The sequence below is a fragment of the Paraniabella aurantiaca genome, assembly GCF_050309965.1.
GTDB lineage: Bacteria > Bacteroidota > Bacteroidia > Chitinophagales > Chitinophagaceae > Niabella.
The window spans coordinates 2,420,979-2,478,649 of the sequence record NZ_JBLOSY010000001.1 but is presented as its reverse complement, the minus strand read 5'-3'; the positions used below and the strand labels follow the sequence as shown (position 1 = coordinate 2,478,649).

The window sequence follows — 57,671 nt, the reverse complement described above, 5'->3', positions numbered from 1 at the left end:
GACCACCATATACTTTATCGAAGATCCCGTGAATTTCATGCTCTGTGTAATCTTCCGCGTAGATCTGCTCTAATCCATGATCAGAAACAGAACAACCCATGGTGGCAAAAAAATCATGACGTTTTTTTAATGCATCCAGGAAGTCTTTGAAAAAGATGATATGTACACCGGAAGCGGCTTCCAGCTTTTTAGTATAGGCAACAAAGTTGGCTGCATTCGCTACGTTCATGGCAGCATCTGGTCTCCAGGCAGGGATGATCGGAATTTCAAAACCATCGTCTTTTACTTTCTGATGGTGTTCTAAAGAATCAACAGGATCATCGGTAGTGCAAACCGTTTTTACATTCATTTTGCGTAAAATATTTCTTACGCTGTATTCAGGCGTTTGCAGCTTTGCTGTACATTCATCATAAATCTTGCGCGCAGTTGACGCGTCCAGAATATCATGTACGTCAAAGTAACGTTGCAATTCCATGTGCGTCCAATGATATAACGGATTACGCATAGTGTAAGGAACAGTCTCAGCCCACTTTTCAAACTTTTCGTAATCGCTTTTATCGCCGGTGCAATAAGCTTCGTCTACACCATTGGTGCGCATCGCACGCCATTTATAATGATCGCCATACAACCAGATCTGCGTAAGGTTTTCAAATTGCTTATCGTTCGCTATCTGGTCCGGAGGAAGATGGCAATGGTAATCGATAATCGGCATTTGCTTCGCATACTCATGATAGAGTGTTTGTGCCGTTTTAGTTTCCAGTAAAAAATTCTCGTCTAAAAATTGTTTCGCCATATCGTCTAAACTTCGATTTTATATGTTTATTAGAGGGATGGGATATTTATAGGCTCACCCCACGTTTCCAGGGAATAAAATCATCCTGGTTTAATAATACCGCTTTGGGAATTACTTCACCACTTGCAGCTTTAATGCAATACTCCAGTATATCTTCACCCATTTCTTCAATCGTCTTCTCTCCCTCTACTACCGGGCCACAGTTGATGTCAATAATGTCATTCATTCTTTTAGTCAGTACATTATTGGTAGACACCTTAATGGTAGGACAAACCGGGTTGCCCGTAGGCGTACCCAGGCCGGTTGTAAAAAGTATTAAAGTAGCTCCCGATGCGGCTTTGCCCGTAGTTGCTTCTACATCATTACCAGGGGTACAAACCAGGCTCAGGCCTGGTTTAGTGGCTGGTTCTGTATAGTCCAACACATCCACTACCGGTGAAGTTCCACCCTTTTTAGCGGCACCCGTACTTTTAATAGCATCAGTAATCAAACCGTCTTTGATATTACCCGGCGAAGGGTTCATATAAAAACCGGATCCTACTGCTTCGGCCTGGCTATTGTAGGTAGTCATCAGGTGAATGAACTTCTTTGCTTTATCTTCATCAATGGTCCTGTCAATCAATTGTTGCTCTGCACCGCATAGTTCAGGAAATTCAGCCAGTAATACCTTACCGCCTAAAGCAGCCAGCAGATCGCTGGTATAACCAACAGACGGATTGGCACTAATGCCACTGAAACCATCACTACCACCACATTTTACCCCTAACACCAGCTTTGATAAAGGAGCAGGCTTGCGCTCCATTTTATTAGCTTCAATCAAACCGTTGAAGGTATCTTTAATAGCATCACTGATCAATTGCTCTTCGCTCTGCGATTGCTGCTGTTCATATACCAATAAGGGCTTATCAAAATCCGGGTTGCGTAATTTGATTTCCTCCAGTAATTGTTTGGTTTGCAGGTTTTGACAACCCAGGCTTAATATGGTAACGCCCGCCACGTTAGGATGATCAGCATAAGCTGCTAATAATTTACCTAAAACACCTGCATCCTGGCGTGTACCTCCGCAACCACCCTGGTGGTTTAAAAACTTGATCCCGTCAACATTTTTAAACACTCTGTCGTTAGGTGTGGTTTGCGCAGCAGGCGCCAGATCCAGTGAGCCAATATCTTCTCCCTGCTTGTAGGCCTCTACAAGATGGTGTGCATATCTTTTATACTTGTCAGTAACAGCATACCCCAATTCATTATGAAGTGCCTCCCGAATCACATCCAGGTTACGGTTTTCACAAAATACGGTTGGCATAAATAACCAATAATTGGCCGTTCCTACTCTTCCGTCTTTGCGGTGATAGCCGTTAAAAGTCCGGCCTTCAAATTTAGACACATCAGGAGGTGTCCATTGATAATGATAGGGGCGATACTCGAAAGGATCAGCAGCGTGCCGGGTATTATCTGTATTCATTACCCCACCTCTCGGAATAAAGTTTTGCGCTTTACCCACTAACACACCATACATAATGATCTCGTCTCCCGCCTGCATATCATTCGTAAAAAACTTATGCTTCGCGTTCACATCGTCCTGCAATACAAAATCCTCTCCTTTGTATTGAACCGTTTGTCCCTTCTTCAGGTCTTTCAGTGCAACTATAACGTTATCCTTAGGGTGTACCTTTAAAACTAATTCAGCCATGGCAATATTTTTTACAATGTTACACCCATTTTAAATATCGCGATTTCTTTAAACCCGGTAAGTTCGTGTTTTAACTGTTTGCCACTGGCTACTTCTACAATAAAATCAGCAAATTCCTGTGTTACCTCATCTTTATCACGTCCTTCCAGCAAAACGCCGGCGTTAAAATCGATCCAGTTTTTCTTAAAGTCGAATAACCGGGTATTGGTAGAAATCTTCATTGTTGGAACAAAGCTGCCGAATGGCGTACCCCGACCGGTAGTAAACAATACGATCTGGCAACCCGATAAAGCCAGGGCTGTAGAAGCCACCAGGTCGTTACCCGGTGCATTCAACAGGTTTAATCCTTTTACTTTTACAGGCTCTGCATAATCCAATACTGCAACTACCTCTGAATTACCGCCCTTTTGGGTACAACCCAATGATTTATCTTCCAGAGTACTGATACCACCTTTTTTATTACCCGGTGAGGGGTTCTCGTAAATAGGTTGATCGTGCTTGCGGAAATAGGTTTTAAAATTATTGATCAATGCTACAGTATCGTCAAACACCTGCTCGGTTGTACAACGGTTCATTAAAATAGTTTCTGCACCAAACATTTCCGGTACTTCGGTCAGAATGGAGGTTCCACCCTGGGCGATCAACCAATCTGAGAAACGGCCTACCAAAGGGTTAGCAGTGATACCGCTGAAACCATCGCTACCGCCGCATTTTAAACCTACTTTTAAAAGAGACAAAGGCAGATCTTCACGTTTATCAGCCCTCATTTTTTCTACCAGCTCGCTCATCATTTCAAAGCCGGCTTCCACTTCATCAGCAACATCCTGAGAGATCACAAACTTCACACGGTCTTCATCGAAAGTGCCCATCGCAACTCTGAACTCATTCTGCTGGTTATTTTCACAACCCAGGCTCATTACCAACACACCACCGGCGTTAGGGTGCTTGGCCAATGCCACCAATGCATTTTTGGTATTCTCATGGTCATCTCCCAACTGAGAGCAACCATAATTATGAGAAAATACACGGATATCATCGATATGACTTACATCTAACTCACTTTTAATGCGATTGATGATTGCCTGTGCCTGTCCATTCACGCAACCTACTGTAGGTACAATCCACAGTTCATTTCTAATACCTGCTTCACCATTATAGCGCTTATATCCTTTGAACGTAAGATTACTTTGCGGTATATCCAGTTTAGCTCCTACCGGGTTATACTGGTATTCGAGATTATCGTGCAGGTTGGTTTTTACATTGTGCGTATGCACGTGCTCTCCTACTGCAATGTCTGCCAAAGCATGACCAATAGGATAGCCATATTTGATAATATCTTCGCCTTCAGCAATTGGCCTGATTGCAAACTTGTGGCCTGTTTCAATTGCATTTTTTGCAATGATGGCATCACCGTTTACAGTAAGTAAATCCCCATCTGCAATAGCATCAATAGCTACGCAAACATTATCATTGGGGTGTATTTGCAGATATTTTTCCATTTCCGAAATGTTTCCTTTTATTTGATTGTTTCCCGAGAGATCAACAGTTGTTGATTATTTTATTGCAGCACTTCTGTAACTGCAGCTTTCATTCCTTTATTTAAAATTGCTTCTACTAAAACAGCTACTTCATCAGCAAAACCCGGCAGGTCTTTCAGCGGCGCAGTCCATATTTTATCGTTATTGATGATACCGTTCACCCATTCTTTGATATCTTCTTTATTAAAAGTGGATTGAATAAACTGAACAAACTCTGGTGTATCATTGGGTGTAAAGCTCACTTCAGACTGGCCGCTATATAATACCAGCAATGCCGCCAGCGAGAAAGTTGTCAGTTTAGCCTGCTTGCCCAATTTATTGTAGTTATCTGCAACTGTCGGGAAGTCACGGGTTTCCCATTTAGACAAGGAGTTTAAAGAGATATCTTTCAGGTAATGCTTCAGATAAGGATTATAGAAACGCTCCAGTATTTTTGCTGCAAAAGCTTTCAGTTTTTCAGGATCTTCACCAATACCCGGCAATACTTCTTCCGCTACCATGCGGTTGATAAACTGCTCCACCTCCGGTGTGTTGAAAGCATCCATCACTGTTTCGCAGCCCAATTGTAAAGCAACAGGCACCATTGCAGTATGTGCACCATTCAATACCCTTACCTTCTTGGCCCTGAACGGACGGATATCATCCATGAACAATACATTCAAACCGGCTTTATCCAATGGCAGTTTCTCTTTGATGCTGCTGTCGCCACCAATGGCCCACACGTGGAAGTACTCTCCTTTTACAACCAGGTTATCCTCAAAACCTATTTCCTCCTGTATTTCGTTGATGGTCTCCTTCGGGAAACCCGGTACAATACGGTCTACCAACGTATCGTAAAAATGATTGGCTGTTTTTACCCAGTTAATGAAATCATCACCCAGGTTATTGGCCTGCGCATGTTTGATAACAAACGCTCTCAAAGTAGAGCCATTATCTTCAATTAGCTCGCAGCAAACAATCTGCAAGCCTTTTGCTGCATCTCCATTAAACTTCAGGAAACGCTTATGCAGCAAAGCTGTCATCTTAGCCGGGAAAGATTTAGGCGGCTCCGCATTGAGATCATCGCCTTCTTCATAGCGGATACCCGCTTCAGTAGTATTCGAGAAGATCAGCTCTAATCCTTCATTTAAAAACAGCTCTTCGTATTTCTTATACTCTGTGTAGGGGTTAATGATATCGGTGATTGATTTGATCAACGCCACTTCTTTTACCGGTTGCTTATCTTTAATGCCCTCCAGGTATACGTGGTATAAATTATCCTGCTTTTGAAAAATCTGCTTTACCACTTCGCCTCCGCCAATTGGCTGTACCAGTGCAATACCATGATTCATGATGCCATCATTATTGGCTTTATCAATCATCCAGTCTACAAATGCTCTCAGGAAATTACCTTCGCCAAATTGCATAATCTTAACCGGGTATTCCGGTTTTTCCACAGTGGTTTTATTTAACGGTTTCATATTCTTTTAGTATTCAGATATTTTAATATTAGTATTCAGATGCCGGTACTATATTAAACATAGCAGTGCGACTACCTGCTGTTTTTCAGCAACCATTTAACCAGGTCGCTGGCTGCATTAAAGTTCTCGTACTTAGCAGGAAGTTTTCTTCCGTCTACATATTCATTATAGATCCATGGATCGCCCAATACAAACACCTTTCCTTTACCCAGCTGAGCAACTGCCATTACATCAAAGTCTTTTGTTTTCACGATTGCTTTTGCCGGTGCTTTAACAGTCAGTGAGCTGATCTCTTTTATGTAAAGAGATTGACCCGCTTTGAAAATAGGATTACCCGCTTCCGTCTTTACTTCGCCCTGCTCATAATTATTTCCTTTCACCATTAGCTGATCGTCTCCATTGAAGCGTACGCCAAATTTTTCCGCCAGTAAATTGATATGTACCTGTTCGGAGTTTACCGAATTGTTCCCTAACAACACCAATACCCCACCGGCTTTTACCCAGTTGGCAATGGTGGCAGCATAAGCTTCTGTCATGTAATTAGGTTTGGCTGTTTCTTTCTCTGTATCAGCATCTACTATAATATATACAGAAGCTTTAGAAAGATTAGAAGCTGTAGGCGCTGCTTTCAAGGTCTGTAGTTTAGCACCATACTGCTCAAATAAATTTCCTAAAAACTGGTACCCGTTATTATCACGTTCATCCCAAACATAATGAAATGGGATTGGGGTACCTGAAGGGCCTTTTTGCCACTCGTTGTTAAAGAAGTTGTCTAATACTATTGTCTTACCTTTCCCGGTTGCCAGTTTAGGCATCATCTCAATTTCGTTGGCAGCCATTATAAATGCGCCCATACCTTTAGGATCGTTTGGGATCACTTTTTCCCGCATATAGTAGTCAAAGCTACCATCACGGTAGGGCTTGCCACCCAGGCCCGACACAGAAACCGTTCCTTCCAGGTTTGTAAACCCGTCTTTATCTTTTGTTAACTGAAGTTTGGTTAGTCCGTCAAAAGCTCTTTTCGCATTAGCTGCATAGCTGGGATCAATATAACCTTTACGGGCGCCCTTCGCCAATGTATAAGAAAGCATGGCTGTAGCAGAAGACTCCAAATAATTAGGTTTCCTGTTGGGCAGGTCTACAATATCGTACCACATGCCTGACTTGGCATCCTGCACCTTTACTACAGCGGTAGCAAAACGTTTTAAGATGTCGATGATCTGCTGACGGCCGGGGTGATTTTCAGGAAAATAATCCAGGGCATCTACCATAGCCACACCATACCAGCCCAGAGCACGCGCCCAGAAATGTGGCGATTTACCTGTTTTCTTATCCGCCCACTGCTGCTCTCTCGACTCATCGTAACCATGGTACAATAACCCTGTTTTAGGATCGCGGCTATTTTTTTCCATCAACACAAACTGCTTGACCACATCATTAAAAACAGTGTCTTCTCCAAACACCTGCGCATATTCTGCATAAAAAGGTTGTCCCATATAAAGGCCATCCAACCACATTTGCCACGGGTAAATTTGTTTATGCCAGAAACCACCTTCTTTTGTTCTGGGGTGCGCTAATAATTGCTTCCGTAATAATTGTGCTGCTTTTTTATACTTCTCTTTACCTGTTACACGGTAAATGGTCAACAACACTTTACCGTTATTTAAATGATCTATATTATAATGATCCTGGTCGTAATCTTTAATCGTCCCGTCTTCCCGCACAAAATGGTCCATGCTATGTTCAATATATTTGAACCATTTGCCATCTCCGGTGGTCTGCCATATACCTTCAATACCTTTTAATATTACCCCCTGATCATAGCTCCACCTAGCCGCACGCCCCGGGGTTACACTAAATGAATCAGGCCATATATGCATGGCTGTTAGTGCCATCTGCTGGGAATATGGGACTTCCTGCGCCTGCGCCTGCAGGGATAAAAAACTAATTAAAACGTATACTATTTTCTTCATCATTGTTTAGAAACGATTTTATATTAATGATCAGTAAATAAAGGTTCTTTATTTAATCTGTACTGAGTTTTCATTAGCCCCCAATTCTGCCTTTGCCTTTACTTTGGTATTGCCGTAATTGGTTTGCTGTATTGTAACAGCCTTCGTTCTCTCTCCCGCAACCCGTATCAATAAGTCTGTCTCTTTAGCATAATCAAATTTATTGATGTAGATATTATCACTATTGATGATATCTACAACGGGTTTGGTGTTTTTACTGAATACTTTTACATTATTCAGTGTGATACCGCTGGCTTCCTGTATATCTACCCCAATATCAGATTGAAAAACAGAGTTCTCTATTTTGATGTTTTTTACGTGCATTTCCGGGAGGCCCCTTATGAAAATGGCTTTCTTAGCGCCGTTGCAGTACACATTGCTGATGTTGATGTTCCTGAATTGAGGCGTAGTTTCATCTACCGGCAGCATCTGTACTTTTGGTAATTCTCTTTTTTCACCTTCCATAGGCACCGGATCATTACCCATATAATACATATCAAACAATACAGCATCACCAGGAATATCTTTCATATAAATGTCCTTAATGAAAATATTTTCTACGATACCGCCACGGCCGCGTGTTGTTTTAAAACGCAGACCGATATCTGAACCTATAAATGTGCAATTGCTCACATAAATATTTTTAGCGCCACCGCTCATTTCGCTTCCTACCACAAAACCGCCGTGAGAAGCATAAACAGTACAGCCCCTTATAATTACATCCTGGGTAGGGATGGCCCGGGCGCGTCCGTCGGCATCACGACCACTTTTGATACAAAGCCCATCATCACCTACGTCAAAAACACTATTCTCAATTAATACATTACGGCAGCTTTCCAGGTCAATCCCATCTCCGTTCTGCGCATACCAGGGATTCTTTACCTGTATATTTCTCACCGTAATATTACTACTCATTAAAGGATGCAGGTTCCAGGCCGGTGAGTTTTGAAAAGTAACGCCCTCCAGTAGTATCTTATCACATTTAGTTAATACAAGCAGGTTAGGACGCAGAAAGTCTTTGATAGATTGATAGTGCGCTTCATCTCTGTCGGGAGTTATCCTACCCGGATCTTTCATATCCTGACCTTTGGCAAAACCTTCCGAAGGCATCCACAAACGGCCGTCTTTAGAAACGATACCACCTGAGGCTACCAGCTTCTTCCATTGCGACTCAGTAAGTTTATCTTTTTTACCATCCGCCATCCATCACCATTTCCATCGATAATTCCTTTACCTGTGATGGCTATATTGGTAGCACCTTCAGCCGAGATAGGCGACTGGTTACGCATTTGTTCGTACCCCTCCCAATTGGCTTTTACCAATGGATATTGCGTTTTATCCTTAGTAAATAATAAAGTAGCCCCAACAGCCAGGTTTAAATTCACGTTGCTCTTTAGCACAATCGGCCCCGTTAACCACAATCCTGAAGGTAAGAGAACAGTGCCTCCCCCCTTCTTACTACAGTCATCGATAGCATTCTGAATGAAACGAGTGTTTAGCTGATGTCCATCGGGAACGGCACCATATTTTGTAATATTATACGTAACTGCTTTAAACTTCGTTTCAGCAACTTTGGGTAGAATCCAGTTTGTTTGAGCAAAAACGGCTAATGAACCAATAACAAGCAATAACGATAAAACAACATTTTTATACATCTGCAATCTATTAGAACGTACAAGGTACTCAGAATCCCTGTTGCCGAAACAATTACAATGTACTTTATTTACGCAAACGTTATCGTTTATAAACATTTAGTAAAAAAGAACATCACTGTTCAAAAAAAGTACATCAGGCACGAAATAAAAAACCCGGCAAACAGTTTGCCGGGTCTATATATAGTTTACACCAGGGTATTACCAATCCTGTTTTGCAAGACCAGCTTTAATAGCCGCTAATGCTTTTTCTTCTCCCAGAAGGGCTGTTAACTTATTGCCTTTGCCATCGTTGCCTTTTGCAATGTATCCGCCTTTTGCAGTTCTAGAAATCACGGCTTCCTGGATCGGTACATTCTTTTCTTTGGTTTTTACATTGTAAGCTGTAAGGGTTACATCTGCCATAGCTATTATTTTTTGATTAAGAAAAATTGAAATTAAGGGTTTTACTTAGAACTGAAGGTAATTATTCGATGAAATACTGTTTTTACAACTAAATATTTAGTTATATTTGAATTGTAAAAAGATTCTTTTCTGGTTAAAAAAACACAAAAAATATGAAAAACATTGCTGCTCTATGGATCATGATTATTCTCATACAGCCAACCGGGGTTAAGGGACAAAATGCCTATGATCGTGCGCAATTTCAACAGTTGATTCAAAACCAGGAATATGGGCAGGCTATCCAAATCTTAAAAACAACTCCTCCAACAGGTTTCAATAAAGAATACTATCTCAACTTAGGGTATGCGTATTTTATGAACGACGAGGAAAAAAATGCGTTACCTGTTTATCAAACAGTACATCAACATGACCCTTCCGATGCGCCTTCTAATCTATACTTAGCTATTATTTACCAGAGAATGAAAAAATATACAGATGCACTTGGCTTTTACAAAAATCTCACGCAACTACAGCCAGATCAATACAAGTACTGGTTTTACACTGCATCTATGTACAGCGCGTTAGATGAAAGAGACTCTGCATTTACGTATACTGAAAAAGCCTACTCCTTAAACCCACGGGCGGCGAATGTTGTGCTACGTTATGCCAGTGGTTTGGCTTATAAAAAGGAGCAAAAGAGAGCGGTTGCTGTAATTGATAGTTTCTTAATGGCCGACTCCTCCAATGAAGAGATCGTTGTCCGGAAAATAAGCTATAGCGCGAGAGAAAATAAGCATAAGGAGGTTATCTTCTGGGGAGAGCGATTGTTAAAAGACTCGGCTATACAACCCTCTGCCTATATTAGCCTGGCTTATGCATATTTGAATACCCAAAAAATAGATCAGTGCCTGGTGCTTTGCGACTGGCTGGAATTACAGGGAATGAAAAGTGAGCCTACAACTTATTGTGCAGCGTTATGTTATGCACAAAAAGGAGATTTTGTAAAAAGTAATCTTCTTTTAGATGAATGCCTGAAGCAAAACCTGCTGGAAGAGGCAAAAACTTATTTCAGAAGTAAAGCCGATAACTATGAAAAAACCAAAGACTATAAAAAGGCTATCGCGCAATACGATAGCTCCTATTATATTTTCCAGAACCCTTATGACCTGTATTACAAAGCCCGGGTATATGATGTTAACCTGAATAATAAAACACAGGCTTCTGTCTTTTACAAGAAATTTCTTGCAGTAAAACAGAAGCCTGAAACTCCCTTAGAAGAAAAACTATTTAATTACATTAAGGAATACATAAAACCTTAACGACTTTTAGATATCCAGTTTAGCGTATTTGGCATTGGTTTCGATAAATTCACGCCTGGGAGCTACCTCATCCCCCATTAGCATACTAAATATACGGTCAGCCTCAGCAGCACTTTCAATAGTTACCTGCTTTAAAGTACGACGATCCGGATCCATAGTAGTTTCCCAAAGCTGTTCAGCATTCATCTCACCCAAACCTTTATATCGCTGAATATTCACCGAATCTTCTTTACCGGCACCCAGTTTTGCCACCAATGCTTTGCGTTGTTCTTCATTGTAGGCGTAAGCCGATTCTCTTCCTTTTTTTACAAGGTATAATGGCGGCTGGGCAAGATACACATAACCCTGCTCTACCAGCTCCTTCATGTAGCGATATACAAAAGTCAATATCAAGGTCGCGATGTGGCTTCCATCCACATCGGCATCCGTCATAATGATCAGCTTGTGATAACGAAGTTTTGCCAGGTTCAATGCTTTCGGATCATCCGGCGTTCCTACAGTTACACCTAATGCGGTATAAATATTACGGATCTCCTCGTTTTCGTAGATCTTGTGCTCCATCGCCTTCTCTACGTTGAGAATTTTACCCCTCAATGGCAAAATAGCCTGAAAAGACCGGTCACGACCCGATTTTGCCGTACCACCCGCCGAATCTCCCTCCACCAGGTATAGCTCGCAACGTTCGGGATCTCGATCAGAACAGTCGGCCAGCTTACCCGGTAAGCCTCCGCCGCTTAAAACTGATTTACGCTGTACCAGGTCGCGCGCTTTTCTCGCTGCCGCCCTGGCCTGCGCCGCCAGTATTACTTTATTGATGATATTTTTAGCATCCTTTGGATTTTCTTCTAAAAATACTTCTAAAGCACGAGCCAGGGTGGTTTGCACCACGCCGCTTACCTCGCTGTTCCCCAGCTTTGTTTTTGTTTGTCCCTCAAACTGCGGTTCAGGAACTTTCACTGAAATAATAGCGCTTAGCCCCTCACGAAAATCATCGCCCTCTATACTTACTTTCGCTTTTTCAAACAAACCGTTTTTATCGCCATAGGTTTTAAATACCCTGGTCAGGGCCTGTCTAAATCCGGTAACGTGCGTACCGCCTTCGATGGTATTGATATTGTTTACGTAAGAATAAATATGCTCACTGTAAGAGTCATTATAGGTAAGGGCCACATCTACCGCCACGTTGGTGCCTGCATCATGACCTTCAACGGTAATCACACGAGGGATAAGCGGCTTACGTCCGGCAACATCATCTAACATTTCTACGAACTCCGTAATACCACCTTCGCTATAAAATATCTCGGAAAGAATTTCACCGTTATCATTCTTTTCACGCAGATCGGAGAGAGAGATGCGAATTCCTTTGTTCAGGTAAGAAAGTTCACGCAATCTGCTCTTCAGAATATCAAATTTATACTCCGTAACTGTAAAAATAGATTGGTCGGGCCAAAAATGCTGATGGGTACCCGTTTTATCCGATACGCCAATTTCCCTAACGGTGTATTGAGGTATACCGATATGGTATTCCTGTTCAAATATTTTACCCTCGCGGTGAACGGTGGTAATCATTTTAGTGCTGAGGGCGTTAACGCAACTCACCCCTACACCGTGTAACCCCCCGGAAACCTTATAGCTGTCTTTGTCGAATTTACCACCGGCGTGCAATACGGTCATTACAATTTCCAGGGCCGACTTATTTTCTTTTTTATTGATACCGGTTGGGATACCCCTTCCATCATCCTGAACAGAAATGGAGTTATCCTCATGAATATAAACCTCGATGTTCTTACAATGACCCGCCAGCGCCTCATCTATCGAGTTATCCACTACCTCATACACCAGGTGGTGTAAACCCTTGATACCAATATCACCTATATACATCGCGGGGCGCTTACGCACCGCTTCCAAACCTTCTAAAACCTGTATACTGTCGGCACCATAAGCGGGCTTTTCAACCGCCAGTGCTTCGTTTATTTCTTCGCTCATAAATATTTTAAAAATAGATGAAATACTTTAAATGCTCCCGTTCATCCCGGGTCAAATAAAGCATGTCATTTGGCTAAAATCAATAATAGATTACACATTAATACATGCCCATGAGGCAATGGACAAATTTACGAAAAAATGAGCGTTTATTTGGCTTTTAATTGAAATGTGAATAGTTGGTGAACTATAGAAATTATCGCCCATTTTAAAGTCCGAAATAGCAGACTTTACTAACTGATCTGCTTTAAAAACGCCCTTACTGTTTATTAAAAGTAAGTGGTTCAACATTGGGTAATATGGTATGAAACTTTTTTATGGTAAGCGATTTCCCGTCACCGGAAAAGGTAATTTTATAGGGAACATTCTTTGCTCCGCCAGTGGATAGGTCAGAGATATAAACCGAATCGCCGGCGCTATTGAAGCGGTAGTCAAAAAAATAAGTTGTTGATCCGTTAATCAACCTGAGATTGGGCAGATTTTCGTCACCTGCAGGCGGTGTACTTACTGCCAAAACAATCTGTTTAGCACTACTTTCTATCCAGTTTCCCTGAAATCTCCCATTTACACTATCGTCTGTTTTATCTTTTTTACAGGATATAAAGCCCAGTGTGATGATCATGGCAACGAACAAACTCAGTGATTTCAGATTCATAACAGTATTATTTCGAATATTACTAAATTAGCTAAAAAATTCAAATGGCTGCAATTGGGACAAACGAACTGGTTATTATAACGATTATCGCGGCCATTTTCCTGATCCCTTTATTAGCATTGATAGATATTTTGCGCAACCAATTTAAGGACAGTTCTAATAAGATCATCCGGGCCCTTATTGTACTTTTTTTCCCGATTTTGGAGGTATTCTTTACTTTCTTTTTGGGGTAAAGTAAAAAGTATCAAAAATTGATTTTTAACGCTTTACAATCTGGGCTACCAGGTCGGCTTCGCAACAAACCTTGTTCCCTACATAGGTAGTTCCTTTCATTTCGCAAATCCCTCTTCTGATGGGCGCTGTCAGCTCCATTTTGAGAATCAATGTATCACCGGGCCTTACCATGTTCTTGAACTTGCAGTTGTCAATTTTCAGGAAATAGGTATCATATTGTCCCTCCGGACTCAAATTGATGGCCAGCATCCCACCACATTGAGCCAGTGCTTCTATCTGTAATACACCTGGGAATACCGGGTTTTGCGGGAAATGCCCCTGGAAAAACCACTCGTTAAAAGTAACATTTTTAATGCCTATTATTTTTTCATCGGTGAGCTCTATTACCTTATCCACCAATAAAAAAGGAAAGCGGTGTGGCAACGTTTTTTCAATATGCTGGATATCGTAAACAGCAGGCATTGTAGGATCGTAGCTGGGCACATCTTTGATGTGCTTATTAGCCTTGATATGCTTTTTGATCATTTTGGCAAAGGCCACATTCGAACTATGACCCGGACGATTTGCAATAACCCGTCCTTTTACAGGATAGCCTATCAGCGCCAGGTCGCCCACTATATCTAATAATTTATGCCTGGCTGGCTCATTAGGAAAGCGAAGCTCCAGGTTATTCAGGTAACCTTCACTCTTAACTTCAATATCGTCTTTCTTGAATATCTTTTTTAAGCGGTCCAGTTCTGCATCACCTACAGGTTTATCTACTACCACTATCGCATTATTGACATCGCCGCCCTTAATGAGGTTGTGATCTAACAACATCTCCAGCTCATGTAAGAAACAAAAAGTACGGCAGGAAGAGATTTTATCTTTGAAATTCCGCATGCTTTTTAATTCGGCGTGCTGGGTTCCTAAAACCGGTGAATTAAAGTCGATCAATGTGGTTATCTGGTATTCCCTGGCTGGCATAATCACCATTTCTACCCGTTTGTCTTCATCAGTAAGGTAAAGATTCTCATCTATCGAATACCAGGCTTTTGCAGCATTTTGCTCCTCCACTCCCGCTTCTTCAATAATTTCTATATAGGGCATCGAGCTACCGTCCATTATCGGAACTTCCGGACCATTAATTTCAATCAGGCAGTTATCAACACCCATTCCCACCAGGGCTGCCAGTAAATGCTCTACTGTGCTCACTTTAGCACCATTAGCTTCCAGGGTAGTGCCACGACTTGTATCCGTTACCAGGTCACAATCAGCCTTAATAACAGGTTTATTTGGTAAATCAACCCTTTGAAACTGGAATCCAAAACCCGCGTTGGCAGGCTTTAGCGTTACGTCAGCTAATATACCGGTGTGCAGACCTGTACCACTGATACCCACTGACTTTTTTAACGTATGTTGTTTATCAGGATTGAAATTATTACTCATAGTCATTATTGAATTCGGCAAATATAATAATCTTGTCACATCTGCCATATTTTATAGGTGATAGATGGCGAAATCAGTTTACCGGCGATGCTGATCCTGCGGCGGGCGATATTCCCTGCTTCCAATCGCCTGCTTATTTATTTTGAAGAAGATGTTTATACCACGATAGCCATTCATTACAAAAAACTTTGCACATTTGTGCTGAACTTTGAAATTATGAGTATTGAATTAAAAAATATAAAAGCACCGTTTTTCATCGGCGTGGCGGGAGCGGGCATGAGCGCTATTGCCCAGTATTTGCAGGGAACGGGTATGAACGTAAGTGGCAGCGACCGTTTTTTTAATGAAGGTAAAGCGGGTGATATCAAGGCAAAGCTGGAAGCTGAAGGAATACAATGTTTCCTGCAAAACGGAACTGGCATTACTACAGAAACAGACCTGGTTGTTGCCTCAACAGCTATTGAGGATACTGTTGTGGAAATAAAAAAAGCCAAAGAACTGGGTGTCCCCATTATTAAGCGATCTGAGTTATTAGCTCTTATTGCCGCCAGTAAAAAAACGATCGCGGTAGGCGGTACCAGTGGCAAAAGTACCACTACCGCCATGTTGTTTGATATACTAACCTATGCCGGCCTGTCGCCTTCTATTATTAGCGGGGCGGGCCTGGTAAGCCTGATTAAAAAAGGTAAAATAGGCAATGCTTTCGTTGGTAATAGTGAATGGCTTGTAATAGAAGCTGATGAAAGCGACGGTTCGATCGTTCAATATCACCCACGGATAGGGTTGTTACTTAATATAGAGAAGGACCATAAAGAACTCGATGAGCTCATGCAGGTATTTGAAACCTTTAAAAACAACAGTGAGTTCTTTATCGTTAATCAATCCAATGAACATTCCAGAAAACTGTCGGCACACCTGGTCAATGATTTTGAAATAGAAGGGGAAAACCGGGGCGCTGGCTTTTTTGCCACCGGTTTCCAGCAAAAAGGGTTTAAAATTTCTTTTGACATTGAAGGCCAGCATTTCGAACTTAATGTTGCCGGACGACATAATATGGAAAATGCGGTTGCAGCCGTAACCGCGGCTGTTCAAACCGGCGTGCCATTAAAAACCGCCAGTGAAGCCCTTGCCCATTACGAAGGAATTTATCGTCGCTGCCAGGTTTTGGGCAACAAATCAGGTATATGGGTAGTAGATGATTTTGCGCACAACCCTGTAAAATGTGCGGCAGCTATTAAAAGTTGCCAGCCGGTTGCAGATAAGGTTGTAGCCTGGTTTCAGCCGCATGGGTACACACCTACCAAATTTCTAAGAAGCGATTTCGTGAAAGAGATCTCAGAGGTTTTAAGACCCCAGGACGAAATATGGATGAGTGAGATCTTCTATGCCGGAGGAACAACAACCAAAGACATTTCGGCCAATGACCTGATCACCGATATCAGGGCATCTGGTAAAAATGCTTACTTCGTTGAAGATCGTAACCAGCTACTGGAAAACATTCGACCACATTTACAGGAAGGCAATGTGCTGCTGCTGATGGGCGCCAGGGATCCTTCGCTGGAACAATTTTCAAAAGATATATACGAGAGGCTTTAAACAGCCATAGCGGGCTGCTCGCGCTTTTGCGGGTGGCCCAATAAATAATAGCAAAGTACTATTAATAAGCCTTTTTTTGCTTCTGTAGTGGGATTCTCTAAATCAAGACTGCATACGGTAAGGGGCTCCTGTGCATCTTCTGCAATTATTTCTACCTCTTTATTGTTCAGGAAATTCAGATAGTACTTCTTACCGTCGATAAGTATAAACTCCCTGCTGCCTTCTTTTTTGAGTTTACCAAGATTGGTTCCGTACTCATTTTCAAGAACGATCCTGTTTTTTAGAAGGCCTTTATTTCTACACCTGAAATGTCTTTTTTCTCCGTCCTCAGATTCAATATACACACGGTCTGATTGGCTTTGATAAGCAAGCGTCAATAATTTACGTCCGTTGCTCCACAAGCTAAACGCGGTATTACCCAGGCTGCTTGTTATAGTCTTCCATTGCATAATTTTCGATTTTTGCACCCCAAAGGTGGCAATTAAAATCAGCTTCCGGAACCAGTTAACATTAAATTAATATTGAAAAAGGCCAATTTATGCGTAAAATACCACTTGTTATCACCATTTTAAAAAAAGGCATAATTTTAGTGTTCCAACTTCGATCCAAACCCTATACATGGATACCCCGATGTAGATAAATATACACTAATACTATGATTATCAGGAATATAATTATAGAAAAGTAAAGTGTCCAGTGGGTTTTTAATTTCATTTTATCGCGTAACTCATTTTTCTTCGAAGTACGCTTTTTAAGATCCCTGTTTAAACTGTCTACAATCAGCTCCAGCTTTGCCTGATCCTTTAGGTCCTGCAATCCGTCTAAGGCATCACTATCGAAAGCATCATCTACTGCGTTCCTTTCAAGGTCATGCTTTTCTACCTGCGCTAACTGATCTTTCAGGTATTTGAATAGCTGATCCTGGCTGGTGGTGCCGCCCGCATTGGATAATATGTTTTTTAAATCATCTTGCATTGGTTGAATCAGCTGCTTTCATTTTTTTCTGGATACTAAGCTTAAGATTCCTCTTTCCATTCTGAATATGGCTTTTCACCTTCAGCATAGGATATCCTGTATTTTCGCTTATCTCCTGGTAACTTTTCTTTTTCAGATAAAACAAAGTTACACATTTGTATTGCTCCTCATTGAGCTCTTGTAAAGCCTCCTGAAGCATCTCATCGCTTATTGCCAGCGCCCCTTCTTCAGGTAAACCATCAACATCTTCCGCTACATGACTGTTTGTATCATCAAGCTCAACGGAGGTCTTGCCTTTTTTATCTCTTAATAAAGTAAGGCATTGGTTTTTGGCCACCATGTACAACCAGCTTTTAAAGTAATCGATCTTGTATTTCCCGGCTTCCTGTATTACTTTTAAAAAAATCTGCTGCACGCAATCGCGGGCGTCGGTCTCATCCTTTAAATATTTCATGCAAACACCCAACAGCAATAAAGTATAGCGCTGCAGAAGAATGCCCAGCCACTCATTGTTCTGAGTTTGCCAGAAACGCTGCAACAGCTCCTTATCGCTAATATCCTGGTATTTGTCTTTCCCCACCGGCTAAAGTTATAAATTTAAGATGCAAAGCCCCTGTAATTCCATAAGTTTTGCAAATTTATTAGTGGCTGCAGCAGAGAAGATAAATAAAGAGCTTTTATATTTACATATATGAAGGCCGTATATGCAATAGTTACCGTACCTGCGGCGCCGGTACGTAAGGCGCCCAATCACAGAAGAGAGATGAGTAACCAGCTGTTTTTTGGAGAAACCGTACAAATTACAGGGCACAAAGACAACCAATGGCTGAAAGTAAAAAGCCTGTATGATGGCTATACGGGATGGTTAACACCCCATCTCGTTACGGGTATTGATGCGGCAACGGCCATGCAGCAATCTTCGCTCCTGGCTTCTCAGTTTTTAACAAGAATAGAGATCAACCAGCAGGTAATGCAAATACCGTTGGGATCCACGCTTCCTGCCTTTACTCATAAAAAAGGAGTTATTGCCGGCATCCCTTATCACTGTGCCTCTAAGCCATTAGATACGGCCAGTATCAAAGACAAACGAAACCAATTACTCGAAAATGCGCATCTGTGGCTGAATGCGCCTTATTTATGGGGAGGTAAAACCATATTTGGCGTAGATTGTAGTGGCTTTGCACAAACCCAGTACAAATTAGTTGGGTTACCTATATTAAGAGATGCCTGGGAACAAGCGCTGCAAGGACAGCCGGTAACAGCGTTAAAAAAAGCTCAGCCTGCCGATCTTGCTTTTTTCGAGGACAAGGGGAAAATTGTTCATGTTGGAATTTTACTGGACAGTAAAACGATCATACATGCAGCCGGGAAAGTACGCATAGACAAAATAGACAACAAGGGTATTGTCAATAGCGAAACAGGTATAAGAACGCACCAGCTGAAATTAATAAGAAAGTTTATTGATTAGTACCTGCGCCAGTTACCCAGATCGTTGAACTGGTCTGAACTACGCCCGGGGTAATGCCCCAGGGGATAAGCATAATTATTAATGACGACAAAATAACATTTGAGCTTTAGCTCTAATTCACCGGAATTGGCCAGGGGACTCCAGCTTACTTCTGCAGCTTTGAAAAGTGTAAGATTTCTGAACCAAAATCTGATTGCATCTTTTGCTTCTATAATATCCCGTTTTCGCAATGCTGTCTTTTTGCTATTTACATAAAGCCTCCGCATACGGTTAGCAATAAGCCAGATGTCGTCCCTGATCTTTATCCTGGCATACTTAGAGTCGGTAAATTTCCCTGTCATCTCATAAGCATAAACTGAAACAGGTATAGAATAATAGATGATCGTTCCCTCATTTTTCAAACTAACATTAATGTTACTGGCATTGATGCTAAAAGGATTAAATATTTTATACGTTCCTGAAATATCTAAGCTCTCTCCATCTTCACCTCTATTGAACTCCTTATTCAAAAGAGAGGGGTCATTTTTCATCAAATTATAAAATGCAGAAAATGTTCCTTCGAAGGGGTTTACCCGATAGTAATCGTTTACCAATTTGATTAAATCAGCCTGAGAAAAAGCTGGTGAAGCAACAATAATCCATATTAAAATTATAAACGCCCGCATTTAGTTTTAAGAATTTTACTTCAAATCATTTTTCCAGGTGACAAGATCATAATATTCATTTTGGGGTCTTCCGGGATAATGACCCAGCGGATATACCCTATCATTGATCACAGCAAAACATACAGATATGTTGACCTCAATTTCATCTGACGAAGGGGGTGTAGCCCATACCAGATTGCAGGATGCCATGTCTTTATAGCCAGCAAAGAAAAAGTTAGTGCTTTCACCATCTTTATTCCTGTCTTTTCGCCTTAGCGGAGGATGTTCTAACCCCAGATGATAACCAAACGTATACAATCGCCTAAAACGGTTGATCATCAACCAGTAGTCGCGCCTTATTTTTTTCCTTGCCTCAGGGCTATCAGCAAACCGGGCTGTCAGCTTGTAAATATACATGGGCGTAGAAACTCCGAAATAGTCCCGGTTACCGATGCTTTTCAACGCTACTTCGACTTCACTTGCATTGATGTTGAAGGGGTTAAAAACATCATAATTTCCGGAGATAGAACGATTGGAAGCTTCGTCCGTATACTCCATCTTATTGAGCAGTTGTTTATCCCGTGACAAAGCCCTTACAAAAGTTGAGAATTTAGCTTCAAATGGATCTACGCGGAAATAATCTCCAACAAACTTTACAACCGATTCCTGACCCGACGAGGTCAGGGCTATCAAAAGAAAAAAACATAATGCATGTTATCTTACTCATAGGATTTGAGGTTTACTAGTTCATTATTCATGATCCAATTATCGCATATAGTTAAACCGGTTTTTATAATTGACAGGATAAGCATAATTATTAACCTGCTCCAACCTTAGGATGATCGTTAACCCTAATTGTTTTGTTTTTGCCAGTGTTTGCCAGCTAACAATTACCGGTTCCAGCGGGGAGCCGGAATCGTTAAAGGTCGTTATTTCTCCATCTTCAATTTCATTATATCCTTTTAAACTTTGTCTTTGCGTATCGTAAAGGTCCTTCCTGATCTTTTTAACCAGTTTTTTATAGTCCTTTATTATAGCTTGCCTCGCCAGCTCTGTGTCCGGGAAATAGGCTGTCAGCTGGTAGGTATAAAAGGTGAAAAAAACACGGCTTTTTGATTTATATGCGTTTTCATAAAATAGCATATCCACCTTATTGGCATTGATGCTGTAGGGGTTAAAAACATCATACTGCCCCTTTACAAAATACCCTGTAGTATCCGTTTGACGGTAAATTTCTTTTTTCATCAAAGACGGATCGGTTGTAAGGGCTTCAACAAAAGAAGAAAAATTACCCTGGAATGGATTGACCCGGTAATATTCTTTTACTATACGTGTAAAATTACTTTGGGCCTGTATTAGAGAGGCCGATAGCAGAGAAAGCGTTATGGCAAAAAAGTACTTAAACATATCCGGATTGTTAGCTACTGGATACGGACGCGTTTATTAATCAAAAGGTTGCATCTTTTTATGCGAATTATCAGTCAACATATTAATTAAAAAAGGACCTGCAAGCAAGTCCTTCGTGTTATTTACTATTTTCTGTACTTTTCTTTGTAATAATCTATGGCCTCCGTAACAATAGGCAGCGCTGTTTCTTTATCCTGGAAAGTATCTATCACCACTTTTTTATCCTCTAATACTTTGTATTGCTCGAAAAAGTTACGCATTTCGAGTAAAAAATGCTGGGGAAGCTCATCAATATTGTCATACTGCCTAACAGATGGATCATTCAGTGCTACAGCAATGATCTTATCATCGCGCTCGCCGCTATCAATCATCTGCATATTGCCGATCACCTTGGCCTGTACCAGGCATAAAGAGCGGATGGTTTGCGAGCACAAAACCAGGATATCAAGGGGATCATTATCCTGTCCCAGGGTTTGGGGAATGAAACCGTAGTTAACCGGGTAATGGAAGGATGAATAAATAACCCTGTCTAACTTTAATAATCCTGTTTCTTTATCGATTTCATACTTCGACCTTGAGCCCTCAGGAATTTCGATGATCGCATTAACATACTCTGGAGCATTTGCGCCGTAACTTACACCATGCCATGGATGTTGTATAGTTGACATAAGGTTCTGTTGGTTTTTGAAAATTATTTAAAAGTCTGCAAAAATATGCTTTTAACCGTAGTTCTATTCATGGTCGAACAGGTATTTAAAATCTACCAGCCATTTACCCTCTTTTTTGACCACTTTTAACGTATCCTGGTTTTCTTTATGAAATGAATTGGAATACACAATAATACTTGTAGAATCGTTAACGAGTTTACGGCTATGTATATTGATGCTGGCATCCCAGAGACCCTGTTTTTCATCAGACGACAACTCCATACGGGATACGGCGTCCAGCCGTTCATCATTTAATGAATCATGCAGCATAAAGTCCGCCGCCCTGTCATATTTGCCTTTTAGCGCCGCCTGTACAAATCCCTTTGCCGCACCTAAATCGGTTTCGGCTTCATTTTGCTCGCTACCACCTTTACAACCGGCAAGCAGTAATATTGTCATTATACTTAATCCAATCAGTTTCATACTTACTATTTAAGGTTTTCCAGTTTTTTCTGAATGTCTTCGAGCGTTTTGGGATCTATGTTCTTCAAAACACTATCAGCCATTTTCATCCCTTTTTGTATTTCTTCGCTATTTACGTTAATCGAATCTCTTATTTCATCGCCCTGGCTTTGCACACTCTTCATCCCCATACGCATTAAGGTACTCATAGTAAAATCTACCTTCCAGCCATCGCTTTGCTTGAGCAACTTAAATTCTGCATCGGGCCTTTGCTGGCTTTTGCTTTTAACTACAATAAATGCAGAGTCGCCCATTACCCGTGCAGGTTCTATCACTACATCCTGGAAATCTTTCATGGGATCTGACTGAGGCAGGGAGTCCTTCATTTTCTCGGCCATATCCAGCCCCTTCTTCATCATTTGCATGGTAGGCTTACTATCTGAGGTTACATATTTAGTAGCTCCATCAATATCTTTTTTTGCCAGGTGCTGGAAAAACTCCTCTAAAACAGCATTAGGATCATTGCTGGTAACACTACTGCAGGATATCAACAAAATTGCAGCTACCAGGCTGAAGGCTACTGCGTTTACTATATTTCTCATAGTTTCTTTTTGGAAACAAATGTAAGGATGAGTTTCTATAAAAGATTAATAAAAAAAACCGGGGCTCTTTGAACCCCGGTTTCCAGTATTAAGAATCCGTTTAAGCTGAATTACGTCCGGCATTAATAATGCCGAAGGAGCAGCGCATAACCAGCTTTCCATAAGTATCTTTTATACCATCAGCATCCTCGCCGCTGGCCTCCAACGCACGTATTTTTGACATCGCATACTGTTGGATGGTCAAAAGAGGCAACACTATCCTTTCACGCATGGAAATTGAAAGCTTATCAACCGGGTAATTACCCATCAGCTCATCGTTGCCTGAAAGCTTTACAATATATTCATAAGTGAGCTGGTACTCTTCATAAATCATATTCCAGAGCTCCCCATAAGTTTCATCCTTGGCCATGTAAGCCGTTAAGGGGAAATAGGACTTGGACATGGCCATCTCGCAGTTATCCATCAGGGTTTTGAAAAACAGCGACTCATCATATAATTTTTTTACGTCATCAAAACGGCCGATATATTCCATTTTTTTAAGTGCCGAACCCACACCAAAGAACCCGGGAACATTTTGCTTTAACTGACTCCAGGCCCCTGCAAAGGGAATCGCCCGAAGATCTTTCAATGAAATACCTCCCTGAGTTTTCCCACGTTTGGCCGGACGACTGCCGATATTAGTTTCACTATAAAACCGCAGGGGGCTTATTTCGTATAAATAGCTGGCCAATAAGGGATGTTCCTTAAGCTTCTTGTATTCATCAAAACCATAAGACGAAAGCTCCTGCAGCAATTCTTCCTGCTTACCGGTCAAAGGTACATGACGGTCTACATGTATATTATTGGTGATACCCGCGTTTAACAACTGCTCGAGGTTGTATTGTGCAGAATCGATAATACCAAAATTGGAACTAATGGTTTGCCCCTGTATGGTTAACTGTATTTCCCTGTTAGAAATATTATTACCCATTGACGCATAAAACTTATGAGTTTTGCCACCTCCCCTTGATGGTGGACCACCCCGGCCATCAAAGAAAATGACCTCAAAACCATAGTAACGGGTAATGCGGGTTAACTCTTCTTTTGCACGGTAAATACTCCAGTTGGCCATCAAATAACCACCATCCTTGGTACCATCGCTAAAACCCAGCATGATGGTCTGGGTATTCCTGCGGCGCTTCAAATGCTCTTTGTACGCCGGAATGCTATACAGGGTTTTCATAATTTCGCCTGCATTACCCAGATCATCTATAGTTTCAAATAAAGGAACAATATCTACATTGATATCTTCATTGGCAAAGCCCTGCATTTTAAATAAAGCAAATACCTCAATGATATTTAAAGTGCTGTTACATTGGCTGATGATATAACGGTTACACCCTGCCTCGCCGTTGTACTCCTGTATTGTTTTTACAGCCATTGGTATCTGTGCTGTATCTGCGGCCACTTCATCTTCAAAAATACCGGCGTCTACCACCCCACTTATCTGCAGCAGCGCTTTTATTTTCTCCGGCTCCGACAGCTCTTTATAATTGCCAGGTATAATTCCGTTAGACTTGTCAGCAACCGTTTCAAATAGTTTCTGATGTATTGTACTTTCCTGCCTTATATCCAGAGAGGCAAAGTATAAACCGAAGAGGTCTATTTTATTAATAAGGCTTTGCACCTGTGAGGTGAACAGGGAGTTATGCTTTTCCTCGAGTATCGCTTTTACACTTACCAGCGTTTCTTTGATCTCATGGGTTGTGATATTTATTTTGAAGCCGGGCACGAATACGTTATCGTATAATTTCAACTCCAATGCTGCTATGGGCTCTTCTACACCTGGAAAAGTAAGCCGACGCTTCAGTCGGCGAATATCCAGGTAATAACATTTCAAAATGGCGCCACGCAAGGCATCTGCTACTTTTAAGGTAGTATCGCATTTTACAAATGGATTACCATCGCGGTCTCCACCCGGCCAAAAACCCATTTGCAGTACCGGATTCTGGTCTGTTACAGCTTCAGGAAACTGGCTTTTCAGCTCGTTCACAATTCTTCCCGCCGCCGTATAAAAAACATTTTCTAAAAACCAAACCAGGCTGATGGCTTCATCATAAGGTGTAGGTTTTTTCTTATTTAAGAAAGGGGTTTTACCCAACTGTTGTAAATATGTATTGATCTCTATTGAGTCGTTCTTAATAAGCGCACTGCTCAAATCATGTATAATACCTAATACAGAGCCAGGATAAAATTGTGTAGGATGCGCAGTTAATACCAGGCGTACACAAAAGGTTTTTAGTATTTCGGCCAATGACTCTTCATTGCTGTTCTGTAACACATCGCTCATCACCTGTTTTAAAGTACCTGCTCCGCTTAGGTCGTGCGTATTTTTATAAGCAGCATCTTCCAGCGCATCGAACAACACCACCTGGCGCTCCACGTATTGCGTAAATCTAAACAAGAGGTCCAGTTTTTCCTTTTCGGTAGTTAAACTGGTATGCTTATTAAAAAAATCGTTGATAATATCAATAGGGCTTTGAGCTTTTCCATACCCTTCTTCACAAATACTTGAAAAAAGAGACAACAGTATGCCCGTCTTTTCCATTTTATGAAAAGGTAAAGAGGTAAAGAGACTGTTATAAAGTTGAAACCGTGTTCCAACCTCTGTCCTGAAATGATGTAAGCTCCTGCTAACAGCAATGTCCATTATTCTTAAATTATATTTTTCTTTTTAGTCTTCAACAGCAGGCAATGAAGCCGTTAAGATAATATTTTTTGGATAGATAGGGACAATTTTTTGTGTTGAGCTCTATATATAACGGTGGATAAACGGGCACCGTTGAAGCAAAGAGAAAGCTCTGGGCCTGTATATAACTATGATGTCTTACAATCAGCTAAAAAGCCACCGTTCAGAAGGTTGTTAATGCCGGGCAATTGTAGCTTTACGAGCCTTTAAAGCCATAATCTGCCCTCCTTAGCAGGTATTTACACCCCTTGGACGTCATTCAATTTACAAATACAATAAAATGAAAATCAATACATTGAGATATTTTATTCAAATTTCAGCTTCCTAAAACCAAGTAAACATTGGTTTGTATTCGCTTCCGGGGCTTTCTATCTTTGTGTCATCATTACATAATCGAATACAAAATACCGGTATAGATTATAAGAGCTCATAACCAACTTTCGCTTGTCTCGTTTTGTTTGCCGCCCGGCGATTAAGGTCCATATTGACGAGAAATAATTTTGAAGACTTTAAAAAAAAGGAGACAATTATGAAAACAGTTCTTTTAAAAGCAAAACAAATAGCCTTTCAATTAGGGGTATTATTTGCAAACACGCTGACAACCGGGTCGGTGTCAAACAAGCACAGCAAATGGCTTCCCAGATAATGGTGAACCATTTTAAACCAGATCAATTTTAAAACATATAAAACTTTATACGATGAAAACATTTATTTCTAAAACAAAAATTTTCGCTTTCGCTTTAGTAACTCTTTTTGCGACATCTTTTACCGCCCCTGCTTTTGCAGCCGAAGAAGATGAGAAAAAAGCTGAGATCAGCTATGTTGGCAATGTTAACGACTTACCTGTTTACAGACTTTCTTTAAATAACAAGAATAACGAAATTTACTTTGTGTCAGTTACAGATAATGACGGTAACGTTATTTACAACGAAAAAGTAAGTGGCTCTAAAATTGTACGCAATTATCAGTTTGATGCTGATTTGTACAGTGAGTATGACCTGACTTTCACTATCTCTAATTTAAAAGGCAAAACCGTTAGTGCTTATACCGTAAGCAAAAGCAAAAAAGTGATTAACGAAGTAGCTGTAAACAAAGTGAAATAATTCATACAGATTATTCCCTATAAAAAAAGAACCCCTGCAAATTGCGGGGGTTTCTTTTTTTATAGATGCGGAAGGCCGGATTTAAAGAAGTTACCCCCTTGGACATCATCAAAATGATCCCCACTAAGCGATGATAATCAATATGGTAAGAAAATTCATCGCTATTTAGTCTTCCAAAATGCTGCGAAAACATGGTTTAACTATTGCATATAAACGCATTACCTTTGCACTCCCAATTACAAATCCATACACCAAATCCTGTTAATTGGGCAAACACTATTTCAATTAAGCCTTTGATGCTTTACCCTTTACCCGGCGTTCACGCCACAATGGTAAAACTCATAAAAGCAAAGGTTTTTTCAGAAATTATTTTCAACTACAGAAGGCATGTTTTACCTGCATTAGTTGAAGCATATACCCGGCTGATAAAGCTGAATCACTTCGATGATCCGGACCATTACAAGTGAATCAGGTATTTTCCGAGGTGTACATTATTTAACAATAAAACTCATTAAAAATGAAATCGTATTTATCGAAAAGCAAAGTTGTCATTCTCGCTTTATTAGCTATTGTAGGCACTACCCTCGCCGCCTCTGCACTTACTGCAAAGTTTAACGACAACACGGGTAAAGAAGGTATTAGCTACCTGGGTGTTCAGAATAATCTGTCAGTCTATAGATTAGCGCTGAAAAACAAAATCAATGAAACTTACTTTGTTTCTATCAGCAATATAGCAGGTGATGTTATTTTTTGCGATGAAGTAAACGGAGCGGAAATCGTGCGCAATTATCAGTTCGACAATAAGATATATAATACGGATGATAATCTCACTTTTACTGTATCTGATATAAAGGGTAAAACAGTAGGTATTTATGAAGTAAACAGAGCTCAGAAAACGGCTTATACTGTTGACTCAACAAAGACCAAGTAATTATATACACTTAACCAAAAGACAAAAAATACCCCGCGAAAATCGCGGGGTATTTTTTAGTAGTTGACTGAGTCATTTATTTTCTTTCATCAGCCATATCCGGAATTGCATTTGTTTTATAGCTACCTGCATCTAATTTTTCTTTTACAGCAGTGAATGCCTCCAAGGTCAATTGTATATCTTCATCGGTATGCGCAGCAGTAGGTATTAACCTGTAAATGATATGCCCGCGGGGAATAACAGGGTAAACCACAATAGAGCAGAAGATTTTATAGTTTTCACGCAGGTCCATTACCATTGCAGTAGCCTCTTCAACACCGCCCTTCATATAAATAGGTGTAACTACCGAATCGGTTTTACCGATATCAAAGCCTCTTTCTTTTAATCCCCTTTGCAGCTTTAATGCATTTTCCCAAAGCTTTTCTTTCAATGCCGGCTGACTTTTTAAAAGCTCCAGACGTTTTAAATTACCAATTACCAAAGGCATAGGCAAACTCTTTGCGAAGATCTGGCTGCGGATATTGTAACGGATATAGTCAATAATTTTTCTTTCACCGGCTATAAAGGCCCCTATTGAAGCCATTGATTTTGCAAAAGTAGAAAAGTAAAGATCTATCTGATCCTGTACACCTTGCTCCTCACCTGCTCCGGCTCCTGTTTTTCCTAAAGTACCAAAGCCGTGAGCATCATCAACCAGCAGTCTGAATTCATATTTATCTTTAAGATCTACAATTTCTTTCAGTTTTCCCTGGTCACCCGCCATTCCAAACACGCCTTCGGTTATTACCAGGATACCTCCGGCTTTTTGCTTTTCAATTAAAGAACTCGCTCTTTGCAATTGCTTTTCCAGGTCTTCCAGATCGTTATGTTTAAAAACGTAACGGTGTCCGGCATGCATGCGCAATCCGTCAATAATGCAGGCATGACTTTCAGCGTCATATACAATAATATCATGGCGGCTGCATAATACATCTATCAGGCTTGCCATTCCCTGGTAACCGAAATTCACCAGGATTGAGTCTTCTTTTTGTACAAACTCAGCAAGCTCTGCCTCTAATTGCTCATGGTGATTACTGTTTCCACTCATCATACGGGCTCCCATGGGCAGTGCCAGTCCAAAATCTTTTGCACCATCTGCATCTGCTTGTCTCACTTCCGGATGATTGGCAAGGCCAAGGTAATTATTCAAACTCCACACAATCATTTCCTGACCACGAAATTTCATCCTGCTGCCTATTTCGCCTTCCAGTTTTGGAAATGCAAAATACCCGTGCGCTCTTTCGCGGTGCTGGCCAATAGGCCCGTAATTCTTCAGTAATCTTTCGAAAATATCTGCCATATACAATAAACTAATTTAATATGAATAAGAAATTCGTGCAAATATAACGTGCGAAGTGCAAAGACTATTCATCTGATTTGAACAATCCGGTCTACAAGAGACACGGAGAAACCCCAGATGCCATTTGCAACAGCGATGGGCCGGTTACGCGGTGGTTGAATTGCCAGGCCCGATAATACCAGGATTAAATATCGGAAAAATTCTGTTTTATTAATTTTTCTCGTCTTTTCTACCGAATATTTTTTTGAAAAGTCCTTTCTTCTTTTTAGGCTCTTCAGGTGTGCCAATGGGTTTTTCCTTTTTGGCACTTGTATCTTTTACGGGTTGTTTCTTCTTATTAGGATCATCTGGTAGCGGCGCAGATTCAGGACCGATGTACTCATTGTTGTTCTGCATATAGTCTTCCTCGGTACCTACTCCCATATCTTCGCCGGCTGCAGCAGGTCCCCCGTTAGCATCATCCGAATAAAACACAGAGGGGTCGGCACTTACCGCTTCATTGCTCATAGTTGGAGGTTCGGCAAATTTTTCATCCTTCAAAATTCCCAGGTCCTTATTAGCATATACCTTTTTAAAGAAATGTTCCCAGATAGGACGGGCGGCTGTACCACCAAAACCGCCGGCTCCCTCGTTCCTGATGAAACGATCATCGCTACCCACCCAAACGCCTGCCAGCAATTGAGGCACAAAACCCATATACCAGGCATCGCTGTTATCATTGGTAGTACCAGTTTTGCCCGCCATTTCTGCAGCGCCAAGTCTTGCCCGCAATCCCTTAGCGGTTCCGATATCCACAGCGCCCTGCATCATTCTCGACATGGTGTAAGCCGTAGCCTCACTAATCGCTTCTCTCCTGTTAGCGCTATAGTCAAATCTTTTAATCACATTTCCATTCCTGTCTTCTATACGGCTGATAAAATAAGGTTTGGTAGAAAAACCACGGCCTCCAAACATGGAGTAAGCCCACATCATCTCAAATAAAGAAAGTTCGCAGGATCCCAATGCTATAGAAGGGAATGCCTGTACTTTTGTTGGCACACCTATTTTCTCCAGAAAATCAGTAAAATGCCGGGGACCTACCTGCTTCATAATATAGGCAGTTGCACAGTTCCTGGACCAGGCCAGGGCAGAAGCCATAGTCATGGTTCTGCCGGTACAAGTAGCACCTGTGGCTGGAACTAGCTGTCCGGCGCCAAAGCTTTGTTGTACATCCTGTACAGGAGTTTCGGGCGTAAAATTCAATTCATCTACAGCTTCACCGTATAATAATGGCTTAATGGTAGAACCTACCTGCCTTTTTGTATTAAGGTTAACGTGGTCATACTTAAATGTTTTAAAATCAATACCTCCTACCCATGCCCTCACTTCTCCGGTTGACGGATCCATTGCCATAAAACCCGCCTGCGTAAACAGTCTGTGGTATTTAATAGAATCATAAGGAGTCATTACCGTATCCCTCGAGCGCTCTGCATTCCAGGCAAAAATTTTCATGGGTGTTTTTTCAAAGAAAGTCGCCCTTATCTCTTTGTCGCTTAAGCCATCTTCTGCCGAGTTTTTCCAACGGTCGCTCGCTTTCATTGCAGCTTCCAGTATATTATCCCGTTTATTCCAAACACTACCATTTTTTACAAATCCCTGCCGGATCACATTCCGGTACAACTGGGGGGCCTGGGCAGCAACCGCCTCTTCCGCATACATCTGCATTACGGGGTTAATGGTTGTATAAATTTTCAATCCATCATTGTAAATATTATATGATGAACCATCGGGTTTAGAGATATCTTTTAATATTTTCTTTACTTCTTCACGTAGCACTTCTCGGAAATAAGGCGCAAATCCAAGATCTTCAGCGGGCTTTTTATAATTCAGCACGGGAGCAACCGCCTGAAGCGATTCGGCTTCTGAAGTAGAAATAACACCGTTTTCCGCCATTCTTCCTAAAACGAGATTGCGCCTGTCCATGGAGGCCTTGGGATTGCGACGCGGATTATAAATACCCGGCCCGTTAATACTACCTACCAGGAGCGCGGCTTCAGATACATTTAGCTGCCCCGGTTCTTTCTGGAAAAATCTTTTAGCGGCATTTCTGATACCGAAAACATTGTCAGGATAAGGTACCGCATTCAGGTACAAGGCAAGGATCTCTTCTTTTGTAAAATTTCGTTCCAGCTTAACTGCGATAATCCATTCTTTGAGCTTTTGAATGACCCTTTTTACAGGGTTTGTAGCTCTTTTATTAAACAAAGCCAAAGCCAGCTGCTGGGTAATGGTACTACCTCCACCCTGCGAACCGCCGGAAAATATGGCCCGCAAAGTACCTTTTATGTCGATACCTGAGTGTTCGTAAAACCTTTTATCCTCTGTAGATACCAATGCGTTAACTACATTCGGTGAGATTTCTTTGTACTTTACAATACTCCTGTTTCCTGATGGTAAATAATACCTTCCCATCAAAGTTCCTTCGCTGGCATACACCTCTGAGGCCTGGGCAATTGTAGGATTTTCCAGTTCTTCAATAGAAGGCATTTTACCAAATACGCCATAGTTGGCCATTACAATAACTGCTATAAATAAAATAAACCCGATAAAAAATAACCGCCAAAATATTCGTACCGATTTCTTCATTCAATATGTTGTTTAAAATTCTTCGCCTTAGTGAAGCAAAATTGCAGTAAATCTACATTTTAAATTAATTATTTATTTCCTAAAGTTCAAAACCCTGTTTCAGGTATTCCAATTTACTCCATTTGCGCTTATCCAATTAGCTTTTTCCCGAAAATCCGTTATTGCTTTTGTCAGGAAGAACTACCATTAAATTTTTCATCCTACCTACTAAATTGGCAGATAAAAAATTTAATGTACGTTTATCAGCAAATATCATTCCTTGCAACAAAAAAAGTATAGTCCCTGGTTTCGCTATTTGGGAATCACGGCTCAATTGCTGGCGCTGATTGGCCTGGCCGTTTACGGTGGAATTCAACTTGACAGTCGATTTGATATAGCACCTTTATTTACAGTAGCCTTACCTTTGCTGGTATTGGCTATTACATTCTACAAACTAATTAAAGAAACAGGGAAAAAGGATAACAATGATGGACGCAAGTAAAAAAGGTTTTAATCCGCTTAAATTGATGATACTGGTTTTTGTACTTTTAAGTGCTTTCTTTCTTGTTTTCAGGGAAACGCTGACAAAAGCAGGTGCCGACGCCAATGTGTTAATCGTAGCTAATATCATTTTGTTTTTAATTGGAATTTTCACCGTGCGAAACGGGTTAAAAGCGGTCAGTAACCCTAATCCACATGTATTTGTAAGGGTTTTCTATACGGGATTCATTATTCGTCTTTTTGCCTGTGCCATTGCGGCATTCGTGTACATTTACTGGACTGACGGTAAGGTAAACAAGGTTTCGCTTTTTGGCAGCCTCGGCATTTACATATTATATAATGTAATAGAAGTTTCTTCTCTACAAAAAGCTTTAAGGAATAATAAGAATGGCTAAAAAGGAAGTTCCTTTACAGCAGCTGGCAGACTACCTTCCTGATCACACGTTTGAGCCAGTTGTTGCTTATCTGAATTTTTATAAAGTGCATTTAACCATCGCCAAAAGCAGGAAATCCGTTTTAGGCGACTACCGGCATAGTATTGACACCAGGCATCACCGGATTAGTGTAAACGGGAACCTGAACAAGTACGCATTCCTGATCACACTATTGCATGAATTGGCGCACCTGGTTACATTTGAAAAATATGGCAACCGGGTGCAGGCACATGGAAAGGAATGGAAAACCATGTACGGCCAGATACTGGCCCAGTTTATTGAGAAAAAAATATTCCCGGCAGATATTGAAAATGAACTATTAGCTACCCTACACAACCCCGGAGCATCTACCTGCTCGGAGGAGAGTCTTCAGCGTATCCTTTACCGCTATGATGCGAGAAAAGAAGGCTATGCTCTTGTAGAAGCCATTCCTGAGGGAGAATTCTTTCGCCTTAAAGATGGCCGCATATTTCAAAAAGGCAGAAAGCGGACCAAAAGATACAGTTGTATTGAAATATCGACTAATAAAACCTACCTGTTCAGCCCGGTTTACGAAGTACAGCATGTGTCCATCTCACGATAATCAGATCCCGTGTAAAAAACTATTGCTGATATATTTTGCTACCTGGGCCAAGTCTTTTGTTTCTTCAAAAACAGCCAGCTGCCGGTCTGCCCCTGTACCATTCTCTAGTATTTTATGAACGTAGTCAATTCTATGGCGACTGCCTAAATGTGGAATAACCGGATCTAAAAAATCAAGCAATTCATAAATAAGAGCACGCGTATTAACCTCCTCTTCTTTACCAAAATCAATCAAATAACCATCTAATCCATACCGGCTGGCGCGCCATTTATTTTCATTGATGAGTGGACGAGAGTATTGTATATAATTGAGATTTTTGCTGCGCAACATGTAAATGCGTGCACATATGGCCTGGAATAAAGCCGCTATTGCTATGGTTTCATCTACTGTCATAGGAATATCGCATATCCTGAACTCTACTGTATTGAAGAACGGGTGTACGCGGAGATCCCACCAGATCTTTTTGGCATTATCAATACAATTGGTCTTGATGAGCATCTTTACATAATTGTCGTATGCTTCAATACTTTCAAAGGCATCCGGAATGCCAGTGCGGGGGAACTTGTCAAAAACCTTGGTACGGTACGATTTATAGCCCGTGGTACGGCCCTCCCAAAAAGGAGAGTTGGTGCTCAACGCAAAAATATGCGGTAAAAAGTAGCGGGTAGAATTGGCGATGTGATTAGCCAGTTCGCGGCTTTCCATACCCACATGCACATGTAGCCCAAAAATGAGATTGCTGCGCGCAGCCTCCTGTAATTCGGCAATAATCTCGTTGTAGCGCTGATGATCGGTGATCAGCTGTTTTTCCCAGTGACTAAACGGGTGGGTGCCTGACGCACCTAAGGTTAAACCTAGGTCTCCCGCAATATCGTATATGGTTTTACGCAGTAAAGAAACATCTTTATGCGCCTCATCAATATCCTGGCATATATCAGTACCCACTTCTACTACAGCCTGGTGCATTTCAGCTTTAACTTTGTCCTTAATCGTTTTCTGCCCTTCCTGAACAATACGTTGCTCATGGCTTTTCAGCTCGAAAGTTTCGGGGTCAAGCACCATGTATTCTTCCTCTACACCCAGTGTAAATGTTTTATAATTTAAGACCATTTGAAAAATTTGCTAATATGATAATTAGCTAATATGTTAATGTGAAAATGTTGATTATCGGGTACAGTGTTACCTCACATAAAGCGCTTTTGCCAAGTCGGCAGTAGCACATCATCACATTAGCAGATTGGCATTTATTTTCCTGCACTCTGTTTAACGTATTCACCCCAGGTAAGATTATCGCCACCATTATTGGCCAATGCTTTTTCAATGGCAAAGCTGGCAGCCGTTTCTACCACCCACTCAAAATTCTCAGCTCCTACACTGGCTACATCGGCATCGGGTGCCGGGTTGCAGAAATCAATGGCATAAGGAATACCATCGCGCAAAGCCAGTTCAACCGTATTGAAATCGTAGCCGAGATATTTATTGATCTTCAAAACAATTTCGGTCATTTCTTTTAGTTTCTCTTCGGTTGGCGCAAAGTCGGCTTTGTAACGTAAATGATGCGGATTACGCGGCTCATAAGGCATGATACGTACATGCTTGCCTCCGATACAATAACACCGATAGTATTCTTCAAAAACGATCTCTTCCTGCAACAGCATTACCAACTGCCCCGTTTCGTTGTGCTTCTCAAAAAACTCTTCCATGGTATTGAGCTTATACACGTTCTTCCAACCACCGCCGGCAAAAGGTTTCATATAAGTAGGAAATCCTACTTCGTCAAAAATCCCCTGCCAATCTAAAGGATAAGACAGGTTGCTGAAAGAGTCTGCGCTCGTATCATCAGGCATTTCGTTGGACGGCAGAATGGCTGTTTTAGGAACAGGTACCCCTATCTGAGTCATCAGGCAGTTATTGAAATACTTATCATCAGCGCTCCACCAGAAAGGGTTGTTGATAACGGCAGTTCCCGTAAGGGCCGCATTTTTCAACCAGGTGCGATAAAATGGCACATCCTGCGATATACGGTCGATGATTACGGAGTAACCACTGCCTACGCCCTGCAATGCCTTTTCAATTTTTACCGGTTCGGCAATAATACCTTCTATATTTTTGCTATTTACCCTGTTTACAAAAGCCTCAGGAAACGATCGCTCCTTTCCGTGCAGAATACCTATTTTTTTCATGTTTAAATTAGTTTGTTGGTACAATAATTATGGTGCGGTTATTAATATGGTTTCAAAAATGATCGCTATTAAAAATACTTCACTATCAAATATATTTTTAAAATTGATATAAACAAAAATTGTTTCTGATCAAATATTAAACCTTTATCAAAACAGAAATTAATAATTAAATAATATTAAAAATACATTTTACTATTTTTGATTGAATGGAAACTGCAGCCGAATTAGAATTGGTTACCGATACCTTAATCATAACATCAACGCATTTAAAAAGAGAAGTTACACTTAGTTTATTTCTTCCCAAAAATGTTGTTAACCAGGCAACAATCAGTTTATTGCTGATCAATGACGGACAGGATATGCCCGTTATGGGATACGACAAAATTCTTCACGATCTATACCAGCAAAATGCCATTCACCCGGTACTGTCTGTAGCAATCGCTGCCGGCAGCGAGCGAATACAGGAATACGGCGTTGCGAAAAAGAAAGATTACCTCGGACGCGGAACAAAGGCCGGTGCCTATAGCAAGTTTATTCTAAAAGAATTGCTTCCCTTTATTAAAGAAACCTACCAGGTTCCTGAATTCAGAGAAATTGCCTTTGCAGGATTTTCTTTGGGAGGATTAAGCGCCTTTGATATGGTTTGGAGCCATCCCGATATTTTTTCCAAAGCAGGAATTTTTTCGGGCTCACTCTGGTGGCGTAGTGTGGACCAACACGACAAAAAATACGATGACGATAAACATCGCATTATGCAGCAACAAATACGCAAAGGAGCATATTCACCCGGGCTTAAATTTTTCTTTGAATGTGGCAAACTGGATGAAAGCGGCGACCGTAACAATAATGGTATTATTGATTCGATCGACGATACATTAGATCACATTAAAGAGCTATTGGCTAAAGGTTACAAACCCGAAGATATTACCTACCTGGAGCTGGATGAGGGCAAACACGATGTGGCCACCTGGGGACTGGCAATGCCTGCCTTTTTAAAATGGGGATGGGGTAAATAAATTTGAAATTTAAGCCTTTAAGTTTAATGTTGTTTATAGAACTTTGAACTTCCAAATATTGAATCTTAAACTTCAAAGATGCCCAACGCACTTATCAATGAAACCAGCCCTTACCTGCTGCAACATGCACACAATCCTGTAAACTGGTATCCATGGGGAGATGAGGCTTTGCAGAAAGCAATAGCTGAAGACAAACCCATTTTGGTTAGCATTGGTTATGCAGCCTGCCACTGGTGCCATGTAATGGAGAGGGAAAGCTTCGAAGACGAAGCAACAGCAGCGTTGATGAACGAACATTTCATCAACATCAAAATTGACCGGGAAGAACGACCAGACCTGGATCATATTTATATGGACGCTGTGCAGGCAATGGCTGGTAGCGGAGGCTGGCCCTTAAACGCATTTCTTACCCCGGATAAAAAACCATTTTACGGCGGCACTTATTTTCCACCTAAGCCTGTAATGAACAGACCGTCCTGGAAAGATGTATTAACAGCTGTAGCAGATGCATTTAAAAAACAAAGAACAGATATCGAAGAACAGGCTAACGGACTTACCCAACATCTTTACCAGGCCAATAGCTTTGGTATCAATACTACGGAAGAGTCTTTCTCAATCGAACAGATAGATACTGCCTGCGACAATCTCTTAAAGCAGGCAGACAGGCAATGGGGCGGATTTGGTGCGGCTCCTAAATTTCCACAAACATTCTCCATTCAATTCTTATTGCGCTACTACACATTTGAAAAAGAAAGAAATTCTCAACTGGCAGCAGAGGCATTACAACAGGCTTTGCTTAGCCTGAATAAAATGATCGAAGGAGGCATTTACGACCAGATCGGCGGAGGATTTGCTCGCTACTCAACCGATCCCGAATGGCTGGCACCCCATTTTGAAAAAATGCTTTATGATAATGCATTACTTGTAACTACTTTGAGCGAAGCATATGCCATCACACAAAACGAATACTATAAAAGAACTATTGACCATACACTAACCTTCGTTGAGCGCGAACTACTGGACCCATCCAATGGGTTTTATGCAGCACTCGATGCAGACAGCGAGGGCGAAGAAGGTAAATACTATGTATGGCAGCTCGAAGAGATTGAGGAGTTACTCGGACCAGATGCCGCTGTTTATTGTGACTATTATAACATATCAGCTAACGGTAATTGGTCCGAAGGGACTCCCTCGGAGGAAAAGAAAAATATCCTTCGCGTGCTGGAACCCTTACCCGTATTTGCTGCTAATCGTCAGTATAAAATTGAAGATTTACAGCTCTTACTGGATCGATGCAATGCTACACTGCTTCAAGTAAGAGAACAACGCATTAAGCCTGCTTTGGATGATAAGATCATTTTGAGCTGGAATGCTTTAATGAACTCGGCTTATAGCAAAGCCTATGCGGCAACAGGCAACGACATCTACAAGCAAAAAGCCGTTTGCAATATGGAATTTTTGCTATCCGCCTTTCAAACGGCAGAGGGCAACTGGCAACACGTATGGAAAAACGGAGCGGCAAAGTACCCCGCTTTTCTCGATGACTATGCCTACCTGATCCAGGCACTGCTACAATTACACAAGATTACAGCAAACACGGACTACCTGTTTCGCGCTAAAAAGCTTTGCGAAAAAGTGATTGCAGATTTTTCAGAGCCCGACGGCTATTTTTATTATACGCCCGAACAACAAACTGATGTTATCGTACGAAAAAAAGAAGTATACGATGGCGCCACCCCAAGCGGCAACTCCGTTATGGCTCAAAACCTGTTAGAACTCGGACTTCTTTTAGATCAAAGAGAATGGCTGGAGCGTTCTTATCAAATGACCAAAGGATTAAGTACTGTTGCTGTTAAATACCCCACCTCCTTTGGTGTATGGCTCGCAGGTGTTTACCAGCAAATAACAGGAACCAAAGAAGTAGTGCTGATAGGTAACTTTGAACCTTCATTAAGTGAATTACTGGCACAACCTTTATTTCACAGCATTATGATGGCCGCACATCAACCTGATGAAAGCTTCCCGCTTTTAAAAGACAAAACGACGGATCAGGAACTCGCGCTGTTTTTGTGCGAGAATTATGCCTGCCAACGCCCGGTATTCTCGGTTAAAGATTTATTGAAACAATTGAACAAGGATGGCTTATAAACTTTTTTACTTACTGCTGGGCTGCACACCAGCGGGAAGGCATACAGAACAACATGATGTATTTTTTTGTATTGGAAAAGATCTAAAAGATATTATTCCCGACATCAAAGCTTTTTGGCGCGGGTCGGGCAAAATACATATTGATAGCTGGCGCGAAGTAACTGCTGTTGACGGGTTCCGCATCTCCATAATAGAGCAAGCTGCCAAACCGGAGAAAAATCAACACCTCTTCTTCATCAACCTGGGAGGCTACTTACCGGGCTCTTTTGAAGAACATCATTATAAACTGCTAACCGTAGCGGAGGATCTGTCGCAAGCAATTAGAAATGCTAAACAAACTTCTTTCTATAGGGATTATAACACCGAAGATAAAAGCGGCATCAGCCATGTAGACAATAAATACGGCGTAGATGTGGACGAGGTATTGAATGTGGCAGATATTCTGCCAGAGCACCAGAAGGAACGGTTTTCAATTCTATTAGAACCTGGTAAAGGATTGGTAGAAGATGAACTACATATAGGCTACTTGAAGCTGGATAAAATCTAACTTCATTATCTTTTATAGGATTCTGTAACCGATATTAAAACATCCCCCACACTATGCAGCCTTAATGGCGCCAGATATTTTCGGCAATTCCTCCAAAACTTTCCCAATAAAACTCCTAAAAAGAGCCAAAGGCTTGAAAAGTATTGTGCTCAAAAACTTTTGAAACACCTGATAACACATTATAAAAAACCATCTTAGTTATAGATTTTATGATAAATTCGTATTAAGCATGAGTTATTTGAATTTCAGATTTTCGATTGCTGCATGAAATTCCAGGTACTATTACTCGTTCTATTTTAATTAAAAACAAATCAGAACTACCAAAAATGAGGATTTATCTGCACTGCTATACCAAATACCAAAAACTCAGGACAATTGGCTTTGCGTTAGCGTTCATCTTACTTTTCGTGCAAATCAATCATGCGTTTGCACAAGCGGGAGCTTCACCGGCGATAAGAGGTAATGGCACTTTTAAAAATAGCATGTACTGGATCAATTGGGATTTAAACAATGATAGCCGGCCGGGAGATCATATATCTAATAATTCTGTACGAACAGTTACCACTCCGCAAGGTATCACCTACCATATAACAATAACCAACTTAGCTGGCACTATAGAATCTTATGTATCAGGGCAATTCCCAAGTGACGATTTAAAAACGGGTTATAATTGGTATAAATCGGCTTCTTCGTCCGGTCATCAATCCTGGCCGGGGAGCAGCTATAATTATAACGGCAGTCCTATAACAAACGCTTACGATAATGCATCCGATGCTCATAATTCAATAATAGGAATTATTAATACCCATGCAGCAACAACAGTAAGTTTTAGAATTACAGTTGCCGCAACATTAAATGGAGTACCCGCAAGCATCGCCGGAATGACGGTGGCAGGAGCTGAATCTATTAACGGCAGTAATGAATATGAGGAATATACTACAGCAGGCAATGCATGGCAAGCTATTGACCGTATTAAAAATATTGTAAACCCCGCCTCAACATTATTTAGAACAGTAGTTGATGTTAGTAACGAGGGGCGCACCATTAAGATGAGAAATCCTACATCAACAGAGGGAGCAGGTACTATGATTTGGTTTTCTAAGAATGCTGACTATGTTGATATAACCTTAAAAGGTGGTGGCAAGCAGGCTGTTGCAATTGGTTTTTTAAGCACATTTGACTTTGGTGATGCACCAGCGGGGTATGGTGATGCAATACACTTACAGGATGTAGGTTTTACGGGAGGAACACCAGGTGTTGGCATGGGCATTAACCTGGCCGCACTTCCCTTGGCTGCCAGGAATTACCCGGCTCTTTTAATAGGAGAGAAAATAGATAGTGATGCTGCTATGTGGTACAGTACTGATCTTTTAGGAGATGACACCCACGATGAAGATGATGAAGATGGCTTAGTCACTCCCTACAGCCTTCCGGTTGCAATCTTGCCCGGCGCTACCAGTTTTAAAATTAGCAATATTCCTGTTACCAATAATTTAGGAGTAAATGCTACATTAATAGGTTGGATAGATGTTAACAATAATGGAGTTTTTGATGTAAACGAAGCTGCTTCCACTACCGTACTTTCGGGTGCCACAACGGCTACATTAAATTTCTCGGGGCTTTCCTCAGGATTGCGGGCCTTTGTCAGCTACCCGCTTCGTTTGAGGTTGGCAACAACATTTCCTACTGCTAATTCTACTGGGCAAGATGCCCGCTCAATTGGTTCAGCCAATGAAGGTGAAGTAGAAGATCATCTTGTAAAACTTACAGGATTTCCGGTAAGCGGTAAGGTGTTTAATGACGATAACCGTAATAATCTTTTTGATGATACAGAGACTTTGTATAACACAGCCACACCCTTTTTCGCATATGCTATAGATGGCTCTGGAACTATTGTGCGAAAAACACAGGTGGTGAATGGTCAATATACTTTAGAAGATTTCCCCTCAGGTAATATCACCGATCAAAACATCAAAGTAATGCTTTCGGCTACAGATATTGCCCCGGGAACCCGGATTATTAGTCCCACTGGTGTAGCTCCCGGAGGATACTTTCGTAGCGGTGAAGATGTAAATCACACTGCAGGAGGAGCTTTACAGGGAGCTAATAGCAACGACTTTGTAGTGGATATCGTTGATGTGCCTTTAGCAGGATTGGGGAATGTTAATTTCGGAGTTTTCCTTGAGTCTCTGGCCGGGGGCATAAGCGGCAAAGTTTTTAATGATAACAACCGTAATCATCTTTTTGACAATACAGAAACTTTGTATAATGCAACAACACCCCTATTTGCCTATGTAATAGATGGCTCGGGAAATATTGTACAAAAAACACAGGTGCTGAATGGTCAATATATGCTTAAAAATTTTGCGCTCGATAACGCTGGCGTTCAAAATATGAAAGTAATGCTATCGGCTACAAGCATTGCCATCGGAACTGCAATGAGCAGTCCCGGCGGTATGGCTCCCGAGGGTTATTCGCTTAGTGGAGAAGACCTAAGTCAAACTTCAGGAGTAGGCGCAACACATGGAATCGACAGCAACGATTTTGTTGTTGACATCAATGAGTTGCCTCTGGCCGGATTGAACGATGTTAATTTTGGAGTTTTTCTTCAATCGTTAGCAGGTGCATTAACTGTTTTTGGTCCTTTTGAAGCTAAGGTCACCAACGGTCAGCTACAGGTGCACTGGAGTACCCTATCGGAAGCAAATGTCGACCACTTTGAAGTAGAAATATCAAAAGACAACATAAATTTTATAACTATCGGAGAAATCATTAGCCAGGCAAATGAAGGCAATTCAACGGCACAACTCAATTATACTTTTAGTTCGTCCATTGGCAATGTGTTTTCAGTCTTAAGTATTTCAGCATTCTTAGCTTTATTCCTGGTAAAAAAACGTCGCAAAGTCACGTTAATTACTTTGTTATTTTTTGTTTCCATGACCGGTATACACTGCAAAATGAAAGATATTGAGTTAGGCAAAAAACTGTTTATCAGAGTAGCCCAGATCGATAAGCATGGCAGCAAAATATATTCCCGAACAGTGCAGCTATGGGTAAATTACCCCTAACAGGATTGTAATTGAAATACATTCCGGGTAATAGCACATGTGTATTTGCACTATGTTATTTTGATGAGGGGGGGATAGTAGCCGCATGGTATAATAAGCTTATTGCATTATTGAAATGAACTATTTTTATGAAAATTCTATTCAGGATCATCCTATTATTTTGGGGAATCATGATCACTTCAGGAGCTCTTCATGCACAAAAAAAATATGTTATACGAAAAAACGGTATTGGCATGACCGGTGGATTTACCAATTATTTAGGCGAATTGAATACCGATGCTTCGTTAAAGAGTCATACTTCCCTGTATGGATCTGCCTTTTACAGACACCGGCTTTATCATAAAACTTACTTAAGGACAGAGGGTATGATAGGTATGTTGAGAGCTGATAACAGAAGCATCGATTCATACGAAAATGAAATAACCGGTGCTTTTCGTACGCGACTGCTTGAAGTAACATTAAAAGCGGAATATGAGTTTCTGGATATAAGTAAACTTAGAGTAACACCCTACCTCTTAGCCGGCGTAGGCGCATATATATTATTTGATTATGAGTCAACCATGGGGAATAAAGAAACCAAAAATAAGCTAGGCACTGTAATACCCGTTGGAGGCGGTGTCAAATATAAAATCAATAACAGGTTTAAAATCTTTGCAGAAGGTAATATAAGGCTCTTAACAAAAAACATCGACAATTTGAAGGGCTTCCTTGTCAATAGCAACCCAAACACCTATTTTACCGTTGGAGCAGGCCTTATTTATGAAATGAAGATGTTGAACGAATTATGGTAACGACAGTTCCTGGCATGGTAAAGAAGCAGGCATCTTTAAAAGAAACATGAAAGGATGAGCAGCGAACTAAGTGCACCTGGCAATCTGAAGCCCGATAAAATCTAACTTCATCAGCTTTCATCGGGCTTTGTACCAATATGAAAGTAGTCCCATACTACTTTAGCTTTAGCGGCACCAACTATAGCCGATAGTTCCTCCAAAGTTTTCTCCCGGATATTTTTTACTGAGCGAAATTCTTTCAACAATTGATCGGCTGTAGCCTTGCCGATACCCTTAATATCTTCCAACTCATTTTTAAAAGTACCCTTACTGCGCTTCTGCCGGTGAAAGGTTACACCAAAGCGGTGCACCTGGTCGCGGATAAAACGGATAAACTTCAGGCTACCTCCGTTATACGGTAGCTTCAAAGATTCTTTATCTCCTGCAAAAAATAGCTCCTCCTCATTTTTGGCCAATCCCACCAGGGTGATCATTCCATGCAATTCTAACTCTTCTATAGCTTCCATTGCCGCTCCCAATTGTCCTTTACCACCATCAATGATCACCAGCTGCGGAAAGTCCTGCTGTTCCTCCTTCAAACGCTTGTAACGACGAAAGACCGCCTCCTTCATAGAGGCAAAATCATTGATCCCCTGCACAGTCTTTACATTAAAATGACGATAGTCTTTCTTACTGGGCACGCCGTTTTTAAAACAAACCATTGCACTTACCGGGTAGCTACCCTGGAAGTTAGAGTTATCAAAACACTCAATGTGTGTAGGAAGGTCCTGCAACTGCAGATCGGTTTGCAATTCCTCCAGCACTTTGATCTGGTCTACATTGCGGCTGATTTTTAACCGTTCTTTATTCTTCAGCTCTTCAATAAAATACCCGGCATTTTTCTCTGAGAGCTCTACCAGCTTTTTCCGGTCACCGCCTTTGGGCACTATAACTTCCGTATTTTCTTCAGGATATTCTATTTCAAAAGGAACCACAATCTCCCTCGTATCGCTATGAAAAGTAGAACGCAGGTGTTGAATGGCATACACCAGTATTTCTTCAACGGGCTCATCCAGGTGCGTTTCCAGTTTATTGGTCTGCGTTTGCACAATGGTACCGCCTCTTACCATCAGGTAGTTAACATAGGCTATATCCTTTTCTTTAAGAATACTGAAAACATCTTTATCACCACCCTTCATGCCCGTAACTACAGATCGCGACTGGTAATAGTCCTCCAGGTAGGCGATTTTCTTCCTGGTATATTCCGCTTTTTCAAATTGAAGATATGCAGCCAGCGCTTTCATTTCTTCTTTAAAATGCCTGATCACCGGAGACAGGTTGCCCTTTAACAAATCCCGCACCTGCCGTATATTTTCGTCGTAATCTTCTTTGGTCTGATAAGCTTCGCAAGGTCCCTTACAGTTACCCAGGTGATACTCCAGGCACACTTTAAACTTCCCCTTCGCAATATTATTTTTGGTAAGATTAAGCGTGCAGGTTCGCAAAGGAATAGCCCTCCTGATAAATTCTAACAACTCCCTTACTCTGAAAACGGAAGTATAAGGACCCAGGTATTCAGAACCATCATTCACCGGCTGCCTGGTTAAATACACCCGGGGAAAGGGCTCGTTCTTGATTACAATATAAGGATAAGACTTATCGTCTTTAAGGTTGATATTATAACGGGGCTGAAATTGTTTAATCAACGAGTTCTCTAAAAAGAAAGCATCCTGCTCACTGTTTACTATCGTGAATTCAATTTTATGAATCCGTTGAACCAGCTCGTGCGTTTTGTAGTTGGTAAATGTCTTATTAAAATAAGAGCTCACCCTTTTGCGAAGGCTTTTAGCTTTACCTACATAAATGATCTTACCGTTTGCATCAAAGTACTTGTAGATGCCCGGCTGCAGCGGGATAGTGGATGCTATTTTTGAGAATTCTTCCTGGGTCATATCAATCACTCCTCTTATTAAAACGCAATGATAAGCATGATTACGCTAAACTTAATATTGAGGTAATAGTGAACTTATACATTTGCCGCCATTCTAAGCTAAAAATACAACGCATATTACCAGCAACTAAAAAATAATTGAAATCATGTTAAAACAACTTTTTGTAACAGTCGGGCTGACTTTTTGTTTAGCTGTTGCTGCTCAAAACAACGTAACCGGCTATGTTTACGTTGACAATAACGGCCAATTTGATAAAAAAGAAACAGGCCTTGCAGGCGTAGCTGTTTCAAATGGCAAGGACATCGTTTTAACCGATAAAAACGGGCTTTACCAACTTCCTGTAAGCAATGACAATATCATTTTCGTAATCAAACCATCTGGCTATCAGTTTAAAATGAACCAGTATAACCAATCCGGGTTTTATTACATCCATAAACCGCAAGGCTCCCCCACTTCCTCCAAATACAAAGGTGTTGCGCCCACCCCGGCACTTCCAAAAAATTTAAACTTTGCACTTTCTCAACAAAACGAACCGGTTGATTTCAGCGTGCTGGTCTTCGGCGATCCGCAACCTTATAACGAGCAGGAACTAAGCTATTTCGCCAAAAGTATTGTAGATGATGTTCGTACAGGCAACCATGTAAAATTCGGGATCAGCCTGGGTGATATTGTAGGTGATAACCTGGATCTTCATTTACCTTACAAGGAAATTATGACCAAACTAAAATTACCCTGGTACAATGTGATGGGTAACCATGATATGAACTATGAAGCTACTACCGATTCTTTATCAGATGAGACCTTCGAAAGGAATTTCGGACCCAACAATTACTCGTGGAACTACGGCAATACGCATTTTATTATCCTGGATAATATTCTCTATCCCGATCCACGCGATGGAAAAGGCTACTGGGGTGGCCTGCGTCCCGACCAGATTGAATTTCTAAGAAACGACCTGGCCCTGGTTGACAAAAACAAACTGGTGGTTATTTCTTTTCACATTCCTTTCAGCAATGAAGGAGGCGATGCTATAAGACTGGAAGACAGGCAGGCTATGTTTGATCTGTTGAAAAACTTTGATAACTGCCTGTTGATGTCGGCACACACTCATTTTCAGAAACAAATCTATTATAAAACCAGCGATGGCTGGCAGGGAAAAAGCCAGGCACTACATGAATATAATGTGGGCACTACCTCAGGGGACTGGTACTCGGGCGAATTGGATGCAGCAGGAATCCCGGACGGCACTATGAGAGATGGTACGCCGCGAGGCTATGCATTCCTAAACATACAAAACAATAAATACAACCTGCGTTACAAAGTGGCAGGAAAAGATAGCGCCTACCAGATCAGGATATATGCGCCAAAGATTGTAGCACGTAACAGCCGTGGTGCAGCTCCGTTCTATGCCAACTTCTTTATGGGGTCTGAAAAAGACCTGGTAGAATACAAATTCGACAATGGTAAATGGGCCGAAATGCTGCGCGATTCTACGTTCGATTACACTTACCTGGATATGGTAACCAGATGGGATGAAACAACGACATTATTGCAGGGCAGACGCCCTTCGGCACCAGTCGCAACAGGTCACTTATGGTCTGCGCCGGTTAATAAAAAACTTGCGCCGGGCAAGCACACCATCTATGTGCGTGTAAAAGATGTATACGGCAATATACATGAAGAGCAACAAAGCTACATTATTCAATAAACGCCGTAATAATCCATTCAATAATTGCCTGGTATCTGCCGGGTATTTTTTATATTTATGAATGATTATTCCACTCGATGAACACACAGAGCTCGTCTTTAACCAGGTTAGCCATGCAGCAGAATTATTTGCTTTGGTAGACGGTAATCGCGCGCATTTATCCAGGTTTCTGCCATGGGTACCTCACATGCAATCTGCAACAGATATGGAACGCTACCTGTTGAATTGTGAAAAATTAAACGGGGAAGGCCTGGACACCAGTTTCAATATCTTTCGTAACGGCCAAATAGTTGGCAGAATTGGGTTAAGCTATATCAATAAGGCCAACAAAACTGCTAATATAGGTTATTGGCTGGCTGAGAAAGCCCAGGGTGGCGGCCTGATCGGAAGCGCAGTTAAAAAACTATTAGCATTGGCGTATGAAGAGTTAAAGCTGAACAGGATCGAGATTAAGGCAGCGACGATTAACCAGAGAAGCAAAGCCATTCCTGAAAAACTGGGTTTCCGCTTTGAAGGCATTTTAAGAGAAGCCGAATGGGTAAATAATGAGCCCCTGGATTTGATGCTCTACTCCTTATTGCGTTCTGAATGGACTAAAGAATAAAAAATGCCTCACCGTTTTAAAAACCATGAGGCATTGCTATCTTTTAAAAATCCGTTTATATCGATGCGGTATCTACCAATACGTCTCCGGTCATTTGAGCCGGTATCGGCAACTTCATAAAGCTCAGGATGGTTGGTGCAATATCACCCAGCTTACCTTCTTTTATGTCACCCCGCCAGTTATTATCAATAATGAACAGGGGCACCAGGTTCAGCGTATGCGCCGTGTTAGGACTACCATCGTCGTTGATCATAAAGTCCGAATTCCCGTGATCAGCAGTTAAAAAAATCACATAATCCTGCGCCAAAGCTTCAGTCACAACACGCTCCACACAGTGATCTACTGTCTCCACTGCTTTAATTGCAGCAGAAAAAACACCTGTATGGCCCACCATATCGGCATTAGCGAAATTCAAACAAATAAAATCTGCAGATTGGCTTTTAATTTCCGGCAACAACGCTTCTGTCAACTCGTTGGCACTCATTTCCGGCTGCAGGTCATAAGTAGCTACCTTGGGAGAGGCCTTTAGTATCCTGCTTTCCCCTTCAAATGGTAATTCGCGTCCCCCGTTGAAGAAAAAGGTTACGTGCGGGTATTTCTCTGTTTCCGCAATACGTATTTGCTTCAAACCATTGTCGGCTATTACTTCGCCCAATGTTTTGGTAAGATCTTCATTTCTGAAAATTGAATATACTGCCGTGTATTTATGATCATACACGGTCATGGTCGTATAATCCAGGTTCAGACGCTTCATACCAAATTCAGCATTGTCGGCCTGGGTTAACACCTCGGTAATTTCCCGGCAACGATCGGTACGGAAATTAAAACATAATACATGATCCCCTTCCTGAATAGTTGCTACGGGCTTATTATCGGCACCAACAATTACGGTTGGGTTAATAAACTCATCGGTGATATTTTCTTCATAGCTCTGTTTTACAGCCTCCACAGCACTGGTAGCCGTGTCACCAGCACCATTTACCAGGGCATCGTAAGCTTTGTAAACTCTTTCCCAACGCTTATCCCGGTCCATCGCATAGTAGCGACCACTAACCGTGGCAATTTTGCCCAGGCCAATTGCATCGATATGGTTTTGCAGATCTTCAATAAAATGCAGTCCACTTTTCGGATCGGTGTCGCGGCCGTCTGTAAATGCGTGCACATATACATCTTTCAAACCGTGTTCTTTGCAGATATCCAGCAATGCTTTGAGGTGATTGATGTGCGAATGCACCCCCCCATCACTTACCAATCCCATTAAATGCATTGGTTTATTGTTAGCTTTTGCAGCATCCAATGTTCTTACTAATTCGGCATTTTTTGCCAGTTCCCCGGTTTTTATAGCCACATTAATACGCTGCAATTCCTGGTAAACAATGCGTCCCGCACCTAAATTAAGGTGCCCCACCTCCGAATTTCCCATCTGCCCCTCGGGTAAGCCCACCAATTCTCCAAAAGTGGTTAGGGTTGTGTGGGGGTATTTGTTGTATAAAGATTTGGTAAACGGCGTGTTGGAGTTCTGAATAGCATCAGCAGATGCAACTTTTCCCAATCCCCAGCCGTCCATTATAATTAAAATAGCTTTTTTTTGTATGGTTGACATTTTTTTGACAGTTGATTATCAGTTAATTAATATATTTAATAAAATGATTAATGCGCGTAAAGTTAAAGAATGCCGGGGGAACAGAGGTTGTAGTCTGGCATATTTTTAGCACTTTTGAAAAATATCGTAATAATTAAACATGAAATAAAGCAAAAGAAAATATCCATTTAACTATTAATAATGAATATTTTTCCTGCCGAATCAATAAAAAATATACACATGAAAAAGTTTATTGGTGTTGCGTTGCTTGCCGGTTCTATTTTATTTACGTCCGCTTTGTATGCTCAGAGCATTGATGGCGTGGTAACTGGGATCAAGAATGGTAATGCGGTACAGGTAACTGATAATGCCGGAGCTAATTTTTCTCTTACCATTATGGACAAGAGCAACAATTACAGTAAGACAGAAGCACAACAAGCCATAAAAGATTTCTTTACCAAAAACAGTGTAAAAGGCTTCGAGGTAAAGCACAAAGGCAACTCTCCTAACGGCCAGTATGCCATTGGTACCCTGTCTACAGGTAGTGGCAACTATCGTGTTAATATCTTTATGAAAAAAGAGGGCAGTAAAGAGGTTATTAAAGAATTACGTTTTCAGTTGATTGAATAATATTGGGAACGGCAAAACAATATTAACAATGCCTCCGCCAACCGGAGGCATTTTGTTTTTATAGCCGCGAAACGATTGATACAATGTAAAAAATAGTTTGAACTAATGTCAATGCCATCCATTTAAAAAGCATCATTTATCTTGCAGTTATTATGACACAGGAATTTCAACAAAAATTAAAGCACCTGGTAGAAGAGGCGTTATCGGAAGATATCGGCAATGGCGACCACTCTACACTTTCGAGTATTGATGCGGAGGAAGAAGGTAGCGCTGTTTTAAAGATCAAACAGGATGGCGTTCTGGCCGGGGTGGATGTGGCCCGGTTTATTTTTGAATACAAAGAGCCTGGATGCAGTTTTGAAGTGTTCAAAAGAGATGGTGAACCTATGTTCGCTGGTGAAAAAGCCTTTGAGGTGGCGGCACACGAACATACCATCCTGCAATGCGAGCGCCTCGTGCTCAATTGTATGCAACGCATGAGTGGCATTGCTACTTTAACCAAACAATATACAGATAAGCTGAAAGGTTATAAGACAAAACTGCTGGATACCCGTAAAACCACACCCAATTTCAGGCTACTGGAAAAAGAAGCAGTGCGTATTGGCGGTGGCGTGAACCACCGGTTTGGCTTATACGACATGATCATGTTGAAGGATAATCATATCGATTATGCCGGGGGGATTGAAAAAGCCATTAATAAAGCTCATGACTATGTTTTAAAAAACGAGCTTGATATAAAAATAGAAGTAGAAACCCGTTCAATAGATGATGTTAAAAAGGTAATAGCCATTGGCGAAGGGAAAGTATTCCGGGTAATGCTGGATAATTATACACCTGAACAAATTACGGAAGCGTTGAATTTGATCGCAGGCCGTTTTGAAACAGAAGCCAGTGGTGGTATCAATCTGGAAACCATCGAAAGCTATGCGGCAACAGGCGTTGACTATGTAAGTGTGGGTGGATTAATACACCAGGCGCGTAGTCTTGATTTGAGCCTAAAAGCAGTACTTTGATCAATGGCAACAAACAGGTTCCTTTCAAACATCTCAACCAGTCAACTAATCTCCATGTCGAAAAATAAATCCAATAGCCCGTTTGTATTTAGTACGAATCCAGATTTTAAATTTGAACAGGATTCAGAACAGGTATCCACAGCTGCTCCTGCTGCGCAAAAGCTAAGACTACAATTGGAAACCAAACACCGCGGTGGTAAAACTGCTACTGTAGTATTGGGTTTTACGGGTACTGAAAAAGACCTTGAAGAATTAGGCAAAAAACTCAAATCATTTTGTGGTACAGGAGGATCGGCAAAAGACGGTGAAATTATTATCCAGGGTGATCACCGGGACAAATTGCTTCAGTGGTTTTTGAAAAATGGTTATGTAAATACCAAAAAAAGTGGTGGTTAATTACTAACGCCGGACAGCTTTTGTGATGGATATTAGTTTGAGAAAAGACAAGGTTTATCAAAAAAATTAAAGTAAAAATGACTATTTTTACGAAAACGCACTTTTCATGAGCAGCATGATTTCAGCAGGCATAATGGTGAATGTAGAGGTTTTTTATCAACCTGAATACAGCAATCCCTTGCAGCATGAGTATATGTTTGCCTATCGTATTACATTAGAAAACTACAACCCCCACCCGGTAAAGCTACTGCGCCGCCATTGGAATATATTTGACAGCAATGGTGTATACAGGGAAGTTGAAGGCGAAGGTGTTGTAGGGGTACAACCCGTATTACAGGCAGGAGAAAGCTACCAGTACATGAGCGGCTGCAACCTCAGCACCGACATGGGCAAAATGAAAGGTGTTTATGAAATGGAAAATCTTGATCTCCGTAAAAAATTCCAGGTACTCATCCCTGAATTTGAGATGATCGTACCTGCAAAGGCTAATTAATAATATCCGATACCGCTTTAACGCCCTCTCACTTTTTTATCTGGCTCGAGCGCCTACCCTTTTACAACCATTTTTCAAAAATCTTACGTGGTGTTGAAAAGTAATTTTCAATGATACTAAATTAATTAGTATCATTGTGCTAATATTTTTAGTTTTAAAAGTTGCTTATGTCTGCAGATATTACAACACCGGCCGTTGCTGAATACCTATTATTAATTGAACCCCGTAAAGATCTGAGTGATGCCATCACGGATATCAAAAAGGCTTTTTATGATCAATATAAAGCCCCTGAAGCGCTGAAGGGTAAACCGCACCTAACCCTTGTGAACTATAAGCAATACACCAGTTTTGAAAGCCGTATTGTTCAAAAGCTGCGCACCGTTTCTATGCAGATCACTCCCATCGCCATCGACCTCCAGGATTATGGTTCTTTTCCATCCCACACTATTTATATTAACGTGGCTTCGAGAAGTACAGTGCAAAACCTTGTAAAAAATATCCGTACCCATTTACAGGGTTTAATGAAAATGGATAAGGACAATAAACCCCATTTTATCATGGAGCCTCATATCACCATCGCCAGGAGATTAAAGCCATGGCAATATGAACAAGGCTGGCTGGCTTATAGTCATCAATCATTCGCCGGCAGATTTATTGCGAATGCTATGGTTTTACTGAGAAGAGAAACACCAGATCAAAAGTATGAGCTGGTTAACCGGTTTGAGTTCCAGGGGATGGCGGTTGGCGCTTCCCAGGCCATGCTGTTTTAGCTAGTCGAAATTATTAGCGAACCTATCAACACCAATATTTTCCAGATGGACAAGAAATTAAAGCAGGACCATTTTAAAGTAGCGATATCTTCTAAAAAAGAAGAGCAGCAGTACCTGCAGGGACGTGGCGCCCAGATCAATACCCGCAATCGCTTTTTAAAAGACGAACGTGTAAAGGAGCATATAGAAGCCATTGACGATTGGGATGAACCCAACCTGGCTACCCAATACATTGAACAGGAGGCCAAAACCATTGTCAACAAAGTGGAAAGCCCTGATGTTGGAATGGCTTATAGCATGAACGCCTACGCAGGTTGTGAGCATGGCTGCATTTACTGCTATGCCCGTAATGTGCACGAATACTGGGGTTACAGTGCAGGGTTAGATTTTGAAAGAAAGATCATAGTTAAAAAAAATGCCCCGCAGTTACTACGCAAGCAGCTGATGCACCCCAAATGGGAAGTGATGCCCATTATGTTAAGTGGCAATACAGATTGCTACCAACCCGCCGAAAAAAAGTATCGCCTGACGAGAGGTTTACTGGAAGTTTGTAATGACTTTAACCAGCCCGTAGGTATTCTCACTAAAAATTCAGGCATTTTGAATGATAAAGATGTGTTGCAGGAAATGGCCCAAAAGAACCTGGTAAGAGCCATGGTTTCTATTACTTCTTTTAATGAAGATCTGCGTCGCGTTATGGAGCCCCGTACCACCACTGCCATGCAGCGCCTAAAGGTAATCGAAGAGTTGAGCAAAGCAGGAGTAACCATGGGCATTATGATGGGGCCTATGATACCTGGTTTAAATGAACATGAAATGCAAAGGATTATGAAAGCTGCTTCAGAGGCGGGTGCAACATTTACTGCCTATACCTTTATACGGTTAAATGGCGCTATCAAGCTGCTGTTTCATGACTGGTTGTACAAAAATTTTCCTGACCGGGCAGATAAGATATGGCACCTGATAGAGCAAAGTCACAATGGGAAGGCAAACGACAGCCGCTGGGGCTTGCGTATGCGCGGAGAAGGCGGCATAGCCGAAATAGTGGCCCAGCAATATGCTAAATACGGCAAGCTCTATAATATGAACGAGGGCCGAACGGGTCTTAACCTGAGCAGTTTCAAAAGGCCTGGTCAGCAGTATACCCTGTTTTGATGCCGTCTTATGTTAATCACTGCGTTTGTTACCCCTTAAAAGAGCCACCAGCAACAAAATAAAAATCGCCCCGCCTACAACCCAAACCCAGGGCTGCATAAAGAAACTATTGGCACTATCACCGGCTCCTTTGGTATTGATGTCCACCTCTATTTTCTTAGTGTCATCCTGGGCTAATGCGGCTATGGAAACGAGGACTGCTACTAATGATAACATAATCTTAATGTGGAGTTGCTGTAAAGCTTTCATAATTTCAGTTTAACTTAAAGAAGATAAATATTATGCTAAAAAAGAATGTGCCACCCATTCACATACTGTGCATAAGTTTATTTGCTTTATATAACGAATAAATAATAACGTTGTGAAACACTAATTTCCATGCAGCATCAAACAAAACAATGGAGGAAGTTGACGGGCGAGTACCTCAAGAACTACATTGCAGACGAGGTACATGGCGCCATACTCCGCGAAAAAGAATTAGGCCACACACTAAAAGTGTGCATTGGCACCGACAGCCAGGTAAAAGGCTCCCAGACAGAATTTGCTACAGTTATCGTTTTCGTTCGCAAAGGCCGCGGTGGCTTTATGTTTTTAAACAACGAAACCACGCGCGAAAGAATGAGTATCAAACAGCGTATGATGACTGAAGTATCCAGAAGTATTGAAATAGCTTATCATTTAAGCAATGTGTTTTCCGATCATAGTATCGATATGGAAGTGCATGTAGACATCAATACCAGCCCCCTGTACAAAAGCAATGATGCGTTAAAAGAAGCAATCGGCTATATAACCGGAATGGGCTTCTCTTTTAAGGCCAAACCAGAAGCTTTTGCCAGCTCCTGCTGCGCGAATAAAGTGGTGCAGTAAGCTATTATGGCTGATCATTTATTTATGTAGGGTCAAATGTCTCCCGACAAGTGTAAATATTACTGCACTTAACTATAATGCCCTGACCTGGCAATATATCCATCAGATATATTACTAATTTAAAGGGAACCTATTATTCACTTTAAATTAGTTTAGCTTCGCCGGATGAATGAGATCAATAATACTGATGCCTACTTACGTAATTTAAAAATAAAAGAGCTGAACGATATGCAGGTGGCTACCATTGCTGCCGCAGAAACGCATAATAACATCATCCTTTTATCCAATACCGGATCAGGCAAAACCCTGGCCTTTCTGCTGCCGATGTTGGCTACGCTCAAAGACAACATCAGCCAGGTGCAGGCATTGCTGTTGGTGCCCAGCCGGGAGCTGGCTTTACAGATAGAAGGAGTATTAAAATTGATGCAAACAGGTTTTAAAATATTGGCTTGTTATGGTGGACATAAAAGAGAAATTGAAGAAAATAGTTTGATAGAACCACCGGCCGTTATCATAGCTACTGCCGGCCGCATGGCAGATCATATTCGCCGGAGAAACATTGATTTATCGCAAATCCAATACTTAATTGTAGACGAATTTGATAAAAGCCTGGAATTAGGTTTTTTGGAAGAAATGCAATTTATTATTGATGCATTACCAGCAGTAAAAAAGCGTATGCTTACTTCTGCAACGTTTTCTGAAACTATTCCCGATTTTTTGAAAATGCAGCAGGCCAAAACGCTTAATTTTCTTTCTGGCGAGGCACCAACCACAGATGGCCTTGTTATTAACACCGTACTTTCTCCCGATAAAGATAAACTGGAGACTTTACTTCAATTGATTTGTTACGTAAGAAATACATCTACCATTATATTTTGTAACCATAGGGATTCCGTAGAAAGAACCAGTCAATTTTTGACTGACAAAGGATTGATCAATGTGTTCTACCACGGCGGTATGGAGCAGCAGGACAGGGAAGTGGCACTCACCAAATTTCGTAATACCAGCTCAGATATTCTGGTAACCACTGACCTTGCCAGCCGGGGCCTTGATGTAGCTAATATTCGCAATATCATTCATTATCACCTGCCTGCAGACGAAGCCGCATTTATCCATCGCAATGGACGCACCGCGAGAAATGGAGCAACAGGAAATGTGTATGTTATTTATGCCCAGGGTGAAAAAATACCTGAATATTTTGCCCCGTCAGAACAGCCTATACAATTGCCAGAAGCCCTTTCTTTTCCAGACAAGCCCAAGTGGAGTACCTTGTATATTGGTGCAGGCAAAAAAGATAAGATCAATAAAATTGACATCGTAGGTTTTTTATCTCAGAAAGCCCAGCTGAAAAAAGATGAAATAGGCCTGATAGAAGTAAAAGACTTTATGGCATTTGCGGCAGTACGAAAATCTAAAATTGGTACTGCATTGGAGCTTATCAGGAACGAAAAAATAAAAGGTAAAAGGGTAAAAATAACAATAGCTAAGTAGACTTTGTAAAAGCATCTTGTTTCATGATTTTTACAAGAAAATCACCCTAAGTTATTTAGCAGATCGATCATTCATCTTTAACCGTAGTGCCTAAGCACACGACTGGTAGTATATAGTGTTCAAAACAGGTAATAAACATTTGTTACAAGAAGCTACAGGCTAATTTTATGCAACGCAACCTGCAGATAGAAATGGCTTCGCCCGCTTCTCATATACCTCTTCAACAAGCGTCTCCCTATCCATTCTTTTTCCTATATAGATCCTGTTATAATAAAGAGGTATCAAAATTATTATTACATATAGTTTACCCTCCCCTTCCAGCCAGTGAGGACACTGGCCAGGGCCATGCTGAGGTTTGTGTTGCACAAACCAGTCGGATGCATTTCAATAAATTGATGCCGGTTTGTTATTAGGTAGTTCTTACACAATGTATCCATTAATGCGCTCCCAAGTTGAAGAAGATCTACTGATGCTTATTTGTTAAGTTGTATAAATACCAGTATTGCTATAACAGAGAGCAGCGTGATCAAAACCAGTATATAGTCTTTTTTCATACCTATAATTTTAGAAGAAGATGCCGCAGTCTTATTTTACAAAACACCACGAATGTTAAAAGCTATTGCACATTCGCGAACTCAAAGTATAATCGCTTAGAAAGGAATTTACCTGAACGCTCTGTTTCCACATCTCGTTTTATCTCAATACTGGATATTCCTTTTTCCTTATAAATTGTATTCAACAATTGCTTGTTGTAGTTCAATGAATTTAAATAGCTCCAATCGGGATTAGTAAAATGACTGGTATTATAGCGTGTTACGATCCAGCTCCAGTTAATGAGGCTGCTTACCACTAAAACATAAAAGGCAGCCCAAACCATCCTGTTAATTAAAAATATATTGGTTTTCTTATTCTTCAATTTAACCCAGGTAGTAAAAAGTCCGAACAAGCTCAATAGCAGGAATACGAATACTCCTATCCTTTTAAAAGTAAGACCATAGGCATTGACATATTCCAGGTTTCTAAAAAACACCGTTAATATCAACAATACATTCAGGCCGATCCATATAAGCGAAAGTTTTTTAAGCAGGCCCGACTTTGCATCAAAATTGAGCAGGCCCTGGAAGTAGATCATGATAACCGCAATGGCCATAACAATAGACAGGATGAGCACATATACGCGCTCATGTACTTCACTGCTTAAGGTTCCAGGTGAGTTGGTTGTACCAAACTGTTCAATACCATAAATAATGATAAAGAAGATCAATACGGCATTTAACAAAATCAGTGATATTTCCCCGCTACGTCTTTGAGAAGCTATATCCAACAGATGAAACCCTTTATTTCTCCTTTGTACAAAGCCATCAGAAAAATCATCTTTTAAATAGCCATTGCAGGCAATAAAAGCCTTGGGTACTGCTGAATAGAAAAAATTAAACATCAGGAAAAATCCAAGCACCGTTAGTACGGCCAACTGAAGAAAATCGAACTCCAGATTAATAACGAATAACGACGCAAACTTGTCACTGGCAGCAGTATAGACGCCAATAAATATGCCAGCGAATACAGCCGGGATCAGCACATAGCTGATCGCTTTTTTAAAGAACCCGTCGCTGGATAACCGAATACCTAACCATTTCTGTGGTGTTAATACGCGAAAAATAAAAGTTATGTAATTGAATGCGGTATTAAACGGTAATACCAATACGTTCAACCGGGGATAGAAGGCCTTAAATCCTGTTACCAACAGCGACAGGAATAAGGCTGCGAAGCAAATAAAGTCGCCGTACCAGGCAAATGCACCAATGCATACCAGGCTGATTGCAGAAAGTGTCCAAAACATTGGGGTACGTTTCACGCCGGGTGTTATGTCTAACAGGAACAGCCAGGTCATAAAGCCAAAAAAGCTGATATTAATTCCCGGACTTTGGTTGTAAAATAATACTACAAAAACAACCACCGAAACAAAGAAGAAAATATTCTTTTTCATATTAAAAATTTAAAAGTACTTTGTATTTCAAAGTTATTGAGCAAAAAAAACGAACTACCCCCTTAATAGCTTTTCCAAAGCGTTGATATGTTTCTCAAATGCCTCCTTTCCTGTTTTGG

The 57,671-nt window shown here is 41.1% G+C and carries 54 protein-coding genes (2 of these 54 cut by a window edge); 24 read left to right on the top strand and 30 right to left on the bottom strand.

Going from position 1 to position 57,671, the window contains the following annotated elements; all coding sequences use genetic code 11:
* The 8 genes from uxaC to ACLOAU_RS10770 form a co-directional block, all read right to left on the bottom strand.
* A protein-coding gene (gene uxaC / locus ACLOAU_RS10805; protein WP_427861883.1) for a glucuronate isomerase crosses the window boundary here: on the bottom strand, window positions 1–793 show its 5' portion. It extends 620 nt beyond the left edge of the window; the window shows 793 of its 1,413 coding nt (coding positions 1–793); it begins with the start codon at window positions 791–793; its stop codon lies beyond the left edge, outside the window.
* A 46-nt stretch (window positions 794–839) separates the two neighbouring features.
* Window positions 840–2,483, bottom strand: a complete 1,644-nt coding sequence (locus tag ACLOAU_RS10800) for a UxaA family hydrolase (RefSeq protein ID WP_427861882.1) — start codon at window positions 2,481–2,483, stop codon at window positions 840–842.
* A gap of 11 nt (window positions 2,484–2,494) precedes the next feature.
* The gene (locus ACLOAU_RS10795; RefSeq protein ID WP_427861881.1) at window positions 2,495–3,982 is read right to left on the bottom strand and encodes a UxaA family hydrolase; all 1,488 of its coding nucleotides are present in this window, start codon (window positions 3,980–3,982) and stop codon (window positions 2,495–2,497) included.
* 59 nt (window positions 3,983–4,041) lie between these two features.
* The gene (locus ACLOAU_RS10790; protein ID WP_427861880.1) at window positions 4,042–5,481 is read right to left on the bottom strand and encodes a tagaturonate reductase; all 1,440 of its coding nucleotides are present in this window, start codon (window positions 5,479–5,481) and stop codon (window positions 4,042–4,044) included.
* A 71-nt stretch (window positions 5,482–5,552) separates the two neighbouring features.
* Window positions 5,553–7,457: a glycoside hydrolase family 88/105 protein gene (locus tag ACLOAU_RS10785; protein WP_427861879.1), complete on the bottom strand. Its 1,905-nt coding sequence runs from the start codon at window positions 7,455–7,457 to the stop codon at window positions 5,553–5,555.
* A gap of 45 nt (window positions 7,458–7,502) precedes the next feature.
* On the bottom strand, window positions 7,503–8,696 hold the full coding sequence (locus ACLOAU_RS10780; protein ID WP_427861878.1) for a glycoside hydrolase family 28 protein: 1,194 nt from the start codon (window positions 8,694–8,696) through the stop codon (window positions 7,503–7,505).
* A complete protein-coding gene (locus ACLOAU_RS10775) occupies window positions 8,642–9,148 on the bottom strand; it encodes a glycoside hydrolase family 28 protein (RefSeq protein WP_427861877.1) in 507 nt (168 codons plus the stop codon). Before ACLOAU_RS10775 ends, ACLOAU_RS10780 begins: the two co-directional genes overlap by 55 nt.
* A 198-nt stretch (window positions 9,149–9,346) precedes the next feature.
* Complete coding sequence (locus ACLOAU_RS10770) at window positions 9,347–9,550, bottom strand: hypothetical protein (RefSeq protein WP_114792051.1); 204 nt, start codon at window positions 9,548–9,550, stop codon at window positions 9,347–9,349.
* Window positions 9,551–9,702: 152 nt separating this feature from the next.
* Here ACLOAU_RS10770 and ACLOAU_RS10765 point away from each other — a divergent pair, with 152 nt between their 5' ends.
* The gene (locus tag ACLOAU_RS10765; protein WP_427861876.1) at window positions 9,703–10,848 is read left to right on the top strand and encodes a tetratricopeptide repeat protein; all 1,146 of its coding nucleotides are present in this window, start codon (window positions 9,703–9,705) and stop codon (window positions 10,846–10,848) included.
* Window positions 10,849–10,854: 6 nt separating this feature from the next.
* Here the strand turns inward: ACLOAU_RS10765 and gyrB are convergent, their stop codons facing one another.
* Both gyrB and ACLOAU_RS10755 read right to left on the bottom strand, forming a co-directional pair.
* A complete protein-coding gene (gene gyrB, locus ACLOAU_RS10760; protein WP_427861875.1) occupies window positions 10,855–12,834 on the bottom strand; it encodes a DNA topoisomerase (ATP-hydrolyzing) subunit B in 1,980 nt (659 codons plus the stop codon).
* 256 nt (window positions 12,835–13,090) lie between these two features.
* Window positions 13,091–13,486 (bottom strand): hypothetical protein, encoded by a 396-nt coding sequence (locus ACLOAU_RS10755; protein WP_427861874.1) that lies wholly within the window; start codon window positions 13,484–13,486, stop codon window positions 13,091–13,093.
* Window positions 13,487–13,530: 44 nt separating this feature from the next.
* Between ACLOAU_RS10755 and ACLOAU_RS10750 the strand changes: the two genes are divergently transcribed.
* Window positions 13,531–13,719 carry a hypothetical protein gene (locus ACLOAU_RS10750; RefSeq protein ID WP_427861873.1) on the top strand — a complete coding sequence of 63 codons (189 nt, stop codon included), beginning with the start codon at window positions 13,531–13,533 and terminating at the stop codon, window positions 13,717–13,719.
* Between the two features lie 25 nt (window positions 13,720–13,744).
* On the opposite strand, the gene ACLOAU_RS10745 is transcribed toward ACLOAU_RS10750, so the two are convergent.
* Window positions 13,745–15,148 carry a bifunctional UDP-3-O-[3-hydroxymyristoyl] N-acetylglucosamine deacetylase/3-hydroxyacyl-ACP dehydratase gene (locus tag ACLOAU_RS10745; protein ID WP_427861872.1) on the bottom strand — a complete coding sequence of 468 codons (1,404 nt, stop codon included), beginning with the start codon at window positions 15,146–15,148 and terminating at the stop codon, window positions 13,745–13,747.
* A gap of 57 nt (window positions 15,149–15,205) precedes the next feature.
* On the opposite strand from ACLOAU_RS10745, the gene ACLOAU_RS10740 reads away from it, so the two are divergent.
* Window positions 15,206–16,744, top strand: coding sequence for a UDP-N-acetylmuramate--L-alanine ligase (locus ACLOAU_RS10740; protein ID WP_427861871.1), 1,539 nt, complete (start codon window positions 15,206–15,208; stop codon window positions 16,742–16,744).
* Here ACLOAU_RS10740 and ACLOAU_RS10735 read toward each other — a convergent pair.
* The 3 genes from ACLOAU_RS10735 to ACLOAU_RS10725 form a co-directional block, all read right to left on the bottom strand.
* Window positions 16,741–17,193 carry a hypothetical protein gene (locus ACLOAU_RS10735; protein WP_427861870.1) on the bottom strand — a complete coding sequence of 151 codons (453 nt, stop codon included), beginning with the start codon at window positions 17,191–17,193 and terminating at the stop codon, window positions 16,741–16,743. The two genes, ACLOAU_RS10740 and ACLOAU_RS10735, sit on opposite strands and share 4 nt — an antisense overlap.
* A gap of 163 nt (window positions 17,194–17,356) precedes the next feature.
* On the bottom strand, window positions 17,357–17,719 hold the full coding sequence (locus ACLOAU_RS10730; protein WP_427861869.1) for a hypothetical protein: 363 nt from the start codon (window positions 17,717–17,719) through the stop codon (window positions 17,357–17,359).
* Complete coding sequence (locus ACLOAU_RS10725; RefSeq protein WP_427861868.1) at window positions 17,709–18,299, bottom strand: RNA polymerase sigma factor; 591 nt, start codon at window positions 18,297–18,299, stop codon at window positions 17,709–17,711. Before ACLOAU_RS10725 ends, ACLOAU_RS10730 begins: the two co-directional genes overlap by 11 nt.
* Window positions 18,300–18,410: 111 nt before the next feature.
* Between ACLOAU_RS10725 and ACLOAU_RS10720 the strand changes: the two genes are divergently transcribed.
* Complete coding sequence (locus tag ACLOAU_RS10720) at window positions 18,411–19,187, top strand: C40 family peptidase (RefSeq protein WP_427861867.1); 777 nt, start codon at window positions 18,411–18,413, stop codon at window positions 19,185–19,187.
* Here ACLOAU_RS10720 and ACLOAU_RS10715 read toward each other — a convergent pair.
* The 7 genes from ACLOAU_RS10715 to ACLOAU_RS10685 all read right to left on the bottom strand — a co-directional run bounded on the left by ACLOAU_RS10715 (window position 19,184) and on the right by ACLOAU_RS10685 (window position 25,638).
* A complete protein-coding gene (locus ACLOAU_RS10715) occupies window positions 19,184–19,852 on the bottom strand; it encodes a hypothetical protein (RefSeq protein ID WP_427861866.1) in 669 nt (222 codons plus the stop codon). The two genes, ACLOAU_RS10720 and ACLOAU_RS10715, sit on opposite strands and share 4 nt — an antisense overlap.
* Window positions 19,853–19,867: 15 nt before the next feature.
* Window positions 19,868–20,524 carry a hypothetical protein gene (locus ACLOAU_RS10710; RefSeq protein ID WP_427861865.1) on the bottom strand — a complete coding sequence of 219 codons (657 nt, stop codon included), beginning with the start codon at window positions 20,522–20,524 and terminating at the stop codon, window positions 19,868–19,870.
* Window positions 20,525–20,596: 72 nt separating this feature from the next.
* The gene (locus ACLOAU_RS10705; RefSeq protein WP_427861864.1) at window positions 20,597–21,238 is read right to left on the bottom strand and encodes a hypothetical protein; all 642 of its coding nucleotides are present in this window, start codon (window positions 21,236–21,238) and stop codon (window positions 20,597–20,599) included.
* Window positions 21,239–21,363: 125 nt separating this feature from the next.
* Window positions 21,364–21,906, bottom strand: a complete 543-nt coding sequence (locus ACLOAU_RS10700; RefSeq protein ID WP_427861863.1) for an inorganic diphosphatase — start codon at window positions 21,904–21,906, stop codon at window positions 21,364–21,366.
* 63 nt (window positions 21,907–21,969) lie between these two features.
* The gene (locus ACLOAU_RS10695; protein WP_427861862.1) at window positions 21,970–22,368 is read right to left on the bottom strand and encodes a hypothetical protein; all 399 of its coding nucleotides are present in this window, start codon (window positions 22,366–22,368) and stop codon (window positions 21,970–21,972) included.
* Window positions 22,369–22,373: 5 nt separating this feature from the next.
* Complete coding sequence (locus ACLOAU_RS10690; RefSeq protein ID WP_427861861.1) at window positions 22,374–22,949, bottom strand: nuclear transport factor 2 family protein; 576 nt, start codon at window positions 22,947–22,949, stop codon at window positions 22,374–22,376.
* Window positions 22,950–23,049: 100 nt separating this feature from the next.
* A complete protein-coding gene (locus ACLOAU_RS10685; RefSeq protein WP_427861860.1) occupies window positions 23,050–25,638 on the bottom strand; it encodes a phosphoenolpyruvate carboxylase in 2,589 nt (862 codons plus the stop codon).
* A 737-nt stretch (window positions 25,639–26,375) separates the two neighbouring features.
* Between ACLOAU_RS10685 and ACLOAU_RS10680 the strand changes: the two genes are divergently transcribed.
* Together ACLOAU_RS10680 and ACLOAU_RS10675 are read left to right on the top strand one after the other, a co-directional pair.
* The gene (locus ACLOAU_RS10680; RefSeq protein WP_427861859.1) at window positions 26,376–26,780 is read left to right on the top strand and encodes a hypothetical protein; all 405 of its coding nucleotides are present in this window, start codon (window positions 26,376–26,378) and stop codon (window positions 26,778–26,780) included.
* A gap of 517 nt (window positions 26,781–27,297) precedes the next feature.
* Window positions 27,298–27,711 carry a hypothetical protein gene (locus tag ACLOAU_RS10675; RefSeq protein WP_427861858.1) on the top strand — a complete coding sequence of 138 codons (414 nt, stop codon included), beginning with the start codon at window positions 27,298–27,300 and terminating at the stop codon, window positions 27,709–27,711.
* A 76-nt stretch (window positions 27,712–27,787) separates the two neighbouring features.
* On the opposite strand, the gene ACLOAU_RS10670 is transcribed toward ACLOAU_RS10675, so the two are convergent.
* Complete coding sequence (locus ACLOAU_RS10670; RefSeq protein WP_427861857.1) at window positions 27,788–29,050, bottom strand: aminotransferase class I/II-fold pyridoxal phosphate-dependent enzyme; 1,263 nt, start codon at window positions 29,048–29,050, stop codon at window positions 27,788–27,790.
* Window positions 29,051–29,260: 210 nt separating this feature from the next.
* Window positions 29,261–31,675, bottom strand: coding sequence for a transglycosylase domain-containing protein (locus tag ACLOAU_RS10665; RefSeq protein WP_427861856.1), 2,415 nt, complete (start codon window positions 31,673–31,675; stop codon window positions 29,261–29,263).
* A gap of 259 nt (window positions 31,676–31,934) precedes the next feature.
* On the opposite strand from ACLOAU_RS10665, the gene ACLOAU_RS10660 reads away from it, so the two are divergent.
* From ACLOAU_RS10660 to ACLOAU_RS10650, 3 genes are read left to right on the top strand one after another with little or no spacing between them, the layout of a single operon-like run.
* Entirely contained in the window at window positions 31,935–32,156 is a 222-nt protein-coding gene (locus ACLOAU_RS10660) for an AtpZ/AtpI family protein (protein ID WP_427861855.1), read from the top strand.
* Window positions 32,140–32,550, top strand: coding sequence for a hypothetical protein (locus ACLOAU_RS10655; protein ID WP_427861854.1), 411 nt, complete (start codon window positions 32,140–32,142; stop codon window positions 32,548–32,550). The genes ACLOAU_RS10660 and ACLOAU_RS10655 overlap by 17 nt, the downstream gene beginning before the upstream one ends.
* Window positions 32,543–33,172 (top strand): SprT-like domain-containing protein, encoded by a 630-nt coding sequence (locus ACLOAU_RS10650; protein ID WP_427861853.1) that lies wholly within the window; start codon window positions 32,543–32,545, stop codon window positions 33,170–33,172. Before ACLOAU_RS10655 ends, ACLOAU_RS10650 begins: the two co-directional genes overlap by 8 nt.
* Here the strand turns inward: ACLOAU_RS10650 and ACLOAU_RS10645 are convergent, their stop codons facing one another.
* Window positions 33,173–34,282 (bottom strand): carboxylate-amine ligase, encoded by a 1,110-nt coding sequence (locus ACLOAU_RS10645; RefSeq protein WP_427861852.1) that lies wholly within the window; start codon window positions 34,280–34,282, stop codon window positions 33,173–33,175.
* A gap of 134 nt (window positions 34,283–34,416) precedes the next feature.
* Window positions 34,417–35,355, bottom strand: a complete 939-nt coding sequence (locus ACLOAU_RS10640) for an ATP-grasp domain-containing protein (RefSeq protein WP_427861851.1) — start codon at window positions 35,353–35,355, stop codon at window positions 34,417–34,419.
* A 206-nt stretch (window positions 35,356–35,561) separates the two neighbouring features.
* On the opposite strand from ACLOAU_RS10640, the gene ACLOAU_RS10635 reads away from it, so the two are divergent.
* From ACLOAU_RS10635 to ACLOAU_RS10615, 5 genes are all read left to right on the top strand, one after another.
* Window positions 35,562–36,371 carry an alpha/beta hydrolase gene (locus ACLOAU_RS10635; RefSeq protein WP_427861850.1) on the top strand — a complete coding sequence of 270 codons (810 nt, stop codon included), beginning with the start codon at window positions 35,562–35,564 and terminating at the stop codon, window positions 36,369–36,371.
* 78 nt (window positions 36,372–36,449) lie between these two features.
* Window positions 36,450–38,519, top strand: a complete 2,070-nt coding sequence (locus ACLOAU_RS10630) for a thioredoxin domain-containing protein (RefSeq protein WP_427861849.1) — start codon at window positions 36,450–36,452, stop codon at window positions 38,517–38,519.
* Window positions 38,509–39,066 carry a DUF1543 domain-containing protein gene (locus tag ACLOAU_RS10625; RefSeq protein WP_427861848.1) on the top strand — a complete coding sequence of 186 codons (558 nt, stop codon included), beginning with the start codon at window positions 38,509–38,511 and terminating at the stop codon, window positions 39,064–39,066. The genes ACLOAU_RS10630 and ACLOAU_RS10625 overlap by 11 nt, the downstream gene beginning before the upstream one ends.
* Before the next feature lie 326 nt (window positions 39,067–39,392).
* Window positions 39,393–42,134, top strand: a complete 2,742-nt coding sequence (locus tag ACLOAU_RS10620) for a CshA/CshB family fibrillar adhesin-related protein (RefSeq protein ID WP_427861847.1) — start codon at window positions 39,393–39,395, stop codon at window positions 42,132–42,134.
* A gap of 128 nt (window positions 42,135–42,262) precedes the next feature.
* Window positions 42,263–42,925, top strand: a complete 663-nt coding sequence (locus ACLOAU_RS10615; protein ID WP_427861846.1) for an outer membrane protein — start codon at window positions 42,263–42,265, stop codon at window positions 42,923–42,925.
* Between the two features lie 110 nt (window positions 42,926–43,035).
* On the opposite strand, the gene uvrC is transcribed toward ACLOAU_RS10615, so the two are convergent.
* Window positions 43,036–44,856: an excinuclease ABC subunit UvrC gene (gene uvrC / locus ACLOAU_RS10610; RefSeq protein WP_427861845.1), complete on the bottom strand. Its 1,821-nt coding sequence runs from the start codon at window positions 44,854–44,856 to the stop codon at window positions 43,036–43,038.
* A 145-nt stretch (window positions 44,857–45,001) separates the two neighbouring features.
* On the opposite strand from uvrC, the gene ACLOAU_RS10605 reads away from it, so the two are divergent.
* Window positions 45,002–46,564 carry a calcineurin-like phosphoesterase C-terminal domain-containing protein gene (locus ACLOAU_RS10605; protein WP_427861844.1) on the top strand — a complete coding sequence of 521 codons (1,563 nt, stop codon included), beginning with the start codon at window positions 45,002–45,004 and terminating at the stop codon, window positions 46,562–46,564.
* Window positions 46,565–46,625: 61 nt separating this feature from the next.
* The gene (locus ACLOAU_RS10600; RefSeq protein ID WP_427861843.1) at window positions 46,626–47,168 is read left to right on the top strand and encodes a GNAT family N-acetyltransferase; all 543 of its coding nucleotides are present in this window, start codon (window positions 46,626–46,628) and stop codon (window positions 47,166–47,168) included.
* Between the two features lie 55 nt (window positions 47,169–47,223).
* Here ACLOAU_RS10600 and gpmI read toward each other — a convergent pair whose 3' ends face one another.
* The gene (gpmI, locus tag ACLOAU_RS10595; protein ID WP_427861842.1) at window positions 47,224–48,771 is read right to left on the bottom strand and encodes a 2,3-bisphosphoglycerate-independent phosphoglycerate mutase; all 1,548 of its coding nucleotides are present in this window, start codon (window positions 48,769–48,771) and stop codon (window positions 47,224–47,226) included.
* Window positions 48,772–48,990: 219 nt separating this feature from the next.
* On the opposite strand from gpmI, the gene ACLOAU_RS10590 reads away from it, so the two are divergent.
* From ACLOAU_RS10590 to ACLOAU_RS10565, 6 genes are all read left to right on the top strand, one after another.
* Complete coding sequence (locus ACLOAU_RS10590) at window positions 48,991–49,380, top strand: DUF4783 domain-containing protein (RefSeq protein ID WP_427861841.1); 390 nt, start codon at window positions 48,991–48,993, stop codon at window positions 49,378–49,380.
* Window positions 49,381–49,532: 152 nt separating this feature from the next.
* Complete coding sequence (gene nadC, locus ACLOAU_RS10585; protein ID WP_427861840.1) at window positions 49,533–50,393, top strand: carboxylating nicotinate-nucleotide diphosphorylase; 861 nt, start codon at window positions 49,533–49,535, stop codon at window positions 50,391–50,393.
* 54 nt (window positions 50,394–50,447) lie between these two features.
* Complete coding sequence (locus ACLOAU_RS10580) at window positions 50,448–50,789, top strand: translation initiation factor (protein ID WP_427861839.1); 342 nt, start codon at window positions 50,448–50,450, stop codon at window positions 50,787–50,789.
* A 106-nt stretch (window positions 50,790–50,895) separates the two neighbouring features.
* A complete protein-coding gene (gene apaG / locus ACLOAU_RS10575) occupies window positions 50,896–51,282 on the top strand; it encodes a Co2+/Mg2+ efflux protein ApaG (RefSeq protein WP_240844738.1) in 387 nt (128 codons plus the stop codon).
* Window positions 51,283–51,449: 167 nt separating this feature from the next.
* Entirely contained in the window at window positions 51,450–52,052 is a 603-nt protein-coding gene (locus tag ACLOAU_RS10570) for a 2'-5' RNA ligase family protein (RefSeq protein ID WP_427861838.1), read from the top strand.
* A 45-nt stretch (window positions 52,053–52,097) separates the two neighbouring features.
* Window positions 52,098–53,207, top strand: coding sequence for a PA0069 family radical SAM protein (locus tag ACLOAU_RS10565; RefSeq protein ID WP_427861837.1), 1,110 nt, complete (start codon window positions 52,098–52,100; stop codon window positions 53,205–53,207).
* Between the two features lie 12 nt (window positions 53,208–53,219).
* On the opposite strand, the gene ACLOAU_RS10560 is transcribed toward ACLOAU_RS10565, so the two are convergent.
* Window positions 53,220–53,456, bottom strand: coding sequence for a hypothetical protein (locus ACLOAU_RS10560; protein ID WP_427861836.1), 237 nt, complete (start codon window positions 53,454–53,456; stop codon window positions 53,220–53,222).
* 129 nt (window positions 53,457–53,585) lie between these two features.
* On the opposite strand from ACLOAU_RS10560, the gene ACLOAU_RS10555 reads away from it, so the two are divergent.
* Both ACLOAU_RS10555 and ACLOAU_RS10550 read left to right on the top strand, forming a co-directional pair.
* The gene (locus tag ACLOAU_RS10555) at window positions 53,586–54,074 is read left to right on the top strand and encodes a ribonuclease H-like YkuK family protein (RefSeq protein ID WP_427861835.1); all 489 of its coding nucleotides are present in this window, start codon (window positions 53,586–53,588) and stop codon (window positions 54,072–54,074) included.
* A gap of 165 nt (window positions 54,075–54,239) precedes the next feature.
* A complete protein-coding gene (locus ACLOAU_RS10550; RefSeq protein WP_427861834.1) occupies window positions 54,240–55,565 on the top strand; it encodes a DEAD/DEAH box helicase in 1,326 nt (441 codons plus the stop codon).
* 616 nt (window positions 55,566–56,181) lie between these two features.
* Here ACLOAU_RS10550 and ACLOAU_RS10545 read toward each other — a convergent pair.
* Entirely contained in the window at window positions 56,182–57,552 is a 1,371-nt protein-coding gene (locus ACLOAU_RS10545; RefSeq protein WP_427861833.1) for a DUF4153 domain-containing protein, read from the bottom strand.
* Between the two features lie 54 nt (window positions 57,553–57,606).
* Window positions 57,607–57,671 carry the 3' end of a winged helix-turn-helix domain-containing protein gene (locus tag ACLOAU_RS10540; RefSeq protein ID WP_427861832.1) on the bottom strand. The gene runs 226 nt beyond the window's last position, so 65 of the gene's 291 nt are visible here — the last part of the coding sequence; the start codon falls outside the window, past its right edge; its stop codon occupies window positions 57,607–57,609.

Excerpts from the sequence above, each read along its gene's own strand:
- ACLOAU_RS10800 (WP_427861882.1), bottom strand. The coding sequence starts at position 2,483 with ATGGCTGAATTAGTTTTAAAGGTACACCCTAAGGATAACGTTATAGTT.
- ACLOAU_RS10795 (WP_427861881.1), bottom strand. The coding sequence starts at position 3,982 with ATGGAAAAATATCTGCAAATACACCCCAATGATAATGTTTGCGTAGCT.
- ACLOAU_RS10790 (WP_427861880.1), bottom strand. The coding sequence starts at position 5,481 with ATGAAACCGTTAAATAAAACCACTGTGGAAAAACCGGAATACCCGGTT.
- ACLOAU_RS10785 (WP_427861879.1), bottom strand. The coding sequence starts at position 7,457 with ATGATGAAGAAAATAGTATACGTTTTAATTAGTTTTTTATCCCTGCAG.
- ACLOAU_RS10780 (WP_427861878.1), bottom strand. The coding sequence starts at position 8,696 with ATGGCGGATGGTAAAAAAGATAAACTTACTGAGTCGCAATGGAAGAAG.
- ACLOAU_RS10775 (WP_427861877.1), bottom strand. The coding sequence starts at position 9,148 with ATGTATAAAAATGTTGTTTTATCGTTATTGCTTGTTATTGGTTCATTA.
- ACLOAU_RS10770 (WP_114792051.1), bottom strand. The coding sequence starts at position 9,550 with ATGGCAGATGTAACCCTTACAGCTTACAATGTAAAAACCAAAGAAAAG.
- ACLOAU_RS10765 (WP_427861876.1), top strand. The coding sequence starts at position 9,703 with ATGAAAAACATTGCTGCTCTATGGATCATGATTATTCTCATACAGCCA.
- gyrB (WP_427861875.1), bottom strand. The coding sequence starts at position 12,834 with ATGAGCGAAGAAATAAACGAAGCACTGGCGGTTGAAAAGCCCGCTTAT.
- ACLOAU_RS10755 (WP_427861874.1), bottom strand. The coding sequence starts at position 13,486 with ATGAATCTGAAATCACTGAGTTTGTTCGTTGCCATGATCATCACACTG.
- ACLOAU_RS10750 (WP_427861873.1), top strand. The coding sequence starts at position 13,531 with ATGGCTGCAATTGGGACAAACGAACTGGTTATTATAACGATTATCGCG.
- ACLOAU_RS10745 (WP_427861872.1), bottom strand. The coding sequence starts at position 15,148 with ATGAGTAATAATTTCAATCCTGATAAACAACATACGTTAAAAAAGTCA.
- ACLOAU_RS10735 (WP_427861870.1), bottom strand. The coding sequence starts at position 17,193 with ATGCAATGGAAGACTATAACAAGCAGCCTGGGTAATACCGCGTTTAGC.
- ACLOAU_RS10730 (WP_427861869.1), bottom strand. The coding sequence starts at position 17,719 with ATGCAAGATGATTTAAAAAACATATTATCCAATGCGGGCGGCACCACC.
- ACLOAU_RS10720 (WP_427861867.1), top strand. The coding sequence starts at position 18,411 with ATGAAGGCCGTATATGCAATAGTTACCGTACCTGCGGCGCCGGTACGT.
- ACLOAU_RS10715 (WP_427861866.1), bottom strand. The coding sequence starts at position 19,852 with ATGCGGGCGTTTATAATTTTAATATGGATTATTGTTGCTTCACCAGCT.
- ACLOAU_RS10705 (WP_427861864.1), bottom strand. The coding sequence starts at position 21,238 with ATGTTTAAGTACTTTTTTGCCATAACGCTTTCTCTGCTATCGGCCTCT.
- ACLOAU_RS10700 (WP_427861863.1), bottom strand. The coding sequence starts at position 21,906 with ATGTCAACTATACAACATCCATGGCATGGTGTAAGTTACGGCGCAAAT.
- ACLOAU_RS10695 (WP_427861862.1), bottom strand. The coding sequence starts at position 22,368 with ATGAAACTGATTGGATTAAGTATAATGACAATATTACTGCTTGCCGGT.
- ACLOAU_RS10690 (WP_427861861.1), bottom strand. The coding sequence starts at position 22,949 with ATGAGAAATATAGTAAACGCAGTAGCCTTCAGCCTGGTAGCTGCAATT.
- ACLOAU_RS10685 (WP_427861860.1), bottom strand. The coding sequence starts at position 25,638 with ATGGACATTGCTGTTAGCAGGAGCTTACATCATTTCAGGACAGAGGTT.
- ACLOAU_RS10680 (WP_427861859.1), top strand. The coding sequence starts at position 26,376 with ATGAAAACATTTATTTCTAAAACAAAAATTTTCGCTTTCGCTTTAGTA.
- ACLOAU_RS10675 (WP_427861858.1), top strand. The coding sequence starts at position 27,298 with ATGAAATCGTATTTATCGAAAAGCAAAGTTGTCATTCTCGCTTTATTA.
- ACLOAU_RS10670 (WP_427861857.1), bottom strand. The coding sequence starts at position 29,050 with ATGGCAGATATTTTCGAAAGATTACTGAAGAATTACGGGCCTATTGGC.
- ACLOAU_RS10665 (WP_427861856.1), bottom strand. The coding sequence starts at position 31,675 with ATGAAGAAATCGGTACGAATATTTTGGCGGTTATTTTTTATCGGGTTT.
- ACLOAU_RS10655 (WP_427861854.1), top strand. The coding sequence starts at position 32,140 with ATGATGGACGCAAGTAAAAAAGGTTTTAATCCGCTTAAATTGATGATA.
- ACLOAU_RS10650 (WP_427861853.1), top strand. The coding sequence starts at position 32,543 with ATGGCTAAAAAGGAAGTTCCTTTACAGCAGCTGGCAGACTACCTTCCT.
- ACLOAU_RS10645 (WP_427861852.1), bottom strand. The coding sequence starts at position 34,282 with ATGGTCTTAAATTATAAAACATTTACACTGGGTGTAGAGGAAGAATAC.
- ACLOAU_RS10640 (WP_427861851.1), bottom strand. The coding sequence starts at position 35,355 with ATGAAAAAAATAGGTATTCTGCACGGAAAGGAGCGATCGTTTCCTGAG.
- ACLOAU_RS10635 (WP_427861850.1), top strand. The coding sequence starts at position 35,562 with ATGGAAACTGCAGCCGAATTAGAATTGGTTACCGATACCTTAATCATA.
- ACLOAU_RS10630 (WP_427861849.1), top strand. The coding sequence starts at position 36,450 with ATGCCCAACGCACTTATCAATGAAACCAGCCCTTACCTGCTGCAACAT.
- ACLOAU_RS10625 (WP_427861848.1), top strand. The coding sequence starts at position 38,509 with ATGGCTTATAAACTTTTTTACTTACTGCTGGGCTGCACACCAGCGGGA.
- ACLOAU_RS10620 (WP_427861847.1), top strand. The coding sequence starts at position 39,393 with ATGAGGATTTATCTGCACTGCTATACCAAATACCAAAAACTCAGGACA.
- ACLOAU_RS10615 (WP_427861846.1), top strand. The coding sequence starts at position 42,263 with ATGAAAATTCTATTCAGGATCATCCTATTATTTTGGGGAATCATGATC.
- uvrC (WP_427861845.1), bottom strand. The coding sequence starts at position 44,856 with ATGACCCAGGAAGAATTCTCAAAAATAGCATCCACTATCCCGCTGCAG.
- ACLOAU_RS10605 (WP_427861844.1), top strand. The coding sequence starts at position 45,002 with ATGTTAAAACAACTTTTTGTAACAGTCGGGCTGACTTTTTGTTTAGCT.
- ACLOAU_RS10600 (WP_427861843.1), top strand. The coding sequence starts at position 46,626 with ATGATTATTCCACTCGATGAACACACAGAGCTCGTCTTTAACCAGGTT.
- gpmI (WP_427861842.1), bottom strand. The coding sequence starts at position 48,771 with ATGTCAACCATACAAAAAAAAGCTATTTTAATTATAATGGACGGCTGG.
- ACLOAU_RS10590 (WP_427861841.1), top strand. The coding sequence starts at position 48,991 with ATGAAAAAGTTTATTGGTGTTGCGTTGCTTGCCGGTTCTATTTTATTT.
- nadC (WP_427861840.1), top strand. The coding sequence starts at position 49,533 with ATGACACAGGAATTTCAACAAAAATTAAAGCACCTGGTAGAAGAGGCG.
- ACLOAU_RS10580 (WP_427861839.1), top strand. The coding sequence starts at position 50,448 with ATGTCGAAAAATAAATCCAATAGCCCGTTTGTATTTAGTACGAATCCA.
- apaG (WP_240844738.1), top strand. The coding sequence starts at position 50,896 with ATGAGCAGCATGATTTCAGCAGGCATAATGGTGAATGTAGAGGTTTTT.
- ACLOAU_RS10570 (WP_427861838.1), top strand. The coding sequence starts at position 51,450 with ATGTCTGCAGATATTACAACACCGGCCGTTGCTGAATACCTATTATTA.
- ACLOAU_RS10565 (WP_427861837.1), top strand. The coding sequence starts at position 52,098 with ATGGACAAGAAATTAAAGCAGGACCATTTTAAAGTAGCGATATCTTCT.
- ACLOAU_RS10560 (WP_427861836.1), bottom strand. The coding sequence starts at position 53,456 with ATGAAAGCTTTACAGCAACTCCACATTAAGATTATGTTATCATTAGTA.
- ACLOAU_RS10555 (WP_427861835.1), top strand. The coding sequence starts at position 53,586 with ATGCAGCATCAAACAAAACAATGGAGGAAGTTGACGGGCGAGTACCTC.
- ACLOAU_RS10550 (WP_427861834.1), top strand. The coding sequence starts at position 54,240 with ATGAATGAGATCAATAATACTGATGCCTACTTACGTAATTTAAAAATA.
- ACLOAU_RS10545 (WP_427861833.1), bottom strand. The coding sequence starts at position 57,552 with ATGAAAAAGAATATTTTCTTCTTTGTTTCGGTGGTTGTTTTTGTAGTA.